The sequence below is a fragment of the Sphingobacteriales bacterium genome (assembly GCA_016706405.1).
Classification (GTDB): domain Bacteria; phylum Bacteroidota; class Bacteroidia; order Chitinophagales; family UBA2359; genus BJ6.
Genome location: JADJJT010000003.1, coordinates 230,687 through 288,357, shown reverse-complemented (window position 1 = coordinate 288,357; position 57,671 = coordinate 230,687). Strand labels below are relative to the sequence as shown.

Here is a 57,671-nt window from a genome sequence, read left to right as displayed (position 1 = left end):
CCTACCACAGTGCAATTACATCCGGTAAAGTTAAAAAGTTTAACTAACGAACAGCAAATTGCCTTTAGTCCCGACCATGCTGTGCCTTGGTACAGCAAATATGGCAGGGTTTTAATGCAGCGGCCAAGCTTTGCCCACGACCCATTATGGCACGCCGGCGCGTATTATGCGCAAGAGGCTGCCAGTATGTTTTTAGGCTTTGTACTACAACAGTTGCAATTACAAGAACAATGGCCTAAAACGCCTGTTATTTTAGATGCTTGCGCTGCACCAGGCGGAAAATCGTGGCTGGCAGCCAATTTTTTGCAAAATAGGGGCTTATTGGTTTGTAACGAAACAATACAGGGTAGGGTGGGGGTCTTAACCGAAAATATTTGTAAAGCAGGCTGGGCTAATACTATGGTTACCAACGCCGAGCTATCAAAGTTTGCAGGCTTGGGCAATTTTTTTGATCTGGTAATTTTAGATGCGCCTTGTTCGGGCGAGGGACTTTTTAGAAAAGACCCGTCGGCCATGCAGCAATGGTCGTTACAGCAGGTAGGGTTTTGTGCAGCGCGGCAAAAAAGTTTGTTATCCGATGTTGAACCGTTGGTAAAACCGGGCGGCTATTTAATTTATAGCACTTGCACTTTTAATAAAACTGAAAACGAACATCAAATAGCTCAATTTTTGGCTACTCATCCACAATGGAGCATTTTTAAATTGCCCAATATTGACCCCAATTGGAGTATTACTGCTGGAGATAATGATTTGGGATACCGTTTTTACCCGCATTGCACTATAGGTGAAGGTTTTTATTTGGCAGTACTGTATAAAAATCCGGATGCACCGGCAAGACAGGCTTCTTTTCCGGAAAATGAAAAAAATGCAAGAGCTTATATTGCTACTTCAAAATCTTCCGGAAATAAAAAAAAGAATCAGAAACACAGCAAAACTTTTGGTGCCCCACCTCAAGCTCAAGTCCAGCAGTGGTTATCATGGATTGCGCCTGCCTTCGAGCCTTATATTTTTTATAATCTGCCCACCCAAACCTGGCATTTATTGCCTCAAGATTGTGCCAACCACGCTTTGGCGGTTCAGGCAACGGTGCGAGTAAAAAAAATTGGAATAGAACTGGGGCAAATTGCACCGTCTAAAGGCATTTTGTTGCCTGCGCACGACTTAGCCTTGTCTGTGCAAACATTGCGCCCCGATTTGCCCTGTTTAGACCTGCCTTTGCCTAACGCTTTACAATATTTGCGCCGCGAAACTTTAACGCAAACAAACTATCCGGAAGGACAATTTTTAGTTACCTACCAAAATTTGCCGCTCGGATGGGCAAACGGCTTGCAAAATCGTATCAACAACGGCTATCCAATGGCTTATCGGCTTCGGAAATAAGACCAAACTAATTTTTTACCTGACCAATAATTTTTAACTGGTTTAGTGCCAAAACTATACAAAATATTATTCCGGAAATTGTTACTATTGCACCCGCAACCGATGCGTTTAGCTGGCTTGCTAAGCCATATCCTACGATGCTTGCCATCAATCCAAATCCCATTGACAACCAAAGCATGGTTTTTAGCGCATTGGTACAAAGTTTTGCGGTAGCTGCCGGCACTACCATAAAGGCCACCACCAAAATTGCACCTACCGACTGAAAAGAAACCACGGCAACCACCGACACGCAAGTAAGCAGTACGATGTTCCAAAACTTGGTATTAATACCATTGGCAGCCGCAAATTCGGGGTCGAAACTGGTAATTTGTAAGCCTTTGAAGCCAAATGCAATTAAACTTGCTACCAATAAAAATAAACCGAAAGCCAGCCACGTATCAACAGGCCCTAAGTTTACCCCTGCAGCAGTTTGCCATGTGTTAAGCGGCACAAAAACAATGTCGCCATACAATACACATTCCTGGTCAAGGTCAACCTGGCCGCTAAATGCCGATATTAATATTACCCCTACTGCAAACAAAAAAGTAAAACTAAGTCCAATAGCTGCATCGTTTTGCATACGCAACCGTGTTTGTAAATAATCAATAGCTAAAACACAAAAAAGCCCCATGGCGGCAGCGCCGAATATCATGGGTAACGATGCACGTGAGCCTGTAAACCAATAAGCAAAAAAAATGCCCGGCAAAATAGCGTGCGATATTGCATCGCCCAGCATGGTTTGTTTGCGCAGCACTAAAAAGCAGCCCGGCAGGGCACATGCGGCGGCAATTAAAGCGGCGGTTAATATAATCCAAAAGGCATCCATTTAATTTATTGCAATAACTGTGTGTTGGTGTAGTTAATAAGGTATTTTGCTGTTGTGGGGGTCTTTTTCGGGGTATTCTAACAAGTCGAGCAGTTCTTTTTCTAATTCGGGAGTAATAATGTGTTCAATGGCTTCGGCATCGTTGTGTATATGGTCAGATGGCAGGTTTAAATGCTGGCTTAGGTATAATTCCCAAAGCCGGTGTAAGCGCACTACCCGCTCTGCTTCTTTTAATCCGGATGGGGTAAGTTGCCATGTTTGAATGTTGGTATCATTTAATTTTTCGACTAAATTTTGCTTGAGGAGCCGGCTTAGTTCGCGTTTAAAAAAATCCGGAGGAAAAGCTCTGATCTTTGCTAAATCGCTTATGCTGGCGGGTTGTTTGTGGTTGTTGTTTTGTATTTCTCCAAAAATAAATAAGGTTTTTAGCAAATTTTCGCGGTTGGTTTTTTGTTGGTGCTTTTTGTGTTTTTGCCATTTAAAGAATACGCCGTTTAAAGGCGCAAATACTGCCGATAATAAAGCAATACCCATTAATACCACTACCACCCACGGGCCTGTTGGCATGGCAGGGGCGGTGTAAGAGATATAAGCTCCGGCAAACCCACTGACAGCGCCAAAAAATGCTGCTAAGCCCAACATTTTGCTTAATCTGTTGGTATAATACCTTGCGGCGGCGGCTGGGGCAATTAGTAAAGCTGCCATTAAAACCACACCCACGGCTTGTATGCCTGCGGCTACGGCTGCAACCGTTACTAACGACAACAAAAAACTTAATCCTTTGACTGGCAGTCCGGCTGTGGCAGCAAAATCGGGGTCAAAGGCAATCAGTTTAAACTCTTTATAAAACAGAGCAATGATAGATAAAATAATTAAGCAAATAATTGCTAAAACGTTTACATCAGGGGCAGTTAGGGCGGCAGCTTTGCCAAACAAATAGCTGGTCAGTCCGGTTTGGGCGGCGTTGCCCGTTTGCTGTATGAAAGTAAGCAACAATATACCTACTCCAAAAAATACCGTTAAAACGATACTTAAGGCGGCATCGGGTTTAATGCGGGTTCGGGTAGTCAAATAATCAATACAAACAATGCCCAAACCTCCGCCCATAACAGCTCCAAGCCACAATGCAACCGGGTTTTTAGTGCCACTTGCCATAAAAGCGAGGCAAATTCCGGGCAAAGTTGCATGTGCAATAGCATCGCCAATAAGCGATCGTTTGCGCAAATAGCTAAAACACCCCACAATACCGCAGGAAATACTCAAGATTAAAAGGCCGGCAGTAACGTATTGCGCGTTTGGGTTGGTAAAAAACGAGGTCATAAATTAGTTGAGTTGCTTAAAAAGGCAATAAATCAACAAGGTATAATTTTATTGTCCGCGTGTTGGTGGTGGGTTGGTTTCGTTAATTACACGGCCATTTTCGTAAGTTAATGAGTTGGTAGCATTGCCCCACTCGTCATAACTTTGCCAAGCACCGTCCATTTTGTCGTTTGAAAAATTTCCTTCGCTCCGCACTTTGCCGTTAAGATGAAAATATTGCCAGTGACCTGTTCGTTTGTCGTGAGTGTACGAACCCTTGGCTTCCATATTGCCATTTGCATAGTAAAACTCCCATTGCCCTTCGCGAAGGTCGTTTATAAAATTGCCTTTTGATTGCAGTTTGCCGTTGGGGTGGTAGTACGAAAAGAAGCCATTTTTTTGATTGTTAACCATATTGCCCGTTTCGCGGGTTTTACCATCTTTAAAAGTAAGGGTATAACTCCCATTTACTGGCCTATTTTCCATAACGGGACCAGCAGTGTTTGAATTATCTACCGACTGTTGTGTTGTAGATTTTGAGTTGTTATTGTCGTTGGCGGTGGCATTGGCATGTGCTTTGGCTGCCGTTGAGTCGTGTTGGTGGGCACTATTTTTACACGATACTAACAATAAGAAACTAAGGGATAAGATGCAAATTGAAACAGTATAAAATTTATTCATGTCTAATGTTTTATTTTGAATGATTTATTTTGCGCTCTAAAGGTACAAGGTTTTGAAGTTTTATTTAAAATAATGTCCGGATATTATTTTTTAGATGTTCTAAATAGTTTCTTCGAAGCCCAAGGCAGCCAATTTTATGCTAATTCCTCATTTAAAACCTGTTGCATCCCTTGGTTGCCTAAAATCCCGAATCCGGATTCAGATTTAATAAATTAAACACTTCGTTAAGCAATAAACTTTGTTTTACAAAGTAAATAATTTCCGGATAATTTTGTTTTGCTAAGATTAAAAATTGTGCAGGAATTTCGTTCTTGTTTAAAAATGCCGCATAGATCAAATAAACATCATTTTCGCACAAGAACAAGTAAATTAAATTGCGTAGGGGCAATATGGTTAGATAAATTTTCGATTGTGGCCTGCTTAATATGTAGTGGATATGTTTAATTTGAAGCGTTTTTGATATAAATATTCTGCTTTGCGTAGTTTTTTATTTAAGGTTTTTTACAACGTTTTGAAGCCGGAATTTTTCAAAATAGGCATCTTTATTAACAGATGCATATTTTGGGTGGCGGAAAATTGTTTTTTCGAGGGTACTAATATTCATCCGGATAACGATGGGCGAATATTGATTGGGCAGGGTGTCGTTGGCCATAAATCCCGACAAAATAACATTGTTTGCATCTTCCCACCAGCCGTTATCAATCCAGGCAGCCGAGCCAAAAAATACCAAGCGGGTGCGGGTAGCGCTTTTAAGGTCAAGCAGGGCAATTTCGGTATCTACATCGCTGCTGAATTTTACCTTTCCTCGTTTGTTTTTGCTTACCACCCAATTTAAACTGCCAATGTCGAGTGCCAGGCTACTGTCGGCATTGAAAACCAAAAAGCTGCGTTTTTCGTCAATAAAGCCACGCAACGATTCGGCATCCATTTTAGAACTTAGTCGCTCTGTTTCAAGTGAATTGCTTAACATGTTAAAGTCTTTGGTGTTTAGTGCCTCAATTTTATCGGCATAAAACGATGCCCAGTCGGCAACTTTAGGCTGTACTGCTGGCTTTAAGTAGAGTGATTTTTTGTTATTTGTATTTCCGGATATTACCGTTACTTGGTTATCGCTTTCGGCATCATTTGAGCTGTTTGGCACAGCGTTTGTCTTTTCTGCTTGTCCGTTTAACTTGTTTGCTTGATTGTTGTTGGGCGTACAATGGCTTAAACAAAGAAAAATCACTGCCAATATGAAACATCCGGATAGGTTTAAAGCTAAAGATGGGCGCATTGTATTTAATTAAATTGTTTAAACTTTAAAAGGTGCTTGGGGTCAAAATTGTATTAAAGGCACTAAATTACAACAAGAAAAACTTTTCTACTTGAAATAAGCAATCTGCGAGGGCATATTTACGTTTAAGCAAGCAAACATTATAGTCAATAACAGTAAATTGTAATTTTAATTTTAAGGTACATGGCATAATACAATACTAGTTTCTCACTTCATAATTCGTTTTACCTATGTTACTATCCATCTCAACATCTGCACTTTACCACGAGCGGCGCATAGTCGCTGCTATGGTATTTTTATTGCTCTTAGCCTTGGCAATGGCTGTAATTATGGCCTACATACCTGCCGAAACCTCGCCTGAGTTTTATTTAGAAACTCAATTAACACCATAGACTACCACTTTTGTTCGTTCGGAAACAATTTTTCCATTATTTTTAAAAATAAAAAAGCCATTATTGCATTTGACAATAATGGCTTTTTTGTTACAGGATATATATATACATCAAATTACTATCCTTATTTCTGTGTGCCAGGTAGCATTTCGCCTGGAGTAGCATTGGCTTTAGCATCGCCAGCTTTTTTGGCGCAGCAAGCTTTGCCTTCTTTGCTGCAAGCACCTTTAGCGTCTGTAACGCCGGCTACACTAGCTTCGCCCTTTTTTGCACAGCAGGCTTTGCCTTCTTTGCTGCAAGCACCTTTAGCATCTGTAACGCCGGCTACACTAGCTTCGCCTTTTTTAGCGCAGCAAGCCTTGCCAGCTTTAGCGCCGTCTTTGCAGCCATCGGCTTTAGCGGTAGCATCACCTTTGGCATCTTTAACGCCGGCAACATACTCTTCGCGGCTTTCTACACTTACCGATGCTGGAGTTTCTGAACTAGCCGGATTAGTGGCAGCCGAAGCTTCGGTTTTCTTTTTAGCGCAGCAAGACGAGCCTTTGGCAGCAGATTTAGAGCATTGAGCTTGCGCATCGGCGGTTAAAAATAAACCCACCATTAATACGAATAATAAACTTAAAATGTGTTTCATTGGTTTTAAAAAATATGAAAATGTTAATAATTTGCTTAAAGCAATTTGAGTTATGATAAAAACTTGATGCAAAAGTACAGCAGTTTGGGTAATTTTGCAAAAAAAAGGCGTTTAAAAAATGTTAAACACCTAATTTGTAACAATTAAGCGGTTTATATGTAAATTTAGCGAAAATTAGTTTCACTTTTCCAAGTTTTTATATAATTATATTAAATTTAATGTTGTTTAAAGAGATTGCCATTATTGGCTTTGGTAATGTTGGAAGTAGCTTGGCCAAACAATTCCATTTATCCGGATGTCCGGTTGAAGTTATTGTTTGCCGTAATCCGGAAAAAAAAGCAACGGCACAAAATTATTCAAAAATAGTAGTTTCCAGCGTAACACAAATTCCGTTGACCATTCAAGTTTGCATCTTAGCTGTCAGCGATAACGCCATTCAGTCTGTAGCCCAATTAATACCACCCAGACCAGATTTAACGGTTTTGCACTTGTCGGGTGCATCGCCTCTTGAGGCTTTGTTGCCCCATACTAACGCTGGTGTGATGTGGCCATTGCAAACTTTTACTTCCGGATTTGCACCAGACTGGAAAAACATACCTTTGTTTTTAACCGCAGACCAAACACAAGCATTAGCTGCGCTTCAATATTTAGCTTCGTTTTTAAGTTCCAAAATACACGTTATAGACGAGCAACAACGGCAATTCTTACATATAGCTGCAGTTTTTGCCAATAATTTTACTAATTATATGCTAACCAATGCTTGGGAAATTTGCCAAAAACACCAATTGCCTTTCGAGGTGTTGTTGCCTATGGTAAATGAACTGTTGGTTAAAGCGCAAACTATTGCACCAATTAACAACCAAACAGGGCCAGCCCGGCGCAACGATACACAAACTTTGGCGCGACAAATAACTATTTTACAAAAATATCACCCCGAAAAAGTAAGTTTATATCAACTTATTAGCGAAAAAATTGTTAAAACATATTTTGGCAATGATTAGCTTTACGCTTTTTTGATTAAGTATGCTTAATTGTCAGTTCTTTTTTAATAATAATAATTACAATGTACCATATTAAAGTCCATTTAGAAAATCCCGATATTGTTTGGCACGAGGGCAACGGCCCTGCTGAAAAATACCCAGTAAAACGTATCAATAATACGCTTGAATTTGACGTTGAACCTGGTCATAGCTTATTAGAAGCACTATTATTGCACAATATTCATTTGAGCCATAATTGTGGTGGTGTTTGCGCCTGTACAACCTGCCATATTTATGTGCACGGAGGCGATGAAAACCTTGAACCAATTACCGACCGCGAAGAAGATTATGTAGATAGAGCCAGAAACCCAACTCTTGAATCGAGGTTGGGCTGCCAATCTATATTATTGCCCGGAAGCGGAGCAATTGAAATAACTATTCCAGACCAAACAGATATTATTGGCCACGAACATTAATAATTACTGCCTTAATTTTTAAAATAATCAAAAAAAATATTAAACATGACTGAATTTAACTGGGAGGATGACTTGCCTATATCATGGAGCGACCACGAAGACATAGCCATGAAATTAGTAGAACGTTTTGGTGCAGATTTTGGCGAATCGAAAATTTACCGCATAAGGTTTACAGATTTGTTAGACTGGGTACTTCAAATACCAAATTTTTCCGGAAAACGCGAAGAAAGCAACGAAACTCACCTCGAAATTATACAAGCCCAATGGGTTTACGAGTGGCGACATCAACACGGAAACAACAAGTAGCCCGGTTTTACAAAATCCGGACCTTGGCATTTCAAACTATACCTGAATTTCAAAACTTGTTTTCATCTATATTACTGGTCATAAAACTTTGACTTGATATGGCACCGTGTGCTAAATGCTTCGTATAAAGCTGGTAATAGTGCCCCTGCAAATCCATTAAGGTTTGGTGGTTGCCATCCTCAATAATTTCGCCGTGCGATAGTACCAAAATGCGGTCACAATTTTTAATTGTGCTAAGGCGGTGGGCTATAATAATGGCAGTACGGTTATGAATAAGCGCGTTTATACCTTGCTGAATTTTAGCTTCGGTTAAAGTGTCTATTGACGAGGTGGCCTCATCCATAATTAAAATACGCGGATTAACCAATAAGGCCCTCGCAAATGACAATAATTGCGCCTCGCCCTGCGAAAGGTTGCCGCCATCTTCGCCCACCTCTTCGTCTAAACGGGTAGCAAACTGCGATGCGCCAGCCATTTCAAGGGCTTGTAATATTTCAGTATCGGAGGCATTGATTTTACCATAGCATATATTTGTCCGGATGGTTCCGGGAAATAAGTGCGGAGTTTGCAAAACAATACCCATTTGACGACGCAAACTTTCAAGGGTTTTATCCATATAGTCTTGCCCGTCAATTAAAATACGGCCTTCGCTTGGTTCGTAAAACCTGCCTACTAAATTGGCAATGGTGGTTTTTCCGGCGCCGGTTTGCCCCACCAATGCCAGCGATTGCCCTGCTGGTATATGTAAATTAAATTTAGGCAAAATAACTTTTTCGGGGTTGTATTGAAAACGCACATTTTCAAAAATAATATCGCCGGTAATTTGTCCAAAATCGCTTGCATTAGTTCTGTTTACAATATCGGGCTGCTCGTCTATTAGCGAAAAAATGCGCTCGCCAGCCGATAAGCTACCTTGAGCCTGAGCGTAAAAACGGGCAATATCAAGCACCGCCCACGAAATAAAAGTTATATAACTAAAAAACGCCGATAATGTGCCAATGCTTATTTGTGCTGGCTTTTGAGCGCCCATATAGCCTGCCCAATACAACACAATAGCCGTGCCCACCGAGCCAATAAAAATTACCAAAGGTGCATACATGGCCGAGTAAAACGATGCCCTAAAGGTGTTGCGCCGCATTTGGTTGCTTAAGCCTTTAAATTCGTTGCTTACACGCGCTTCTTGTGTGGTTGTTTTATTTACTTCTACACCATTAACATGTTCATTATAAGCGGCAGTCAGTTCGCTGTTAATTTTTCGGGCAGCCCTTGAATATTTTAAAATTAACATCCGCAGTCTAACCGATAGTGCAATAGCTAAAGGAAGGCTAAAGGCAATAATTAAGGCTAATTTCAGTTGTAAAAAAACATGGCAGCCATACACAATATTAGCATGGTAAGACCCCAAATTACTTCTAAAAATCCCCACGAAATTAGCTCTGTTACACGTGGCGCATCGCTTGAAATACGCGACAAAAGCCAGCCAGTAGCCGATTTGTCGTAAAAACTGTATGATAATTGTTGTAATCGGGAAAACATTTGTTTTCGCAAGGTAAACATAGTTGTTTCTTCCATGTAACCTGCAAATTTTATGAAATAAAAGACTGCGGTTATTTGTAGAACCCCATTGGCTAAAAACAAGCCTGTGTAAATTAAAATTGGGGTAAAATCCGGATATTGTTGTTGTTTTTGGTAGGCATCTACAACTGGAATTATGGCGTCGTCTAAAAAGTGCTTCCAAATTACAGGCATCAGGGCATCGCCAATGCTAACGGCAATAACTGCTATAACGAATTTAACGAGCCAGTTTTTTTGCAGCAAAGTATAGCCAAAAATACGCTTTAAAAAAGGCCATAAGGCTTTTCGGCCATGAAATTGCTGGTCTTGTAAATTTATGGGTTGGATGGTAGTGCTCATATAGAAAAATGGGGAATAGCGTATTGAGGTATTTTACAATTATACGCATTGTATTTATTTTTGTAATTTATGGTGTCTCTTTAGGTCATTTCTATTGCGAAAGGCGGCAATAAAGGGTAAAGTTTTTAAAAAAGGTTAGCCTCTAAAGCTGTTTGAACCTGATGTACTTTTTTAAAATATCCATCTTCAATCGTTAGCAGTTCGTTGGGTGTGCCTTGCTCGGTAATTTGCCCGTTTTGCATCACAATTATTTGATTAGCATGTTGTACCGAGCTAAGCCGGTGGGCAATTATAATGGTGGTTTTTTTTGCTAAATGCTTTTTTAGGGCAGCTTGAATAAAATGTTCGGTTTCGGTATCAACTGCCGAGGTGGCATCGTCTAAAACAAGTATGGCGGGGTTTTCGAGCAAGGTGCGTGCAAGGGTTACACGTTGTTTTTGCCCGCCCGACAAGGTAACACCTTTTTCGCCTACTAAGGTATCGAAGCCTTGGGTAAACAAATGCTTTATTTCGTATATGGCTGCCGATTTTGCAGCGTATAGTACCTCTTTTTCGTTGGCAGTAGGGTGTGCGTGGGCAATATTGCGGGTAATAGTTGTCGAAAATAAAAATGGTTTTTGCAAAACCGCTCCGATTTGCTGCCGCAACCATTGTTTGTTTAAAGTTTGTATGGGTTGCCCATCAAGCAGAATTTGCCCTGATGAAGGTTCGTACAAACGAAGCAGTAAATTAATGATGGTAGTTTTGCCCGAGCCTGATGGTCCTAAAAAGGCAATCGTTTGACCTGCAAAAATCCGGAAAGAGACATTTTGCAGTGCATAAGTTTCGGATTCCGGATATTTAAAACTTACATTTTGAAACTCAATGTCGCCTATGACTGGTTTGTCCGGAATTTTTCCTTCGTAGTTTTCGGTTTCAGCCTCTAAAATTGTATCTATTCGTTCAAATGCTACCCTGGCCATCCCCATTTTTGACACTACTTTGGCTAATTGCCGCATAGGAAAAGTAACTTGTCCGGCATAGGTGTAAAAAGCGGCCAACTCGCCGATAGTAATTTGGCCTTTTAAGGCAAACCAGGCTCCTGCCAAAATCGAGACGGTCATTTGTAGCCAGATAAAGCCATCCGAGATAGTCCAAAAACGGGCATGGAGCATCACGTGTTTTTTGCCGATGGCCAGTTTTGCCTGATTTTGTGTTTCAAAGCGGTTGAGTTCTTTTTGCTCTTGGGCGAATGCCTTTACTACTCTGATTCCGGTTAAATTTTCTTCAACAATTGAGGTGAGTTTGTCTTGTTCGGCCTCGTGTTTTTCCCATATATCACCTTCGCGTTTAAAAAAGTAGTAGGCATTTAAAATTATAAACGGCATACCCGCAATGGCAATAACTGTGTAGCTAATATGTACTGAGGCCATCATTACAACCGCCCAAATAAATATACTGCTAAAAAAAATGAGGTCGCTTATTTGGTTGTTAATGAAATCGCGAATGGTGTCCACATCGCCGGTACAGCGCTGAATTATTTCGCCTGTTTTGTTTTTAGCCATAAAAGACAAGGGTAAAAGTTGAATATGGCTAAATAAATTGTCGCGCAGGCGTTTTGTAGCGCGCTCTGTGGCAAAGGCATTTAAAGCACCTGCGCCAAACATAAACAGGCCGCGCAAAAGTGCAATAACCACAAACAAAATTGCCAAACCAAGTAAAATGGCATTTAAGTTTTGGTATGTTAAATCTGGTAAAATGTGGTATATTTGTTGGGCAACAACATCGTTAGTAGTTATATTGGCGATATTACCCGTTTGAAAATTTTGGATAATGCCGTCAATAGCTACCTGTAAAAGTTTGGGTTCTAACATCCGGAAAAATGTAGTGCCAATTAGCAATAATCCAGCCAAAAGGTAATAATGTTTCCAGGTGTGAAGTGTTGCACTTATTTTTCTGAGCAAATAGTGCTTCATTGTAGTTAAGTGTAGGTGTTTGGTTATAAAAATATGTTTAAGTGGTGGATAATATTAGGTAGGGTAGGGGTAAGCCCAAAAAAAGGCATTATTGGCCGGCTCCGACCAATAATGCCATAAAAAAATTATGAAAAACGACTTGCTAAACTCAACAGATTAACTAAGCCCAATCAAGTAAACTATAAAACCAAGCTAAAAGTTCCGGAAATGAACTAAAAACTTTTTTTAAGTTTTTAATAATGAATCCAAGGGTGACCAATTTTACTGGCATTGGGCTGGTAGGTGTTAAAGTCTGAGACTGTAACATTTTTGTCGAGGTTTATGTCGGCGGGCAGGTATTGGTTGATTTTTGAGGCATCGGCTGCGTAAATATTGAAGTCGGCAACTGTAATGATGCCATCGGCGTTGTTATCGCCGGCAATTAGCATACTTACACCATCGTTTGACATAACAATTTGGTTTGCCCCCCCTAAAACATAGCTTGCACCACCGCCAAAATTATAAGGTACGGCATTGGGGAAGGATACAGGCACACTGCTAACAACTGCCAAATGGTTGCGATGCCGCACCACAATATAATAGGGCGTATTTTCGGCTATGTCGTAAAAGTTTATACCATCGGTGCGGTTGGGGTCCACAATTGTACCATTATTAAGTAAGATGGCCGCCTTGCGGGCTACAATTTGATGCGTATTTTGGTCTAAAAGTTCAATCAAAACCCAGTCAACGCCGTTTGCCTGAACATAGTCGGTACAAGTATTGCCCATGAAAAACCAAGGGGCTGTATTATAAGGTTGCGAGGTGGGCACTAAGCCATAATCTTGTAATAAAGTAGTCATATTGCCCGCCGATTGGTAGGCACCTTGCAAGTAAGCTTTAATTTTAACTTTAACCGGAACGGCAGTGGCATCGGTTACAGCAACGCAAACATCTCCGGTATTAACGCTGGGTGTATTTTTATTGGTAACTATTTGAACATAATAAATAGTACTTGGCTGAACACTTATTAATTCACCTATACTGCACGATGAGGGGTTGTCGAAGCACATGTACTCAGTAAAATTGCCACAAGTTCCGGTAAATAAGGTTATGATATGCGGAAAATCGCCGTTGGTTTGTAAATATACTTTTCCGGATGCCGGAGCTATAAATTTATACCAAATTGAATTTGCCGGATACATGGTACAGCTATTATACAGACCGGTAGTTTCGTAACTGGCCCCATTTGTACTACCACTTATACATGGGTCATTTAGCGTTAAAAGAATTGCATTGGCGCATAAATCGTTTTCGGGGGCTGGTGGTGGTGTATTTATTGCAATACATATTTGGCCATCAACAGAAGAAAAAATGCCGGCAACCTGAATATAATATGTTAAATTAGTATTTAAGCCGGTTACTAATAGCGTTTCGCCATTTTCTGTGCTTGCCACCTCAGAAAAACCCGAACACGTGCCATTTAAAACCGAAAGAACCTCGGCAAAATTGGCATTTGTAGTTATTTGAACTTTGCCACCGGCTGGGGGGGTAAATTTATACCAAATACTATGTGCCGAACGAGTATTGCGCAGTGGGGCAGGCCCGTCCATGACGGCAAACAAATTGTTGCCCTCAATACAGCTACTTCCGGATGTTAAGGTTGTTGCGTTAGCGCAGGCATCGTTGCCCGGCGTTGCTGGAAGGGAATTTCCCTGCGTAATTGATAAACAGACATCGCCGTAACGACTACCCCAGGTTCCTACCGATGCGCCTACACGCACAAAATAGGTTTGCCCTGCCGATAATCCGGTTAAATAAGCCATTTCGCCCTCGAAACCATAGGTGTAATCGTTTTTGCATGAAATTGCAGTTAAACTGTTGCAATTGCCCGAATAAACCGATATAACATCGTTAAAAGTAGCGTTGGTTTTAAGGGTAACGTTGCCGCCGGCGGGGGCAACAAATTTATACCATAAAGCCGATTTTTGCGAACTTGCGCAGGCATTTTGTGGTCCGTAAAAACGGTATTGGTATTCGACTGTGTTATACAGGTGCCATCTACAGGTACCGTTGTTGCGTTAGCGCATATATCGTTAAGGGTGCCATCTCCGGTTACAACAACATTATCGAACCCAGCCCACCATGCCCAATCATTGGCATCGCTGTATTCAAAAGCAATTTTCATAGCTGCATTGCGGTAGGCCGAAAGGTTAAATGTTTCGTGCACAAAATCTGAAAACATAGGGCCCGAATAATCTTGACCGATATAATTTTTGATGGTTTGCCACGCTTCGCCATCCCATACCAATATCCGGAAATAGCTATCGCCCCAAGTTCTAAAATGCACATCAACATTAAAAACAATATTGGCTTTGGTTGTCGCATCAAAAGCCGGCGAAACTAAACGGGTTGTTAAGGGCTGAACTGCATTGCCCAATATATCGTCGTCAAAAATAGCCATGCAAGTACCGTCAATACTGGGGCCACCTGCAGCATTGGGGTTGTTTGAAATGACGAATAAAAACGGCTGACTTCCGGCTAAATACTCATGAGACCAGCCGGAGGGCAAACTGCAGGCATTAAAATTTTGCGTTAATAAAGTGGATTGAGCTGATAAATAAGTAGCCGGAAGAAAACTTAAGGTCAGGCTAAATACCAGTAACCAAAAGCGGTAATTATGTAGTAATATTTTCATTTGAAGATAGATGATGGTTTAAAAACTTCTCGAAAAAACAAGATTGAAATAATAATAAATAAAAAAGCGCACACATTTAAAAATCAACCAATGTAGAAAGATTTTGCCCTAAAATATCATGATTTTTTGGCATAAAAACGACTTGGTTGAATTACAACGGCAAAATTGAAATTTTTTTTTCAAAAATATTCTATAAAACTTAAAAATTTTACAAAAAGGGCTTACTTTTGGCCAAAATTAATTTAAATGTTTGAGTAAAATTTATATTTTTTTATAAAGCGCACACAAGTTTGAAAGTGTATTTTTTACCAAAACTATTTATAAACTTCTTAACTTAAAATTTATTTATTTATGCCGATCGAATGCATAGGTGGCACTTTATTGCCATATATACCCAGCCCCGATATGCCTTGGGATGCCCGACGTATAGCCCATTTATATCGGCGGGCTGGTTTTGGAGCTACTCTCAGCCAAATTCAAACCGCTTTAAACAAAACGCCTTCGCAATTAGTTGACGAGCTAATTGATGCTGCCATTGCTCTGCCACCAACACCACCCCCTGTTTGGTATGATTGGAGCAGAGTGCCAGTTGATGACTATACCGATTACGACCAGGAATCGTATGACCACATGTTAGAAATGGTTCGTACCTGGTTGCAGGGAATGTTGGATAATGGATTGCGCGAAAAAATGATGCTTTTTTGGCACAACCATTTTGTAACCGGATTTTGGTCGTATAGATGTTCGGCTTATTTATTTAGTTACTACAAAACTTTACAACTGCACGCGTTAGGCAATTTTAAAAATTTTACTATTGCCATCGGCAAATGTCCTGCTATGTTATTGTATTTAAACAACAACGTAAATGTGGACGGTGGCTTAAACGAAAACTATGCCCGCGAACTAATGGAACTTTTTACCATGGGCGTTGATAATGGCTATGACGAAAATGATATTTGGAATGTTGCCCGCGCTATTTCGGGCTGGACGGGCGCAACTTACGACGGCTGTGAATATTACGCCAACGACGATTTGCGCTTTGATGTCTCGGAATGGGATAGCGGCACTAAAACTATTTTTGGCCAAACCGGAGCATGGGATTACGATGATGTTCATAACCTAATTTTTACCCAAAGAGCAGACGAGGTAGCGCAGTTTATTTGCAAAAAATTGTACAAACATTTTGTTTACGTTGACCCTAACCAAGATATTATTAACCAAATGGTAACCACCTTTAAAAATAATAATTTTGAACTTGCACCTGTTTTACGGCAACTGCTTAAAAGCGAACACTTTTTTGACGACAAGGCAGTTGGAACTCAAATTAAAAGTCCAATTGATATGTGGGTGGGCTTGATAAATAGTGGTCAACTTACTTACGATGATATGGAAGATGCACTAAACACTTTATTTTATTTTGCAGCCGACAACTCGCAAACATTACTTGAGCCACCCAACGTTGCCGGCTGGAAGGGGCACCACACATGGCTTACCCAATACAGCCTAAGCAAACGCTGGGAAAATGGCGGCAATACTGTTTGGTACACAAACGACCAAGGGCAAACAAATTTAATAAACTTAGCTAAAGGCCTTACCAATAACTCAAAAAATCCGGCCATAATAACGCAAGCACTTATTGATTTTTTTACCCCAAATGGCTTACCCCGCCAAATTGAATACGATGCCGCTACTGCAGTATTTAAGGGCGAAATTCCGGAAAATTACTATACCGATGGTACTTGGAGTTTAGACTACGCAACAGCTAAAACCCAAATCAGGCAATTATTAATGTATATTGTTCAAATGCCCGAGTTTAATTTGGCCTAACAACAATTTTTCCACTTCCCTGTTCTTTTCCACTGCATAACTAAACCTTTTCCATTTTACCGTTCCTTGTAAATTAATATTAATTTGCTTGTTTTTCTGACGGTTAACAATAAAAAACTTTTGCCGTATGAGTAAAAATTATATCAAAAATAAAATAAACCAAATTATTAAAAGAGAGGGGCAAACCATTAACAATGCCCACGCGCATACATGCGACCATGCCATGTGGTCGAGGCGCAACTTTATTAGCTCCTTGGGTTTGGCATCAGTAGGTGCTGCGTTTGCCGTTGGTGGCAACCCTTTAAAAGCCTTAGGCGGTACCAGTTTATTAAATATGCTTAGTACACTCGAAACCGACCGCAAATTGGTGATTATACGCCTCGAAGGGGGCAATGACGGCCTAAATATGGTTATTCCACGCTTTAATTCGACGTATTATAATATCCGGCCTACTATTGCCATTCCCGAGTCCGGATTGTCGGCTTTAGATGCCCAATTTGGTCTTCATAATGCCATGAGCGATTTAATGCCACTATGGAATGCGGGCGATATGGCGGTTGTGCACTCGGTAGGTTACCCCGAGCCTAACTATTCGCATTTTGAGTCGTATAATATATGGTATGCGGGCAGCCCTTCGGATGATATTTGGGAAACCGGATGGCTTGGCCGCTATTTCGAGCAAGAATTTCCTTCGTTTTTTGATGCACCGCCATTAGTGCCACCAGCACTCGAAATTGGAAATACTGCTAATTTAATGTTTCAAACGAAAGCGGCTAACCTTGCCCTGGCCGTATATGACCCCGTTGAATTTTACCGGATTGCCGAAAACGGCGAAGTTTTTGACACTTTTGAGCTAACTGCCGATTGTGCTTATGGCACAGAACAAATGTTTATGCGCCAACTTTCAAACTCGTGCATACGATACGCCGAGAGTATAAAAAATGCGTGGGAAAGCTCGTCAAATACGGCAGTTTACCCCGACGATAATTACTTAGCCGACCAATTGGCCATTATTGCCCGGATGATTAAAGGCCATTTAGGTACAAAAATATTTTTAGTACATATTGGAGGCTTCGATACGCATAGCGACCAGGAAGGATGGCACGATACTTTGTTAAATAATATTGGCTCGGCTGTTAGCGCTTTTATGACTGACCTTGACCAAGACCCAACCGCCAAACAAAATACTTTGGTGATGACAATATCGGAGTTTGGACGTACCCGTGCCGAAAATGGCAGTTTAGGTACTGACCATGCCACTTGTGCACCTATGATGTTTTTTGGTCCGGAAGTTATTGGTGGTTTAAAAGGTAGTTTTGCCAGCATTGATGCCGATGACCTTAACGAATACGACGAGCCTATTTTTACAACTGATTTTAGGTCAATGTATGTTACCGTGCTTAAAAACTGGTTTTGTTTAGACCCTGTTTGGGTGGACTATATTTTTAGGCAAAACTTTAGCATTGTGCCTAATTTATTGCCAGCTTGTACACCTTCGGTTGGTACTAATGGCTATGCGGTTTTATATGGCCATAATCCGGCATCAAGTGGTAATGCCATTGAAATTAAATACGCCATTTTAGCTAAAAGTAATGTGCGACTTCAAATATTAAATACAGCCGGACAGCCTTTGGTAACCTTGGTCAACGAAGTTAAAGAGCCTGGTGCCTATAAATTTAATTTTAACCGTACTAATCATGGCCTGCCCGCGGGTACTTATGTTTACCGATTAGAAGTGGCCGGAAAACGCTACGAACGAAAAATGATTTACCCGTTTTAATTACCAAATTTGAAATGTGGATAACCTGCTATTTTAAAATAAACACGCTTCAATTATTGCTTTTGTAATAAATATTTTTGGCGATTTGATAACGGAAAAACCGGCAAAGTTTTGTTTTAACAAGACACTGCCGGTTTTTTAATTATAATTATCCGGAATTTATAATTGTATTTTATAACTTACTTTTCTCTATTTTTCCGGATAAATTAAATAGGTCAATTATTTAATTTAATACCTTTTGTTACATGTCAATTAATTTATAGCCTTGCCCATGTACGTTCATAATTTCAACGTTCGCATCGTCTTTAAGGTATTTTCGCAGTTTGGTTATAAAAACATCCATGCTCCGGCCATTAAAATAGTTGTCGTCGCCCCAAATTGTTTTAAGTGCATAGTCGCGGGCTAATACACGGTTTTTGTGTTCAATAAGTAATTTTAGCAAAAGTGCTTCTTTTGTAGTTAGGCGATGGTTTTGGCCTTGCCCAATTTCAAGGATTTGCAGCAAGGGGTTAAACGTATATTTGCCAATACTAAGGCTGCCGTCTTCGTTGCGGTCGGTGGGGGTTTTGGTGCGGCGCAATATGGCATTAATGCGAAGCATCAGCTCTTCCATGCTAAAGGGTTTTGTTAAATAATCGTCTCCGCCAACTTTAAAGCCTTCAATTTTGTCGTCTTTTAGGGCTTTTGCAGTTAAAAACACGATGGGGGTGTCTTCATCTTCTGTGCGAATTTTATGTGCCAGAGTAAAACCGTCCATGACGGGCATCATCACGTCTAAAATACAAAGATCAAACTTTTTTGATTTGTATGTGTCATAACCTTCTTGCCCGTTGCGGCAAAGTGTGGTGTCGAAGCCTTTAACACTAAGGTATTCTTTTAAAATATCGCCAAGGTTTAGGTCGTCTTCGACTAACAAAATACTGGTAGTTTTCATTGTTTATAAATGTTGTTTAATTAAATATTATATAATAATCTTGTTTGTTGTTTCCGGAAATTAAATTTTTATAAAAATATCCGGAAATATTATTTTTATTTAAGGTCAAAAGTTTAGGCGTTAGTTGGTGTTAGCGGACTGTTAGTTAGGGGCAAATAAACTGTCATGGTGGTACCTTTACCCAATTTGCTGACGGCATTAACTTTGCCACCATGTGCTTCAACAATTAGTTTAACATAGCTCAGCCCAAGCCCAAAACCTTTTACGTTGTGGATGTTTCCGGTAGGAACACGGTAAAATTTATCAAATATACGGTTTGCCGCTTCTTTGCTCATGCCTATTCCTTCGTCTTTAATATGAATTATTAAATAATCGGTGTTACTTTCGGTGTTTATATTTATTATGGGGCGGTCTTTACAATATTTAATAGCATTGTCTAATAAATTATGAAAAACATTGGTTAAATGTAATTTATCGCCTGTTATTTTGCTTTGTTTGGCGTTAAGTTGGTAATCAAGTTCGCCTTTTGCACTGTCAATGCGCAATAGGGCGGTATGGGCAACCTCTTCAATAAGGTCGTGCAGTTCAATTTCTTCTAATTTCAGTTTAAAATTTCCTTTTTCTAATTTTGCGTATTGCAGTACTTGTTCAACGTGGTTTTGCAGGCGGGTATTTTCGTCTTTAATAATATGTGCAAAGCGGTTTACGGTTTGATTATCTTTTTTAACTTGGTTGTCTGTTAGCATTTCGCAGGCAATTTGAATGGTGGCAATTGGCGTTTTTAGCTCGTGGGTCATGTTGTTAATGAAATCGGTTTTCATGTCAGACAATTTTTTTTGCCGGATAATTGTTTGAATTACATAAGCAAACATTAATATAATAACCAAATTGAATGTTAAGGACGAGCCTAACATTTTAAAAGATGCACCAAATATTTCTTTTTTTGAATCCGGAAAATCAACTAATAATTCGCCTGCTTTGTTAGCGGTCATATCGCGGTAAAGCGCAGTTCTGAATTTGCTGTTCAGCAGTTTTTCCGATGGTTCGCAATTACCATACTCTACAACTTCGTTTGGGTTTAACACACAATACTCGTATGCCGTGTTGATACCTGCATCTTCCATGTAGTTTTTTAGGTAAAGTTCTAAAATCTCGGGGTCAATGCGTTTTTGCAAAGGGGTTGTGCGGTTTTTTTCTTCGGCGTACATTTCAACATGAAGCATTTCAACTAATATTTGCTTGTTATTGTCTGTAGGTCTAAGAAGATCATGGCCTTTTACGCTGTCAACCAGCATGGTATTTAGTTGCTCTTCGATGGGTTGCTTATTGTTGCCGGGCTGCTTGGGTATTACTTTCGATTGTACAAAGCCACTGCCTAGCGTGGTTATTTGCTGATGCTGGTGGGTAGATGGTTTTTGTTGGCTATCTAATCCTCCGGATATTAAATTTAGGTCGGGAGTTCCATTTCCAAAGGGGCGTAAAAAATCTATTATTAAAGGTGTTTTACCTGCATTTTCGTTTAAATAAGTGGCAAAAATAATTGCGTTGTTAACTTTAACGCCATTAATGCCAATAATTATGTCGCCGGGGCGTAAGCCAGCAATATGCGCTGGGCTGTTGTTTACTACTTCGGCAATGCTTAGGCCGTTTGAACTTTTATAGTTAAGCGTATCGGGCTTAATCCCAATTTTTTTGGTTGCATCAAAGGCTTCGGGGGCAATTTGAATTTGATAATGTAATACAGGCCTGGCTTTGCCCTCCGGAAATTGACTGATTGTTTGTGCGGTTTCATACTTTTGAATGGCATAAGCAACGTCACTTAGGGCTTTCCGTACCGATAAGTTAAACTGGTCTTCTTTCACGGCAATGGCTTCTTTAATCCACCAAAACTGCAATACAATTAGCCCCAGCATAGCTGTGCTTATTAAAAAAATTACAACATATATTTGATTTTTACTCATGAATTCTTTGATGTAGTTGGCTGCACTGGTATTTTTATTTAATTGGAAGATATCGTTTTTGCAGTAATTTTTGTTCCGATTGTTAAAGGCTGTCAAATTGTTAAATTAACATTTGATTTTAACAGCAAAGTTCCACATTTGATTTTAAAACTACTCATCTTTAACTTCATTTAACGCAGTTTAACGCTGTTTTAACAACTAACAATTAAAACCTGCTATACCTTTGCATTGGTTTTAATAATGCCAATTACTTAACCAAAACTAAATAAAAAATATGCAAACTCGTTTCTTAATTTTGGCCATTTTTGCCAGTTGTTTAACTTATGAAGCTAATGCTCAAAATTTACCAACTCCACCGCCCCCCCCCGTAAATGTAGGGAAGGGGCAGGCAAAAATTAAAATATACAAAAATATTGACGGTAAAATTACCGAAGTTGAAGAAACCATTGACTTGCCTCCAAATGGCGCAATAGATATGGATGCCGTAATGAAACAATATGGTTTTGACGATGCCGAAGACAGCCCCCAAAATGGCAATAGCGTTGAAAAGAGGGTCATGATTATTACCGAAACCCCCGACAATGCACTACCAATGCCACCCAATTTTCCCGGACACATGCCTAACGAAGAAATATTTATGTTTAATAAACCCGATGGCCAATTTTGGAAAGATGGCGGCAAATGCGCGGGCGATTTTAATCCCGGATGCAATCATAACGGCAATGATGAGGCTCAAAAAGAAGCACGCTTGGGAGTGGTACTCGATGAAAACACCAATAGCGACGTAAAAGGTGTACGCATTAGTGATGTACGGCGCAACACACCCGCTGATGCCGCCGGACTACGTGCAGGCGATGTTTTGCTAAAAATTGCAGGCGATAAAGTGCGCACTGCCGATGAGGTAAAAACTATTGTTAAAGCCCATAAACCCGGAGACAATGTTAAGGTGCAATTTAAACGCGACGGCAATAAAAAAACGGTTGATATTGTTTTAAAAGCTTCCGGAAACGAATTTACAAGCAATTCCTGCTGCGATAAAAAACAAACCAATATTAATTCTTTCAATGCGCCCGAGCCTGTTGACCCTAACTCAGCGCGGATGGGCATTAGCCTGAATACTGCCGAAGCCGGCCCACAAATTACCGCCCTAAACGATAAAGGCGGTGCAAAAGCAGCCGGACTTGAAGTGGGCGATATAATTACTGCCATTGATGGCAAACCTACCAAAACCTACAACGACCTATTAACAATTATAGCTACCCATAAACCAGGTGATGTGGTAAAAGTGAGTTTTACACGCAACACCGAGTCAAAAACTGTTGATATTACTTTGGTTAGCGCAGCCGAGTTGGCGCCAAAAATTAGTATTGAAACACCTGCCGCACCTGAAAATTGGCAGTTTTACTCGCCCAACGATATGCCCTTAAATTGGGAGAACAACGGTAAAAAAAATAATAATAAAGCTCGATTAGGGGTGTATATAAAAAATGAGGTAAATATTGAGTCTGATGACCAAAACAACACCAAGATAACGGCTTCACCAATTGTTGTTGACCGTCTTGTTGAGGAGGGGGCAGCACAAATTGCCGGCCTACAGGTTGGCGATATCATCAAATCAATTGACGGCCAAACCCTTAATAATTACGATGATTTAGTAGCAAATTTGGCTACCCATAAACCTGGCGATGAAATTACCATAAGCTACCAACGCAACGGGCAAACCTTAACTGCCAAAGCTGTGCTTAAAGGAGAAATTGGCTGGAATATGCCTGAAAAATTTGACTTCAACTTTGATAATTTTAATAATATGGAATTAGATAAGTGGGCTGAACAGTGGGGTAAAAACTTTGAAAATATGTCGCCCGAGCTAAAACAAGAAATGGAAAACCTAAAAAATGAACTCAAAAACTTAGATATTGATATTAATATTGACGGCTATGATGGTAACAATGAGTTAGGAAACAAAACCAAGCGCAATACTATTATCATCCTCCGGAAAGATGTTAGAGTGGCCGATTTAACAAAAGAAGATGAAGCAAACATGAGTGAAAAAGGTTTTACATTGCCCAAAACGGATCTTCCGGAAATAACAAATCTATTGTTCTCGCCAAACCCCAGCGATGGCAAATTCGAATTGAGCTTTGAGGCTTCGGAACGCGGCAAATTAGATGTTCGTATTTATGATTTAGCCGGAAATACAGCTTACAACGAACAAATTAATGACTTTTCGGGTGCTTACAAGCATTTAGTTGATGTGAGCAATCAACCCTCGGGTGTTTATGTTTTGCAAGTGCGGTTGAACGATAAATGTTTACATAAAAAAATAGTTTTGCAATAAAAAAATTAGAACTGGCACAATATTTATGTCCTCATAAGCGTATATTGTGTAACAAGGATTTAGTGATTTTTTTTGATTAAAACGCCGAAAGTTTAGACTTTTGGCGTTTTTTTAATTAGGGTCTATTTGTTAAGAGCCTGTCTAAATTTTATTTTCTAATTCTATTAAGCATCAATTTTATCATGGCAAGTTGGATCATTGTCTGGCTCGTTTCGGTTTGGAACTCAAAGTCTTTACTCAATCTTCGATAGCTTTCGAGCAATGCAAAAGTTCTTTCAACAATCCATCTTTTTTGGCAATACTTCGAATTTCGAGGCTGTATTCGATCTACTTACAACCTCAACCACCCACCCAAACGTTTTGCGGGTATTTTCAATTAACTCGCCTCTATACCCGCCATCAGCTACTATCTTTACCAATCTGCAAAACCTGCCTCTGAGGTCAGCTATAACCATTGGGGCTGATTTACTGTCATGCTCATTTGCCGCATGAACCACAACCGCTAAAAGTAGTCCCATTGTATCTACAATAATATGCCGCTTTCTGCCTTTAACTTTTTTACCCCCGTCAATCCCTCTGCACAAGCCTCCGACGCTTGTTGTCTTTACGCTCTGGCTATCAATTATACCAACACTTGGCGATGAAGCCCTGCCTGCTTGCTTTCGAGTCTTATCCCTGAGTATTTCATGGATGAGTTCTATCGTCCCATCCTTCTTCCACTTGGTAAAATAGTAGTAAACAAGCTTCCATGACGGAAAATGGAACGGCAGCATGCGCCATTGACAGCCAGTTTTAAGCAAATAGAACAGCGCATTAAAAATTTCTCTTAAACTGTGTTTTCGTTTCCGTTTGTCGTCTAAAATGCCTAATATTGCACTCCATTGACTATCGGTGAGACTGCTTGGGTAGGTTTTCATTTTACTTTATGTGTTTGATTTTCATAAAGCTATGAATTATTATTTAAACGTCAAACTGATAGTCTTTTATTCACATCTCTTTTAATAACTTTTTTCCTATCAATTTTTAGGACTGGCATGCCAATTTTTAATTTTTAGACAGTCTCTAAATGTTTACCGACCCAAAAGGAGCAAAGCAATAGCCATAACAGCCAAAATTAATCCGGCTATTTTTTGCCTATAAAAATGCTCTTTAAACACCAGGGCGGCAATAGCAGCAGCGGTTAACACTACCCCAATATTTAAAACAGGAAAAAATACTGATGCCTCAAATCCGGTTGTTTGTAACGCCCGAACAAAGAAATATACCGAAAAGTAATTAGGCACTCCCAACAAAATTCCACCAGCCACATCAGCCCAGGCAAGCGAAATTTGCTTTTTTACCTTCAAGTAAAAGAACCATACCACGCCAATAATGGCAGCTACGGCAAAAATGCAAGTTGTAAAAATTGCGTTTTCGTTTGGCTGCAAATAGTTAGCTTGTGTATATTTAAAAATAACCTCGCTAGTGCCCGAAACAACTAATACTAACAAGGGTAGTTTCCAGTTAAACGTAATATTTGTTTTGCCTTGGCTGGGGGAAGACGAATTTATATTTTTTTGTGGCGGGGGTAAGGAGGTTAAAACAATAGCCACAATAGCCAAAATAATTCCAAATAATTTTAACCAGGTAAAATTGTCGTTAAACCATAATAAACCCGCTGTAACTGGCATAATTAGCGATGCTTTTTGGGCAATTGCGGCAGTGGCAACCCCGTTTTGCTGGGTACAAATTCCAACCAATCTAATTCCGGAAATAAAAAGGATGCCCAAAGCCAAAACTGAAGAGAACCAAGGACGTTGCCAAATGTATCCTCCGTCTGTGGCCATCTTGTTTGACATTACTAACCATCCACATATTAAACAAGTAACAAAGTTTACTGTTATGACGGGTATCAACTTTATATTGTAGCGCTCAAAAAACTTAAAAAGGGCAATTAACAAGGCGCTACAAACAATAGAGAGAAACAAATATAGCAATAAATTGTATGGTTAATTTATAGATTAAAAAAAAATAAATATTGCTTCAAAAAACTAAGGTAAAAAGCTTCTTATTAATTTTTCTAATTGGGCATCTTCGGGGCTGGGTGCGTCAATACTTACTAATTGGCCATTTGCATCAAACAACAAATATTTTGGCTGCGTTACAAAATTCCAATCCATATATGCGGCATTCATTAATTGTGTGTTTATGAGATAGTGTTCACCCGCAATTTTGTTGCAACTAATTTCTTTTTGCCAGTTGGCAGCTACGTTATCGCGCGAGAAATAAACAAATACGACTTGAGTTGAATCAAAACGCGACTGTAATTTACGGGCGTATTCAAGATGTTCGCGGCAAACATGGCACCATGTTGACCAAAAAGTAGCGTATATTACTTTCCCGCGGTATTTGTTTAGTATGTCGGTAAATGTAGTATTGTCTGATTCGGCAATTATATTCAAATTGGTGTTGGGTGGAATTTGGCACTCGCGCTGTGCATAACGTTTGTAGCGGTCTTCAAGTAAATTTAAAATAAGCACATCGGTGGCATAATCTTTATAGTCGTCAAAAATACTGACTGCTTCGGGAGACCCCTCTTTCAATAAATCAATAATTAGCCGTGCCGCAATATATTCAAGGCATTTTCCTTTGTATATCTTTTTGGCTAAATCATAGCCTTCAATTTGCCAATATGTTAAACCGTTGCGGCTTCTTTCAATGGCATCGGGGTTGGTGCGCAAAAGTGTTTGATAAAGGTTTTGATATAAAAAATACTTATACTTACTTGATACTAACGCCTCGGTATCGTTAAGGTTTTGGTATTGACTAAATAATTCGATATAACCATCGCTTAGGGCGTTAGCTGAGGAAAAAAAGTATTGCATTTTCCGGAACGCCCACTGATATTTAATTTCATAATCAATATAGGCCATCATAGCTTCCGAAAGGTGGTTATTTGTTTTAAAATTTTCTACAAATTCATATTCTTTAAATATTTGCCGTTCGCAAAAACTGTTATACACTGGCCAACTCATTTTTTCGTCTATCAATGCTTTGGTTTGGGCATCTAAAACTTCTTTATTAAACGTTTGGGTGTATGCTTTTAAAAACCAGTGGTCGTTGGCTAATTCACCCCCAAAACTCAAACTTTGCAGTGGGTTGTTGGCGTCAAATTCGAGGTATAAATTTTTCCCAGGCTGTAGCAGCAGCACAAACTGCATATTTGCAAACCGCAAAATAAAAGGGCCGGGTTTGGGTAAACTAACTTCTATGGCAAATTGCCCGTTGTTATTGGGGGTTATATAGGCCCCTTCGCTATCGGCAAGCAAATTGTCAATAAAAATACTGATTGTTTTTTGCCCCAATGCGCTTTCGTAGTCAAAATTTTTTATCGTTCCGTTTAATATCATTGCATTTTGACCGAAAGCCAAGTGGTGGCTTAAAAACAAACAATAAATGCTGAAACAACAAACTAATTTTAAAAAAAATGTTTGCATTTTTTTAAGCGTTTAAAGTTTGTAAATGTAGAGTTGCAGGCATAAGCTAAATCCAATTAATTGAATGTACGCGAGAAAAAGAAATTAAGCTAAAGAAGAAAAAATTTTGATTGGGCTTTAACTTATAAATATATTACTTCCGGATGGTTCTTTGCTCTATTCGCTTTTGGTAGTTCACCCCTTGAAAAATTCGTTGTACAAAAATGCCGGGTGTATGAATTTGATTAGGGTCAAGTTCTCCTGTTGGCACTAATTCTTCAACCTCGGCGATGGTAATTTTGCCACAGGTTGCAATTAAGGGGTTAAAATTACGGGCAGTTGCTCTAAAAATTAAATTGCCCGAGGTGTCGCCGCGCCATGCTTTTACTATGGCAAAATCGGCAATTAGTGCTTTTTCCAGCACAAACATCCGGTCGTCAAACAAGCGGGTTTCTTTGCCTATTGCTACTTCGGTGCCATATCCGGTGGGAGTGTAAAATGCGGGAATTCCAGCACCTCCGGCCCTAATGCGTTCGGCAAGTGTGCCTTGTGGATTTAACTCTACTTCTAACTCGCCCGATAAAACCTGCCTTTCAAACTCGGCATTTTCGCCCACATAACTCGATATCATTTTGCGAATTTGCCTGCGATGCAGCAATAAACCCAAGCCAAAATCGTCAACACCTGCGTTGTTTGATATGCATGTGAGGTCTTTAACCCCTAACTCAACTAAGGCGGCAATGCTATTTTCGGGTATCCCGCAAAGTCCAAATCCGCCTAAGGCTATAGTCATGCCGTTGGCAATTCCTTCAATAGCTTGCTGGGCATTGTTTACTACTTTTTTCATTTTTTTATCGTGTTGTTAGTTATATGATTGTTTTTTTATTGCGTTTAAAACCAAAAGAAGACATCAAATTTTTTTACTTCAAAACTGTCTCCAATTATTAATCGCAGTTGCATTTAAACTCTTTTTTTAATTGAATGACCGTTACCACTTTTGTAGTTTCTTCGCAAAGGGCAAAAACAAAGCGAACTTCTTTGTTGCTGCTGGTTTTGCCTTCAATGGCATAGCTGGGGCAGGGTAAATCATCAGGGTGACTTTTTGTGTGGTTAATTTTACCAATACCGAGTATTTCTTTAACTTCTTTTTCCGTAATATGTCGGCAATCCATACGGCAACGTGCATGGTCGGTATAAATTAGCTTATTGGTTCGTAAACTGTATAAAATATATTCGTCTGTACCGGGTTTTGCGTTTGGCGGCGCTGCTGGCGGTGTTTCGTTATCGCTACCCCTGTTTTGGTTGTTGGTGCCATTGTTTGGTTGGTTCTCCTTATTATTTGATGTTTGTTCGGTTTTACTGGTTTTAGGCTGCTTATTGCCCGAATTCCGGCACTTAGAGACTAAGAAACTGCAAATTAACCATCCAATAAGGATATAAACCAAGTAAATTCGTTTCATAAGTGCAAAGGTACGAGTAGATTTCTTAATTTTGCGGCTTGTTTATAGTTTTAAAGCATAATAGCCCTTACAAAACGATATTTTTGTTGAATTATTACTACTTAAATGACCGGAGATAAAAACACTATATTAGCTTTGGTGCTAATAGCCGCTTTATTTTTTGCTTATAGTCTATTAGTTGAAAAACCCAAACCAAAGGCCACCGCTGAAACAGCTACAACTACAGCCGATACATCTGTGGCTACCTTAGGTACAGCACAAACAGGGGCAAATACAAACAGTTCACCTGCAAGTTTAGCCGTGCAATTAAACCAGCCAGCAGCGGCGAATGGCGTTTTCCCCAGCTCAGAAGGAAAAACTGCCACCAATATAACATTAGAAAATGAAGCGATTAAATTAGATTTTTCGACCCAGGGCGGACGTTTGTTGTCGAGCCAGTTGAAAAAATTTGCTACCTTCGATAATCAGCCGCTTGTTTTAAATGACGCCCAACAGAGTGTTTTTAATTACGAGTTTAGTTCCGGATCCGGATTAGTGCGCACCCAACAGTATATTTTTGAAGTAGCCGAAAAAACGAATCAAAAATTAGTATTCAGGCTATATTCTGACTCCACAAAGCAGCGTTTTATTGAGCAGTCGTACACTTTAGATACTCAAAACCCTTATTTGGTAAACTATAATTTTGCTTTAACCGGTTTTGAAAATTCTATGCCCACCAATACCCCCATTCGGCTTATGTGGGGGCAGGCATTGCGGCATTTAGAAAAAGAGCCCGTTCAAGAAAAAACGCATACTATAATAAACTACAAACCTGCCAATGACGATGTTACTTACGTGTCGGCGGGCAAAGATGGCTCGGTAAGCACAAACGAAAAATTAGCTTGGGTTTCTTTTACCCAACAGTTTTTTAATACTACCATTATGCCAGCAAATGGCTTCGATAACGGCAATTTAGACCTTAAATACCTGCCAGACAACGACAGCAGCCGAAATGTAGCCATTGCCAATGCCAATTTGGCCTTTAGTTATCAGCCATCAGCTTCGTATAACTTGCCTATGCAGTGGTATATTGGGCCAAACAAGTACGAGGTACTTAAAAAATTTGACAATGAGTTAGAAGACATTCTGTATTTAGGCTGGGGTATTTTTGGCTGGATTAACAAATGGGTGGTGATACCAATATTTAACTTGCTGAGCAAATTTATTGGCAGTTTTGGCATTATTATTATTTTGCTTACGCTTATTGTTAAAATGGTGTTAATGCCCTTAACTTACCGCAGCTATAAGAGTTTTGCCAAAATGAATGTGCTAAAACCCGAAATTGAAGAAATTAGGGCTAAACATCCGGATGACCAACAACGGGTTCAGCAAGAAATGATGAAATTATACAGCAAAGCAGGCGTAAATCCATTAGGCGGATGTTTGCCTCAACTTTTGCAAATGCCTATTTGGATAGCCATGTACCGGTTTTTTCCAACCTCGGTTGAACTGCGACAGCAATCGTTTTTATGGGCAAACGACCTTAGTACATACGATGCAGTTGTTAACCTGCCATTTAATATACCTTTTTATGGCGCGCACATAAGTTTGTTTTGCCTGCTTTCGGCAACGAGCAACTATTTTTACATGAAATTGAACAATTCAACTTCAATGTCATCGCCCGAAATGCAAACGCAAATGAAAATAATGCAAGTGGTTTTTCCTATAATGATGTTGTTCTTTTTTAATAATGTTTCTTCCGGATTGTCGCTCTACTTTTTTGTTTCAAATATGATTACTTTTGGCCAACAAGCCGCTATTAAACGCTTTTTTATTGACGAAAAAGCACTTCATGCACAAATGCAGGAAAACAAAGCCAAACCCATTAAACAAAGTAAGTTTCAACAACGCTGGGCCGAAATGTTAGAGCAAGCGCAAGAAGCTCAAAAACGCGCAAACGAAGAAAAAAATAAAAAGTAAAAATTAGTTTGCCAATTTCATTTTTTCCGGATACAACAATTTTATCTAATTAGCCAATTGTTTTCACTGCGTATAATTTACCAAAACTGTTTTATCGGGCAGTAAGCGGCAACCTTACTAATTTTGATTTTATTAAATCCAAAAACTTGACTAATTTTGCAAACGAGTAAAAAATCGTTTATTTATCTATCTAATGCTTAAAAATTACACTTTTACATTTCTGCTGGCAAGTTTTTTTTCCGGATTTTTATTTTTACAAGCCCAAAATAATCCAAATGATATGGCCGTGCGGTTAATTGTTACAGAAAAATATCAAAATACCGAAAAACGCATCGATACCGTACTTCTATCTTCTGCACTAATACCAAACTTCTTAGAGAAACTCGGTTATAACGAAACCGATATTTTAAACGCAAAAGGATACCAAACAGGCCGCCAAATTACCATCGAGGCCATTACTTTAAACAATATCCTGCCACAACCCACCGAAACACAAGCCCTTACAACTACCGCCTCGCCAGCAACAAAAAGCATAAACCAAACAGAAACATCAAGTACAACAGTAACTTCAACGCAGGAGCAAGCATTTATTGCCCCCATGCACACAACGCTCGATGTGTCGCTGACCGATTTAGATTATTTTGACAAACAACTTCTCAGCAAAAGATTTGTCAATGTTAGTGGGCTTAATTTAGAATCATTCTCAAGTTTCGATTGGTATGGGAATTACCAAAAAAACAGGCAAGAATTGGCTTTTAACACGCCAACCTCCGGAAATGCTTTTTTATTTATACTGAGTTCCTCCGGAAAAAACATTTACACCGAAGAACTATCTAACTTTAAAGGCAATTATCTTCAAATTATCCCACCTTTCGACCTCAACAAACGAGGCTTGTATTACGTTATTCTCATTCAAGATCAAAATTGGTTTGCTAAAAAGATAATGTTAATATAAACAACGTTGTTTTTTTCTAAAACGAAACCAACTAATTAGCCGTATCTTTGTAGGCTATTTGTCTAAAATACACAGTTATTTTTATTTATCGGGTTTGTTTATCCGGATAAATTTTACGGAAATATGTCATGAATATACAAGAATTTTTACACGAACTTAATTTAGATGCCAATAATTATGGCACTTCAACCGGAAGCCAATGGCTAACTGGTTCAGGCAATTATTTAGCTTCGCACTCGCCTGTTAATGGCCAGCTTATTGCCAATGCCGAGGTTAGCACTGCGCAAAACTACGGGCAGGTAATACAAACTGCCCAACAAGCTTACGCCGCTTGGCGAACATGGCCAGCCCCCCGCCGCGGCGAAGTGGTTCGGCAATATGGCAACCTATTGCGCGAACATAAAAATGCGCTTGGCCATTTGGTTAGCTACGAAATGGGTAAAAGTTTGCAAGAAGGCTTGGGCGAAGTACAAGAAATGATTGATATATGTGATTTTGCAGTCGGTTTGTCGCGGCAATTATATGGCCTAACGATGCACAGCGAGCGACCCATGCACCGCATGTACGAACAATGGCATCCTTTGGGCATCATTGGCATTATATCGGCATTTAATTTTCCGGTGGCAGTTTGGTCGTGGAATGCAGCTATTGCATGGGTTTGTGGCAATGTTTGTGTATGGAAACCATCAGAAAAAACGCCCTTAACTGCTATCGCCTGCCAAAAATTAGCAGCACAGGTATTTGCAAACAACGATGTTCCCGATGGAGTTTCGTGTTTAATAATGGGTAATTATGAGGTTGGTCAATGGCTAACAAGTGATGAACGTGTGCCGTTAATTTCGGCTACCGGATCTACTCGGATGGGCAAATTAGTTGGCCAAACTGTAGCAGGGCGTTTAGGCCGGAGTTTGTTGGAGTTGGGCGGCAATAATGCCATTATTATATCTGAATCGGCCAATATGCAATTATTGGTTGGCGCGGTGTTTGGCGCAGTAGGTACCTGTGGCCAGCGTTGTACCACCACCCGCCGGTTAATTATTCACGGCAGTGTTTACGAAAAAGTTAAAACAGCATTGATAAAAGCCTACAACCAATTGCGAATAGGTAACCCTTTAGATGCAAACAACCATGTTGGCCCCTTGATTGACCTCGATGCTGTAAAAAATTACCTTGCCGCTATTGAAGCAGCCAAACAACAAGGCGGACGTTTATTGGTTGAGGGCGGTGTGTTAAGCGGTGCCGGCTACGAAAGTGGCTGTTATGTGAAGCCTTGTATCATTGAAATGGATAGTCAAACAGATATAGTTCGACACGAAACTTTTGCCCCCATTTTGTATTTGCTTAAATATGATAATACTATTGAAGAAGCAATTCAACTGCAAAATGAGGTGCCACAAGGGCTATCATCGGCAATTATGACCAACAACTTGATGGAAGCCGAACAGTTTTTGTCGCATAAAGGATCTGATTGTGGTATAGCCAACGTAAATATTGGCACATCAGGAGCCGAAATAGGTGGCGCTTTCGGTGGCGAAAAAGAAACCGGTGGTGGCCGCGAAAGTGGCTCAGATGCATGGAAAGCATATATGCGCCGACAAACCAATACTATTAACTACAGTTCGCAATTACCTTTAGCGCAAGGTATTAAATTTGAATTATAAACAGCAACTCAAGCCCCGCACCTCTTACTTTTTTTAATTACTAACATGTCCAATACGCCAAACCGCTACTTAGTTACCGCAGCCCTGCCTTATGCCAACGGCCCTGCGCACCTTGGCCATATTGCAGGCGCTTACTTGCCCGCCGATATTTATGTGCGTTATTTGCGGCTAATGGGCGAGGATGTGCTGTTTGTTTGCGGCTCAGACGAAAACGGTGCGGCGATAACCATACAGGCAAAACGCGAGGGCAAAACACCCCAAGAGATTGTAAATAAATACCACGAAGTACTCAAAAACGGATTTGCCAACTTGGGTATTGAATTTGACATTTACCACCGAACTTCATCGGCACTACACCACCAAACAGCATCCGATTTTTTTAAAATACTGTACGAAAAAGGAGTTTTTACCGAAATTACCTCCGAACAATATTACGACGAACAGTTTAACCAATTTTTAGCCGACCGCTACATTCAAGGTACTTGCCCCAAATGTGGCAGCGACCGCGCCTATGGCGACCAATGCGAAAATTGTGGCTCGGCACTTAGCCCAACCGATTTAATTAATCCCATATCAATTTTAAGCAAACAGCCCCCCGTGCTTAAAACAACCAAACACTGGTATTTGCGTATGGACGAACTGCAAGCCGATATTAAAAACTGGCTACAAAATACCCAAGAAAATGAACCTTGGAAAAACCATGTTATTGGCCAGTGTAATGCTTGGTTTAACGAAGGGTTGCAGCCCCGCGCCATGACGCGCGACCTCGACTGGGGCGTGCCTGTTCCACTACCCGATGCCCAAGGGAAAGTGCTGTATGTTTGGTTAGATGCCCCAATTGGATATATTTCGGCTACAAAACAATGGGCTATCGACAAAGGAAATCCGGAATTATGGCGCGAATATTGGCAAAATCCGGATACTAAATTAATACATTTTATTGGAAAAGATAATATTGTTTTTCATTGTATTAACTTTCCAATGATTTTAAAAGCGCACGGAAACTATGTTTTGCCCACTAATGTGCCCGCTAATCAATTTTTAAACCTCGAAGGCCAAAAATTCTCTACCTCAAGAAATCATGCCGTTTGGGTACACGAGTATTTAGCCGATTTTCCCGAACATCAGGATGCGCTGCGCTATGTACTTGCCGCTAATATGCCCGAAAATAAAGACAGCGATTTTAGCTGGCGCGATTTTCAGGCGAGGAATAACAACGAATTGTTGGCCGTTTTTGGCAATTTTGTGAACAGGGTGAGCGTTTTAATGCAAAAAAATTATGCCGGATCTGTGCCTGCCGTGCCTGCCCATATCCTTGAAGCGACAAATATTGAATTTGCCAATGTTTTTGATACACTACAAGCTTTCCCTTACGAATACGATGCCGCTATTCATAATTTTGAATTTAGAAATGGATTGACAGAATTAATGAATGTAGCGCGTTTGGGCAATAAACTCATTAGCGATACCGAACCATGGAAATTAATCAAAACAAATCCGGATAAAACAGCCGCAATTTTGCGTCTCTGCCTTCGTATTACTGCTTATTTAGCCGCCTATTGTCAGCCATATTTGCCTTTTACTGCTATTAAATTGCGGCAGTTTTTGCAATTAACACCCGCCGATATTCAAAATATTATTAAAGGAAACTACACCATTGAAACTGGGCAACATGTTGAGCCGGTAGGTTTGTTGTTTCAAAAAATTACCGAAGAACAAATAAACCAACAACTCGAAAAATTGCAAGCTGCCAAACAACAAAATCCGGATAAAACTCCGGAAAGTAAACCTGATATTGTGTATCTGCCTCAAAAAGAAACAATCAGTTACGACGAGTTTGCCAAAATGGATATCCGGGTTGGCACTATTTTAGCCGCCGAAAAAGTTCAAAAAGCCGATAAATTATTAAAATTGCAAATAGACTTGGGCTACGAGCAACGTACCGTTGTGTCGGGAATAGCCGAGCATTACCAGCCTAACGAAATTATTAATCAAAAAGTGTTGGTATTGGCCAATTTAGCCCCCCGACTTTTGCGCGGAATTGAAAGTAGAGGTATGATTTTAATGGCCGCCGACCCAGCAACCGGCAAACTATTATTTGTAGCGCCACCCAACGACAGCAGTAACGGTGCAACCGTAGCATAATTAATAAATCTTAAACATTTCGCTTGTTGTTAAACAAAAAGTGATATTTTGTTGTTTCTAAAAATGTCTATAATTTAATTTCTCACGTCATATAATATTTTTTAAGGAAATGATAAATCTTAGAACCTCCTTCTATCCGGATGAACTTACCGCCCCCATGCGTGCCGATTTGGTAAATGCGGGATTTGAGAATTTAACAACCCCCGAAGCCGTTGATGCGGCTATAAAAAATACCGAAGGCACTTATTTTTTAGTTATTAATTCGGTTTGTGGCTGTGCGGCAGCAAACGCCCGGCCAGCTGCAAAATTGGCGATGCAACAGGCCACTAAAAAACCTACGCATGCAGGTACCGTTTTTGCCGGTGTTGAACCCGAGGCTGTAGCCCGCGCCCGCGCTTACACCTTGCCCTACCCACCTTCTTCGCCCTCGATGGCCTTGTTTAAAAACGGGCAGTTGGTTCATTTTGTAGAACGGTATCAAATTGAAGGGGTATCCGCACAAGCAATAGCACAAAGTTTGCTTGCGGCATTTGAAGCCCATTGCTAATTTTTGAAACAAAATAATCTATTCTTTGTAGCAGGTGTATGAAATTGCTGGCCTTTGGAAAAATTGCCGAAATTATTAAAACCTCTGCTTGCACCTTACCGCCCTTAAACAATACCGATGAGTTGCAAGCGTGGTTGAAACAAAACTATCCTAATTTAAACGATTTGCCCTACCAAATTGCAGTCGATAAAAAAATAGTTTTGCAAAATACAGTTTTGCACCCCAACGCCGAAATTGCCCTGCTACCACCGTTTTCAGGGGGGTAGTTTCATGACTTTCCGCCCTTGGTTTTAGAAACATTTTTGCTGCCCTTGTTTTAATGCACCTGCCTGAAAAATACCAAAGGCAAATCATTTTGCCTAAATTCGGCCAAACTACCCAACAAAAATTGGCCGAGGCTAAAATTTTGGTCATTGGTGCGGGTGGTTTGGGCTGCCCTGCCTTGCTGTATTTGGCTGCGGCAGGGGTTGGCCATATTGCAATTGCCGACCCCGATGTGGTAGAAATTAGCAATTTGCACCGGCAGGTTTTGTTCGGATTTGCCGATGTAGGCTTGCCTAAAGCACAAATAGCCGCACAAAAATTAGCTTTACAGCATCCGGATATAAATTTTGAGCCGCTTTGTTTTGGTATAGATAATCAAAATGCACTTTCCCTGTTTCACAATTACGATTTAATTTTAGATGGTTCAGATAATTTTGAAACCCGATATTTAGTCAATGATGCCTGCTTTTTATTGAAAAAAACGCTAATTTATGGCGCAGTCCACCAATACGAAGGGCAAGTTTCCGTTTTTAATTACTTTAAGCAAGATGGAGCAACTCATCGGCCCTGTAATTACCGCGACCTTTTTCCGGATTTACCCAAGGCTAACCAGTTTCAAAATTGTGCCGAAGGAGGTGTTTTGGGCGTGCTACCCGCCATTGTAGGTGGTTTGCAGGCAGCCGAAGCCATCAAAATTATAACCGGAATTGGCGCGCCATTAACAAATAAATTATTGGTCTATTCATTTTTAGAACCTAATTTTTATCAAATTGAATTACTGCCAAACCCGCGGGCAGAAGAAAATATGCCTTCTGATTTTGCAGAATTTAAGCAACGAAAATACGAGCAACTCCTTTGTAGTATAAACGACGGTAGAGACAATGAAAACAACAATTACTTCGAAATATCGTGGGGTGGGGTAGAGGCAGTTGTAAATGAATTGAAAATGAAATCCGGAAAAACCATATTTATTGATGTGCGTTTTGAACATGAACAGCCCAAACTTACAAAATATTCGTACTTAAATATACCATTGCCCGAGCTTTCAAATTATTATCCGGATTTGACCCCGTATGATTCAATTTTTTGCTTTTGCCAAACGGGTAAACGAAGTGCTGTTGCGGCTGAACAAATCCGGAAAAACTACCCCAACAAATCTGTTTTTAATATTGCCGGCGGCATTCAATCACTTTAAATTTCTAACATAAATTTGATGGAAAAACTTAGAAAACCTAAAAAAGTATTTCTTGAAGGTGCAATTTCGCCCAATTTTATTGCCGATTCTATAGCCAAACACAGTACAAAATTAGAAATTGGCGCACACAGTATTTTTTTAGGTCAGGTACGCAACGACCAACACAACACTGGGCAAATTGTAGCCGCTATTGAATATACCACCTACACCGAAATGGCCGAAGCCATTTTGCACGAGATTAGGGAGGCAATTTTTGCCAAATATAGTTTAACTTGTATGCATATTTACCATAGTTTGGGCTTGGTACTAGCCGGCGAAATATCGCTGTTTGTATTTACCTCGTCAAAACATCGCCGCGATGCTATTGATGCCTGCAACGAAATTGTTGAACGCATTAAAAAAGAAGTGCCAATTTGGGGCAAGGAAATTTTACAAGACAATGAGGGGCATGTTTGGAAAGAAAACACCTAAAGCAACGCTTAAATTAATTAATACTGGTACACCGAAATATTGCCGAGTGTTCCGTTTGCCCATTTTACGGTAACGGTGTTGGTGCCTTGCCCGGTTTCGAGTGTGCCCCCTGTTACTACCCAATTATAATTTGCTCCTGAAACAAACGGTGTGGTGTAAGTATAAGACTGGTTGCCACAGGTTGTTAGGGGGCCGCTAATCATAGGGCGCGGGCGGTTGGGTGTATTATCAAGCAGGGCTTGGTATTTAGGCGCGTTGGTTAAAAATGGCTCGGGCGTATCAATATCGGGCAAATGCCCCCACGAACCATAAACACTTTCTTGCACGCCCGAGAGCACAAAAGCCATTGGCATTTTGCTGCCCCAAATACGAGTACTGTCTAAAACTTCGTTGTACAGGGCATACATATTGGCATGATATTGGGCATCGTACATAGCTTGCAGGTAGGGGTGCTGTTGAAAATCGGCAAAATGTTGCCCTCCCTCGTAGTTAATAATTTCTTTACCAAAGAGCTTAATATTGCGGTAATCTTGCCGGATTGTGGGTTTGAAATTAATCCAGGCATTGCGGGCATTGGTAAGCACATTTACTGCGGTTGAGCCTGCGTTTAAAACCGGATTTCCGGATGCCCCGTGATCAAGCCCAAAATACCAGGTAGGCGAAGCATAATCCCAATCGGTTTGTTTTAATTGCGATAAAATTTGTTCGTTTAAGTACGAAAAACCTAACTGCAAACCTAACACACGTTTAACCCTTATTTTTTGGTTGCCAAACACATTATGCCAAATTTTAAATACGCGGTCGGCCTTTTGTGCCATAGCTCGGCCATAATTGAGGTTAAGCGGCCGGTTGTCGTTGTTATGCTGTGCTTGCCCAAACATCCAGTTCCAAACTTCGTTGCTATACTCTAAGTAAATATTTAGATTAGGGTTTAAATTGTCGCGGAAAAGGGTGGCCATTTGGGTAACAAAATCATCGTCAGCTAAATGCGGCACACAAATCCAAACATCTTTTTGGGTAATATTGGCTAATTGTATCATTGTTTCGTAAGGCACACCCCTGTCGCCGCTAAAGGTTCGGTGGGTAGTTTGTTTGCGGTTTGCCCAGTTTATTAAAGGGCTGTTATTGGTAGCACCCCAATCCATAAAACGCAGGCTGCGAAATGGTGCAATACGGTCTAAAAAGGTTTGATAAAATGGCGCATTTGTTAGGTCGGCAAATTCATCGGCAAGGCGCAGCATCCGGAAATTGCGAAGGTAATTACCCGATTGTGAACTCTCTAAATGCACCCAAATATTGCCAGAGCCGACTACATCAAACTCCATCCGGCCGGCGGTATTGCTGGTAGCAAATGCATCGCCATGAATACTTATTGTACCTATGCCATCGTAAAGCAGCACATAGGTTTGCCCGTTTTGCAACGAGCCGCCATCGCTTGAAATTACCATGCGCAACAAAGTTTGTGGGCTTGCGCTGGTATTTTGGGGCAACGAGGTTGGGTAGCCGTTGGCATCAAAACTCATTTCGTTTAAGGCATTATTGCTCCAACAATTGCAACCTTCGTGGTAAGGCACATAATCTTCGCGCGCCGATTTCATTAAGTTTTTAAAAGGCCGCTCTGTAATCCAATCGGCAATACCCGACAGGCCTACCCCCATATCCATACTGCAAAAATCTGGCGACCAGCCCGCGCAAGTTGTACTATCAACGGGTACATACAGGCTAAATGTGTCGGTGCAGCCTGTTGCGCTGCTGGCGGTATAGGTATAAATACCTGCCGCTAAATTATGAAACTCGTTACCGTTGGTAGCCGTCATAACGGTATTTGAGGCATTGCGCAACTCAAAACTACTTACAATTTGTGAATATACATCAATACGCCCATTGTTTTGGTTACAACTTGCTTGCCGCACTAAGGTAAACGAACTTAAGCATGGAAAACTATTATTTTGGTCTAAAACAGTTATAAAGGCGGTGGTGCTGTTTTGTAGGCCATAGTTGTCGGTTACGGTTAAACTTACCGGAATTTGCCCTAATGCGTGGTAGGTATGATTTGTTGTTACTCCGGTTGTGCCGCCTGTTCCATCGCCAAAATCCCATTGGTAAGATACTATACTGCCGTCACCGTCATACGAGTCGGCACCCGATAGGTTTACGTTTAAAGGGGCTTGTCCGGTGATGGGGGTAGCAGTTATAACGGCAACGGGCGGCAAATTAACGGGCGTGTCGGTATCGGGGGTAGCACATTGGTAGGTGCTGGCAAAACGTATTTCGTCAACGCTGCCGTTGTTAGTATCGTCTCCTAAATAAAGGGCAAGGCTTCTAAACTCAAGTGCCGAATTGGTTGTTTGGGTTAGGGTTGGCGTAGGCGCGCTTCCGCCAATACTGCTTGGATTGACGTAAAAATTTACCGTATTTGTTGCGCCAAAATTTATACTTACTACTAAAAAAGCGGTACTTCCGGCAGTTAGCTGTACACTGCTTGGGTAAACTGTTCCATTAATGCTTAAACTCCAGCGCCGCTGCCCGCCAACATCACTTGCAGCGCCAAAATAACCTACGCCTACTCGGGGGCCGTTAGCATACCATGGTATATTGTCGTTGTGTAAAATGACAACAATATTTTCGCTGTTGTTTGCTTCTTTGCGCAGCAACACACTGTAATACAGGGTGGTGCCGTCTGCACCAATGCGGCCATTAGCATTTAGGTAGGCATCAAAAGCACCGCCGGCTGTAACGTCTAATTGCCGGCCTGCAGTTAAATAACTATTTCCGCCAGTACAGTAGATACCTTCGGTTTGTAGGTCGGCAAAGTTTAGGGCAGTATTGTTTGTTGTTTGGTAGCCCGGGATATTGGTGTTTTCGCCTTGCACCACCCAGGTATCGTCCCAGCCTGTTCCGAGGCTTAATGCATGTAACGGTAAATTATTATTGTATTGAAACCCATCATAAGCAAGGTATTGGCAGGGCTGCGCTTGCGTGTAAATTTGAACCGTTGTTATTGATATTGTAAGTACAAAAAAACAACTAACAATACTAAGAAAAAAAGACTTTGCGTTAGAATAAAACGGATACATACAAAAAAGAGAATTGAGTTGAAAAAAAACTTCTTGTTTTGCTCGATATGCAAAAGTAAAGGTATTTATCCGGATTTTAACCGTAATTTTATCCGGAAAAATAGCAAATACTACAAAATGAAATAAAATAACATATATCACTCATGAAAAAAATCACTCAATTATTGCTAATTTTCTTACTTGCGGCTGTTGCGCAGCCTGTTTTTTGCCAAATATCGGGCAATGCAAACTACCAGCAAAACCAAAACGCCACTTCCTACAATTACGATGCTAACTATGCTCAAAAACCTAATAATGCCAATATACACTTACAGGTAAGGGGTTTGGCCAACCTAAAAGCCGATGCCTATATTGCCATATTTGCCGTAACCCAAACAGCTAAAACCACCGAAGAGGCTGTTGAACTAATAGATAAACGTTTGAATGAAGCCGTTGCAAACCTTAAATCCCTTGATGCTGTTGAAATTTATATTGATATGATTTCGTTTGTGCCTATGTATGAGCTTGAAGTTGAGAAAAAACTATTTAGCAAAAAAAATTATACCGAAATTCCATCCGGATTTGAAATTAAGAAAAATATTCATTTGAAGTTTACTAATCCCGATTTACTCAATCAGTTTATAAGTATTTTGGCCGATAAAAATATTTACGACTTGGTGAAAGTTGATTATTACTCGAGCCAACTTGATGCCGTAAAAACAACCCTAAAATCCAAAGCAGTCTTGACGGTTCAAGACAAAATAAAACACTGCGAAGCACTTACCGGAGAAAGTCTTGCAAACATTGAAAGGCAAATAAATGATGCTTTTAGCGTAACACTGCCGTTTAATTTATACCAAACCTACGAGGCATACAGCAGCAATGCTTTACAAGTAAAAAAGCCTAACTATGTTTATACTGCCGCTAAAAATACAACAATTTACTACCAAGCAATACCCGAACACGATTTTGATTTTGTAATTAATCCGGCAAGTTTAGAGCCTTCAATTCAAATAATTTACGAGCTTGACATGGTGCTAAACCGCGAAAAACAAAAATCTAACAACTATATATTACTGACGCCCAATGGCGATTTAAAAACTTTAAATTTGCCAAACAAATAAATAAACCTACAAACAATACTTTTGGGTTTACAATTTATCTCATTCGAGGGCCTGTTTTTTGAGGCTCGCGTGCCGAGTAATTAATGCGCAGCACATTGGCTTTTTGCAATTCGGCTTTTACCGCATTTACCACCCCCATTGGTACGTTGGCATCTACGCGCAGCGAAACAACCATGGCCGGGTGCATTTCTTCGTCAATTTTGTCGCGTTCGCCGGCAATAAAAGCGGGTATATCGCTAATATCGGCAAACACATCGTTTAGCTGTATTTTGGTGGTATTGCCTTGGCTTTGCGCGTATTCGTCTGTTGGGTTGCCAATATAGATATAACTTACCAACGATTTTTTATCAAGACGCTCTAAATTGTGTTCAGTAGCCGGATGCACCTGCACCATAGGTTGGTGTTTGCGCAATTTGGTGGCTACTAAAAAAAAGAACAGCAAAATAAAAATAATGTCGGGTAGCGATGCCGTTGATAATTGCGGCAACGATTTTCTGGTTTTTCGCTGCAAAAACATAACAAGTGCAAAGATATACTTTTGTTTTATCTTAATTAAAAAATATTAACTTTGCCTAAAATTTAGGTATGTCTCAAATTCGCGCCCTTTTTAGCAATATTCAGCAATACATTGCCAACGAAATTCAACAGGCAAGCACCCATATACGCATCGCTATGGCATGGCTTACCGACCAAAACTTGTACGACCTTTTGTGTAATAAAGCGATAACAGGCATAAAAGTAGAACTGCTTCTTATTAAAGACGATATTAACAAGAATGCCTTTAATATAGACCTTGAGCAGTTGCGGCAAATTAATAATGCGGAGATTGTCTTCATGGTGCCCGAAGACTTCCGGAAAATGCACAACAAATATTGCATTATAGATAGCCACACTGTTATTACCGGCTCGTACAACTGGACGTATCAGGCACAGCAAAACGATGAGAATATTGTCATTGTAAGCGGCGACCCTGAGTTTGCAACCGACTATATTCAAAATTTTAACAACCTTAAACAACTTCTATGCGTCTAGGTGGTTAATTATATTATCTAGCCCCATTAAATAAAAAAATGAGGCGGTAAAACCGTATCTTTGCGGGCTAAAACTTGTAAAAATGCCAACTAAAAAAGCCATCGCAAAAACCGCCATAAATTTTAAACGCAAAGCACACCATAGCAACGAACTGCTATTGCAATTATATCGCGCAATTTTGTTGCCCCGCCTTATCGAAGAAAAAATGCTTAATATGCTGCGCATGAACCGCATTAGCAAATGGTTTTCGGGCATTGGGCAAGAGGCCATAGCTGTTGGCGTAGCACAGGCTTTGCACCCAAACGAATATGTGCTGCCCATGCACCGCAATTTGGGTGTATTTACAGGGCGCAATATTCCGTTATCGCGGTTGTTTAAGCAATGGCAGGGCAAAAATGGCGGCTTTACCAAAGGCCGCGACCGCTCTTTTCATTTTGGCACAAACGACTACCATATTGTAGGCATGATTTCGCATTTAGGCCCGCAATTAGCCGTAGGCGGCGGTATAGCTTTGGGCGAAAAATTGCAAAACCAGCCCCGCGTAGCCGTAGCTTTTACCGGCGAAGGCGGCACCAGCGAAGGCGATTTTCACGAAGCCTTAAATACGGCTGCCGTTTGGAATTTGCCCGTTATTTTTATTATCGAAAACAACGGGTACGGCCTTTCGACCCCTTCGAACGAGCAATATGTATGCAAAAATTTAATAGACAGGGCAGTAGGCTATGGAATGGAAGGATGCAAAATTGACGGCAACAATATTTTAGAGGTTTACGACACCATTTGCGAACTGGCCGAAGACCGCCGGAAAAATCCACGCCCCGCTTTGATAGAATGTATTACTTTCCGGATGCGTGGCCACGAAGAAGCATCGGGCACCAAATACGTTCCGGAAGAATTAATGACTACCTGGGCAAAAAAAGATCCGGTAAATAATTTTGAGCAGTTTTTGTTAAACGAAGGCGTTTTACATCCGGATTTAATCGAAGCTATCCGGAGCGAACTTAAAAATTACGTCAATTCCGAGGTTGAAGCGGGCTATGCCGAGGGTGAGGTCTCTTCGACCATTGAACACGAGTTGGCCGATGTTTACGCCCCTGCCCCATATCCGGATACAAACAGCCATACCACAAACGAAGCATTATTAGGAAAACCCGCCACCGAACGCCGTTTTGTCGAAGCTATCAGTAATGCTTTAGATATGGCCATGCAAAACTACCCAAACCTAATTTTAATGGGGCAAGATATTGCCGAATATGGCGGCGTGTTTAAAATTACCGATGGTTTTGTGCAGCGCTACGGCAAACAAAGGGTGCGCAACACCACGCTTTGCGAGTCGGCCATTTTGGGTATTGCCCTTGGTTTAAGCATTAAAGGCTTTAAAAGCATGGTTGAAATGCAATTTGCCGATTTTGTGAGTTCGGGTTTTAATCAAATTGTAAATAATTTAGCCAAAAGTTACTACCGGTGGGGGCAAAATGCCGATGTAGTAATTAGAATGCCTACCGGCGGCACTGTAGGCGCAGGCCCTTACCATTCGCAAAGCAACGAGGGCTGGTTTTTTCAGGTTCCGGGCTTAAAAATTGTCTATCCCGCCACCCCAACCGATGCCAAAGGTTTGTTGTTGGCAGCATTGGCCGACCCTAATCCGGTGCTATACTTTGAGCATAAAGCTTTGTATCGAAGCCTGTCTGAACCGGGTTGCCGATGACTATTTTACTTTTGAAGTTGGCAAGGCAAGGGTAGCACAAACCGGCAATGACATTAGCATTATTACTTATGGATTAGGGGTGCATTGGGCTTTAAAAACCTTGGCAGCCCACCCAAATATAAGCGCCGATGTGATTGACCTTCGCTGGTTAGCCCCTTTAGATACCGAAGCCATATTTGCCTCGGTGCGCAAAACCGGAAAAGCCATTGTGCTGCACGAAGCCAACCTAACCGGCAATGTAGGCGCCGAAATTGCCGCCCTTATTAACCAGCATTGCTTTGAATTTTTAGATGCCCCCGTTGTGCGTTGTGCCGCCATAGACACGCCCATACCGTTTGCCCCAGCCCTTGAAAACCTGTATATGCCCAACCAACGTTTTGCAGACGAGTTGCAACAGCTTTGGGCCTATTAGTTTTTTCAAAATTTTGAGTACATTTCATCAAGATTGAGCTTTTTTACATTTTGGCATAAGGTTTGCAAGAGTTAAAATTAGCAGCGTAAACAAGCGCATTACACTGCTAAAACTAATTCTTAAAAATTAAAGCAAATCTAAACTAATTTGATCATGAAAAGCTCAATATATACATTGGCTTTATTGGCAGGGCTACATCTTGCCAATCGGCAGCCGCTTGCTGCTATAAATCCTCACCATTTAGTTAGCAATAATTACAGTTTGGCAAAGGTAATGCCCGCCGGCAAAACCGAGGGCACAAACGTAGGCGATTATACCTACCAAAACGACCGCAAATTTACCCATGTTTTGCAGTTTAACGAAACTACGTTTATTCCGCAATCATACAAAGAGGGCGAAGGCGGCGAAATTATTGTGGATGTCAATGATTTAAAAATTCATTTTTCGCAAAATCACGTATTTTTTAAGGGAATAGAAGAGTTGGAAATGCTAAGGGGCATTGGCATTGTGCACAAATCGGCAACTTTAGAGGGGTACGAGTTTCATTTAAGCGACAAGGTAAGCGGCGCTTTTTCGCGGCTTACCATATTTACCACCAACGACCGCTTTGTTAAAAAAATAGAGTTTAAATCGAAGTTTTACGGCGAATATACTTTTTTGTTTCCGGTAAAGCGCACCGATGTAATGGCGGTAGAACAAGCCTATTTTACCCCAAAATCGGCCTATAAAGTAGTTGGCTGGGAAGATTTAACCGACAAAATTATGGTGCCACAATTCCGGATTTTAAATTGCCTGCGCAACCGCTCGCGCGATAAAATTGCTATGGAGCAAGGTATTCAGTTTGAATTTAAAGATAAATATGTGATTTTTACAAATACCGGAGGTAAGCAAGAAAAAATAGCCGTTAAAAAAACACGCATAGGCAATAATGTTGATGCAAAGCGCGGTAATGTTAGAAAAATAATGACTTGTAAAACCAAGGGCAAAAAAGACCGGCAATTGTTAATTATGCTGAATAGTGCACAGGAGGTCGAGTATATTCAATTAGACAATGTACAGTACCAGTTGGCACTGCAACCTTAGTTTTTTGAGTTAATTTCATTGAGGTAAAATCAAGCCTTTTTCATAATTTTTTCAGTTTGGGCGAGCGTAAGACTACGGCTCGCCTTTTTTGTTTTATGGTTTGTAAAAGGGTTTTTCCGGATAAGAAGTTAATCGTTGTAAAGAAGGCTCTATATAAGAACTAAACAAAAAAGCACTGGCAACACATAATTCGTTTGCCAGTGCCTGAATATAGGTTAGTTAACCTTTTTGTTTATTTCTTTGTTAAAGTTCAATGAACTTAAGTCAACAGTTATCGCCTACGTGTTAACATTTACAGGGGCTAAAATGGGTTCGCGCTCGAAGGGGCGGTGACCAATTAATCGTTCTAAATCATCTTTAAATAATATTTCCTTTTTTAGTAATTGTTGCGCAATGGTTTCTAACTCGTGGCGTTTTTCGTTGAGCAGGGTTTTAGTGCGGTCGTAGGCGCGTTTGATGATGCCCCGCACTTCTTCATCAATTTCGCGCGAGGTTTCTTCTGAGTATGGTTTTTGAAATGTATAGTCTTGTTGTGGATCGTAAAAAGATACGTTTCCTACTTTGCTGTTCATGCCAAAAGTGGTAACCATGGCATACGCTAATTTTGTAACCCGCGAGAGGTCGTTTTGCGCCCCTGTCGAAATCCGGTTAAAAATAATATCTTCGGCAGCCCGACCGCCCAAGGTCATGCACATTTCATCTATCAACTGTTCGGTAGTATATAAATATTGTTCTTTTGGTAAGTACTGGGCATAACCAAGCGCTGCTACGCCGCGCGGCACAATACTAACTTTAAGCAGCGGTTGTGCATGTTCTAAAAACCAGCCGCTAATGGCGTGGCCGGCTTCGTGGTAGGCAATAATTTCTTTTTCTTCGGGCGATATTATTTTGTTTTTCTTTTCCAAGCCGCCAATTACGCGGTCAATTGCATCGTGGAAATCTTGCATTTCAACGGCAGATTTGTTTCGGCGTGCAGCTATTAAAGCGGCTTCGTTGCAAACGTTGGCAATCTCGGCTCCGGCAAATCCGGGGGTTTGTGCTGCTAAACGTTTAACATCAACGTCATCGGCCAAAATAATTGGCAACAAGTGAACTTTAAAAATGGCTTCCCGGCCAACGAGGTCGGGTTTATCCACGCTAATTTGGCGGTCAAAGCGACCGGGCCGCATTAATGCCGAGTCTAATACATCGGGGCGGTTTGTTGCAGCTATTATTATTACACCTTTTTCGCTGCCAAAGCCGTCCATTTCTACCAACAAAGCGTTAAGGGTGTTTTCGCGCTCGTCGTTACTTTGTATCATGTTGCGACCGCGCGCGCGACCTATGGCATCAATTTCATCAATAAAAATAATACAAGGTGCTTTTTCGCGTGCTTGTTTAAAAAGGTCGCGCACCCTTGATGCGCCTACGCCTACAAACATTTCAACAAAATCCGATCCGGAAATGCTAAAAAACGGAACCTTGGCTTCGCCGGCTACCGCTTTTGCCAATAGGGTTTTTCCGGTTCCGGGAGGGCCAATCAACAGTACACCTTTTGGTATTTTACCTCCTAAGGCAGTATATTTCTTAGGGTTGCGCAAAAAGTCCACTACTTCAAGTACTTCTTCTTTGGCTTCGTCCAATCCGGCTACATCGTTAAAGGTGATATTTACCCGCGAGTCGCCATCAAAAAGGGTCGCTTTTGATTTTCCGAAGTTAAAAATTTGACCACCTGCGCCGCCTACACCGCCACTCATCCGGCGCATCAAAAAAATCCAGATGGCTACTACAATAAATATAGGCAAAAGATATTGCAGTATTTCAACCATCCAATTGGTGCGCGAAACATTTTTAGCGTTAATTATCTGGTTAGGGTCAAAACTGCGCTGTGCGTCTCGCAGGTCGGCATCAAAATTTTCGGCTGAGGCGATGGTAAAATAATATTGAGGGTTTTTCTCGTTAAATCGGGTGGCGTTAGCGGGTCTGACATCTTGATATTCCGGATTTGCCAGCGAGTCGGCTTTTATAAATACTTCAACCCGCTCTTTGTTTACGATTTGTATTTTAGCTACGTCGTGTGAGGGCAAAATTTTACGCAAAAATTCCTGCTCCGAAATTTCTTTTGTGTTAGATGATTCGAGCGGGAAAAATAATTGTTGCGCTATAAATACGCCAAAAAGCACACCAATTATGGCTATAATATTAATACGCGGCCCACGACTTTCGGGAACTGGGTTGTTTTCGTCGTTATTTTGGGGGTTATTTTGATTTTGATTATTTGATTTCATACGAGGAAGCTACGTAAGATAGCATGTTGTTAGTTTAATGGTTGGTGGTAAAAAATAGAAACAAACAAATACGGGTGTGTTGAAGATAAAATTTGTTAATATGCTTTATTTAATGAAATGCAAAAACAGGTTTTGATTTCTGCGGTACAATCATAAAGGGCTGTGTTGAGCCGTCGGGTAAATATTCGGTGGCAACAGCGGCATCGGCCCAAAGTTCTTCAAGTCGGTAAAGGTCGCGTATTTCGCGTTTAAAAACGTGCACCACAACCTGAAAATAGTCAATTAAAATCCACTCGGCGGTTTGTGTTCCTTCGGTTCGTACGGACGACTCGCCAGTCTGCAGTTTTACTTTTTCGGCAATTTCGTCGGCAATGGCGCGCACTTGTGTGTTTGAGTTGGCGGTGCAAATAATAAAATTATCGGCTATGGCGTCGTCTAAATTGCTCAAATCCATATTTACAACCTGCTCGCCTTTTTTATCGAGGATGCAGTTAACTATAATTTGCTGTAAGTTTTGCGAAGTAGCGGCGGGTGTTGTTGTAGTAGTCCGGCGGGTTTTAGTTTTTTCTAAGGTCTTCAAAATAATTGTAGATTAGTAAATAATTTGGTTGTGGTATAAAATAACGAATAAAGGTAGGTAATTGTTGCTAAATATAACTTTTTTTCATCCGGATTTTGTTATTTTGCCCCAAAACTGTACTTTATAAGCATGAAACAACTCGGAAAGTTCCATATTGCGTTAGATAAAATTGATTCGACTAATAATTATGCTATGTTATTGATTAAAAATGAGGAGTTTAGTAAAAAAAATCTTCCGGAAGAGGGGACGGTCATTACGGCTAATTATCAATGGCAGGGGCGTGGGCAACAAGGGGCAAACTGGCACAGCGAATTGGGGTTAAACTTAATGGCTTCATATATTTTATATCCAAATTTTTTGCCTTTTAATCAGTTGTTTGCACTTAGCCAAGCCATAGCTTTGGGGTGCTTACATTGCTTAAAACAATTTACAGCTAAAACGGTTTGTATTAAATGGCCTAACGATTTATTTGTTGAAGATAAAAAAATAGGTGGAATTTTAATTGAAAATATTTGGCAGGGTAATAATATTTATGCTTCGGTGGTTGGTATTGGTTTAAATATAAATCAAATCTGTTTTCCGGACGAAATTGCTACCCGAACTACCTCGCTGGCCTTACTTAGCCAACAAACCATTGACCCTGTATTGCAGGTGCTACCTTTTTTAAATCATTTTACTTCTAAGTTTTATTCTTTGTTATATCAGGGCGAGTATAATATTTTACATCAAAACTACCTTCAATTCTTGTACCGTTTTAACAAACTGGGGCAATTTAGGGCAAACGGGCAGGAATTTACTGCCAAATTGACAGGTGTACGCAGTTCGGGGCATTTAGAATTGACATTATTGGACGGGCAAACTCAAACTTTCGAACCTAAACAGTTACAATGGCTTTAATTGTTGCCTGTAAGTTAGCCCGGTAAAGTAGGGTAGGAGTGGGGCATGCAAATAAAGTAGGGTGCGAGGTTAAAAGTCGCGCCAGTTGCGTTTACGGCTTAGTTTGAGGTCTTGCAGGGTGGGCGATTTTGCCCGTAAAGTAAAATCGTAGCGTTTATATTGCCCAAATGGTGCAATAGTGAATAATATTTCCCAGCAATGCAAATCGCGGTAAATATCTATTGATGTGCGCGAAATATCTTTATTTGTAAGGTCGTAGCCGGTGCTAAATCCAATTTTCCATTTATAGGTTAAATTAATATCACCATTGAGTGCAATGGTTTGGGTAATTTGATTTTTGGTGATGCCGTTCGATGTTTGCGGCTGCACATTTAAGGTATATCCGGCAGATAAATTCCATGGTATCTCCCAGTTTACATAATTTTCCGGATTTAAACCAATAGCTTCTGCCTCTTCTTCATTTATTCTGTTGTCGGTAGTGTTTGGCGTAGTACTTGGTTGTAATAAGCCCTCGCCGCGCCTTGCCCCACTGCTATTTGCCTGTGCCTGTGCCTGTGTTTGTGGCTGACTTGCGGTAGTTTGTTTGTTTTTTGGTCTAAGTGTGGTGTTAATTGTTAAATTTGTGCCGTTAAAACGGGCTAATTTTTTACTGTCGTTCCAAACCAAAGTATTTAGCCTTCTGCCATTGCTGTTAATAATATAAGGGTCGTAACTTGCACTCCAAATAATACTTACAGCGCCGTTAAACAAATTTGTCCGGGCACTTAAATTTATCATTTGCCAGTTTAAGCTGTCGGCGGCCAAATTATAACCTGATGCAACTGAAAATTGGTCTATCAGGTTAATTTTCTTTTTGATTTCGGTGGTATCTATTTTGGGGCGCATTTTCATTTGTAAATTATTGCCAATTGAAAAGCTAATTGTTCCGGATTTTCCGGAGCCAGGGCCACCAAATGGCATACCTTCAAAAATGGAGTAGCGGTAGTTTGTATCTAAATTTAAATATTTGTAAACTTCTTCATTTTGTCCGGAAATATATTGGCCGTTTTCATCTTCAATTTGTTGATAATAGCCCCAAAACGGGTCGGCAAAATTAGGGCTATACGAAAAACCAACCGAAGGGTTTACCTCGTGTCTAATGCCAGCAATGCGCCCACGTTTAAACAAAAAACTGCCATAAATACGAGTCGAAAGTGAAGTCGAAGCACTAAAATAGCGCGTTGAAGCAAAACCTTTGTCTTTAATGGTTTTTAAATGCGGCAAAATTGTATCTGTTTTTGTTTCGCCGGTTGTAGTAGTTATAGTTTCGTAGGTGGTGTCGGCAATAAATACTTTGCGGGTCGATTGCGGATACCAGTTTTCGGTATAATTAAAGCTTGGTGCTAAATTAAAATATTTAAACAACTTAAAATCGGTGCGCAAACTTGCTTGGTGCGCCATGCCCGCCTCTAAATATTCGAGCGCCTGTTTGGTAAGCAGCAAACTATCGGCGGCTACAATTTTGGCCAAGGCGTTGTTGTTGTAATTAAGGGCAATTTTTTCGTACCACCGTTGTTTGCCTACTTGTATTTTGCGTTTAAAGGGGTTAATGCTTCGCATATTAAGCGTAAGGCGCGGCAATGTAAGCGTGGCAATGCGGGTGTTTGTGTTTTGGTCGTGGTTGGCTTGGGCGGTAAAACTAAACGGGCTATGCGGAAAAGTATAATTAAAACTTATTGACGAATTGTAGGTATTGGTTAGCACATCTTGGTTTGATACTTCGTAGGTGCGGGTGTAATTATTGCTTAAAAAACGCACATTGGCCGAAAAACGCCTGTAAGGATGTGCCTTTTGGTCTTGGTTGTGCTGCCAACTCACTTCAAAATTTTTCGACTTGGTAAAATCGGGGGTTATGGGGTCGCCATTTTTTGCCATGCCATAGCCAATATTAAAATTGCCATTAAAACGATACCGGCGCACATAGCGGCTCAATAAATTTAATCGCCAGGTGCCGCGGGTATAAATATCGCTGGTAAGTTCAAAATCGGCTAAACGGCCAAAGCCCAAATAAATGCCGCCGTTTCTGAAATAATAGCCCTGTGTTGGCGAAAAACCCCAGCTTGGTAGTACAATTCCGGATCTTTGCCCTTTTTGAATTGGGAAAATTCCAAATGGAAGCACCAACGGCGTAGGCACGTTTTGGATGGTAAGTTGCGCCGGGCCCGAAACAATTAACTCGTTGGGTACAACTTTTACTTTTTTTAATGCAATGTGAAAATGTGGCTCTTCTAAATTACAAGTTGTATAATAATTGTGGTAAGCGTAAAATTCGTTATCCGGACTTTTTTTAACCTGCTCGCCATGTAAAAAGCCATCGCCTTGTTGTGTTACTACGTCATTAATTCGCCCTTTTTTTGTTTTAAAATTGTACGATAGCTCGGTGGCGTTAAAAACTTGCTCGCCTTGCGAAAAAATAGGTTTCTCTATAATACTTCCGGATGAGTCGGCACGCCCTATGGCAGCAACCAGCTTGGTTTTATTATTTAAGTCAATGAAACCGGCTTTAAGGTTCACATCTTTTTGCGTAACCTCGCCTTGCCCGTAAATAAAAGCTTTTTCGTTGGTAAGGTCGTAAACAATGCTGTCTCGTGCTTTGTAATTTACGGGTGCATCAAAATTATCGGTAGCTGTTTTAAGCCCTTTCAGGTCAATGCTATCTAAGGGAGCAACAGCTAACGAGTCGCGTTTTATCGTATCAGTTTTTCCGGATATTATAGTTGCTGGCAATGAGTTTTGCGCACTTAAATCAGACCTGAAAATAAGATGGGAAACGTATAAGCTACAAAAAAAAATTATTAGCTGCAAAAATTTAATACTAATTTTGTCGCTTTTATCGCTCAACATGAAAATAAGATAAGGCTTGGCAATTTTGCTATTTACCACAAAAGTAATAAATACATAGCTTATAACAACGTTTATGCGGGCACAATATTTTACCCCAAAAATTTTTAAGGTTTTTTCAGCAATCATTTTTACCATTTTATTGGCACTCTTTTGCCCAAACCCATTGCCTTTTGCCGTAGCCAAATCAGCTACTCCATCCTCAAACACTGTAGTTGAAAGCAATTTGGTTAATAAAAGCAATACCGATTTATGTATTCAAACACCCCGCGCCCTTAAAAAAATTATTATTGACCCCGGACATGGAGGTAAGGATCCGGGTTGTAAGGGCAAATTGTTTGCTGAAAAAGATATTAATCTGCAAGTTGCTTTAAAACTCGGTGAAGTTATCAGGCAAAATTTCCCGCAGGTCGAGGTCATTTATACGCGCGATATTGATATATTTGTACCGTTATGGCAACGCTCGTTAATGGCTAATAAATATGGCGCCGATATATTTATTTCAATCCATTGTAATTCACACCCAAAATCAAAAAGTGTTCGGGGGTCTGAGGTTTATATAATGTCAGAAAATATTGGGGCCACCTCATTTACCGAGCAAATTGAAAACGAGGTAATAAAATTGGAAGAAAATTACCAAAATAAATATAGTTTTGATCCAGCCGAACCCTTAGACCCTGCAACTCGGGCAATTTTAGGCGAAATTTTTAAAGCCGACAATATGGATCAAAACACCAACTTGGCAAGCCTTATTTCCAATAAATTGTGTGTTTTGCCCAATTTGCCTTGCCGCGGCGTAAAACAAGGCAATTTTTGGGTCTTGTACAAAACAGGTATTCCAAGTGTATTGGTAGAAATTGGTTATTTGAGCAATGCTACCGAAGAGCTTTATTTAGGTTCAGAAGAAGGGCAAAACGAAATTGCAAATGCCATGTTTGACGCCTTACTGCTTTTTTACTAATTGACAATTTAAAAATGTATCTCTGCGTTACGTTAAGCGGAAGTGAATTTCTATCCGGAGATCAACGACCGTTATGATTTAAAATCCGGATGGTAATAAACTTTTTCAGCATTTAGTTCGTTCTGGAAAAACATATATTCGTTTAAACTTTAACTGAAAAATAACTGTTTTCTGTCAGAGCAAGCCTAATCGCTTTGCTCCAATTCATCCGGATAATTTTTATCGGGATGAAGAAATTTAATTAAAATTGTGCTAAAATTTGTTTCAAATTCTTCACCCAATTCACATTCATAGTATCATGTCATTTTCTTCTTTCCTACTTAGCGTATTTGTTATTTTAGCCTTATTATTAAACAGTTCGTGCAGTATAAACAGTCAAAATCCATCTTCACAAAATGGCGGTGTTGGCGCCAATGCTAACCAGCAAAAAAAGAGTACAGAACAAAACCTGCCATTTGCTAAAATTATTAAAACCGATAGCGAATGGAAAGCCCAACTTACCGAAATGCAATATTACGTTACCCGTCAAAAAGGAACTGAAAGCGCCTTTACGGGCAAATATAACAACCACCACGAAAAAGGTATTTATACTTGTGTGTCGTGCGGGTTGCCTTTGTTTTCAAGCGGCGCAAAGTTTGATAGTGGTACTGGCTGGCCAAGTTATTACCAGCCCGTCAACCAACAAAACGTTGGCCAACACCTCGACAAATCACTGGGAATGGAACGTTCTGAAGTCGTTTGCAACCGTTGCGAAGCCCATCTTGGCCATGTTTTTGACGATGGCCCTAAGCCAACTGGCTTGCGCTACTGCATTAACTCGGCTGCGTTAGATTTTGAGCCGGAAAATTCAAAATAATTTCCCTCTTTTATTTCACTAATTTTTGATGGAAAGCGCTATGCGGCTGCCCAGCAAAATATCCGGATAAAAAATACATGCCGGCAGGTACGCCGCTCGTTTCAAGGCTTAGGCTATTAATTCCGGATGTTAAAATAAAATCTTTACTCACTACTTTTTGTCCTGTAATGTTTGTCAGTATCAACTGCAAGTTTGTAGGTTTATTGGCTACTATGCTTATAAATATTGAATTTGCAAAGGGGTTTTGTGCTATAAGTATGTTGTTTGGTGGCAACTGTGGAACTCCGGTGTTGGGTGTTATAATTATACAATAATCCTGCACTTCGCCAAACGAAAACTGCCCACACTCGGACGGTGCTTCTTTAAAACGCATGGCTACACGCATTCGGGTAAACCCCGGAGCAGCTGTGTTGGGGATAACTAAACTTCCTTTAATTGCTTTATTCCAGGCCTTTTCTGAGTCGTAGGCCAATTCGGCAACCGGGTTGAATAGGCCATCTTGGTCATAATCTATCCATATTCGCCAATATTCGTTAAAATTGAAACTGTTAAATCCGGGCGTAAGCTGCAGTTCGTAAACTTCGGTCGTTTGCAGGGTAAGGTCAGTACTATCAATAAGCATATAACCGCCGTCTTGCCCCGATTCGTGGGTATAATTGCCAATTTGCACTGTTTTAATATATTCTTCTTTGGCTTCAATATTGCCTTTGGCAGTGCAATAGTTGGCATCTAAACAGGTTCCGCAGCCCTTGGTTTGTATAACAGTGTTTATCGATGCCGATGCTGCTTGTGAGCAAATACTTACCAATTTAAAATGGTATTGCAGGCAACTGTCTAAATTTGGAACTGTTAAAAAAGTATCGGTTGTAGTTAGTGTTTGCCAATTTAGCGGCCATACGGGGGTATAGCTAAGTTCGTATTGTGTAACCAAAGCTTGGCTTTGCCAATTTACTGTTGCTGTTGTTTTGTTTATTTGCGATGCAAGCAGGGCGGGCGGTGCTTGGCAACAGTCGGCGGTGGTAAACACCCCCGAAGCACTATATGGGCTTTCAATATCGTCTTCACAAATAGCTTGCACCTGAAATTCGTAGGTTGTGCAGGCCAATAAATTACTTATAAAGTAGCTGTTGGCTGTGGTGGTGGCAGTTTGCCAGTCGGCAGTTTCAATGGCTTTGTAACGCAAATTGTAGGTTGGGGCGGCAATAAACAACTGCCAATTTAAGGTGGCCTGCGTAGCAGTGATATCGTTTGCCTGTAAATTATAGGGTGCAATACATATTGTATCATTACACAAGGGGTCGGCAAGGGTTAATTGTAAAGCGTTAAAGGTGTTAAGTCGGCCATTGGTAGCGGTAATGCCCGTTAGCGAGGTGTTTGGGTCGGTGCTTTGTAAAATATAGGTGCGTACTGCTAAGGCGGCCTCATTGGGTTTTGATTTTGCCAAAGCGGTAAATCCGGGGCAGGCTGCGGCATACAATAATGCTATGGTGCCGGTTACGTGTGGGGCAGCCCCCGACGTTCCGCCAAAAGGTGCATATTTGCCGCCATCGGCAGTAGTGTAAACATCTTCGCCAAATGCGCCAAGGTCAATATGGGTGCTTCCGTAGCCGGCGGCATTTATTTTTATGTCTTTGTTGTTTACATTGGTTACGGCAATTAAATAGTCGCTGGGGCAAGTAGTTGGCAGGTCGCCCTCTACATCAACGTTTATGTTTAAATTGGCGGTAGCACCTACGTTTAAAACACCTTGCTCGCCAAGGGCATCGTACATTGTGCACCACAAGGGCGCGTCTGCGGGTTTGCCATAGTCTATTCCCCAAGATGCGTTCGAGGCTACCACAAAGGCACCTTTTTTACCGCTGGTTTCGTTGTACAATTTCCGGTTTGCTAATACATAGCCATACCCGGCCAAGGCTTCGGCCTCAGTCAGTTCGTCCATAACAACCACCATTAATTTTACGTTCCAGTTTACGCCGCAAACACCTTCGTTATTATTGCCTTTTGCCCCAACAATACCACAAACAGGCGTGCCATGCGAACCGCCAAAAAATCCACCGTCAATTTGGTCATTATTTTTGGCATTGTACCAACCTCGCACATCGTCAATATAGCCATTGCCATCGTCGTCTATGCTGTTATTGGCTGTTTCGTTGAGATTTACCCATAAATTGGGCGTTATATCCGGATGTGTATCATCCACTCCATCGTCTAAAATGGCTACAACAATTTCATCATTTAAAGGTGTAAAGCCTCCGGTAGTAATATCCCAAGCTTGGTCGGCATCTATATCGGCATCGGCAACTCCGCCGCTGTTGCCGTCATTAACGTATTGCCATTGATACAAAAAATTGGGGTCGTTGGGTGTTGTTTGCCTGCTCTTTAATAAGTGGTTGTATTGTACTTGCCTCACTCCCCGATGCCGAAGCATAGCTTGGTACAAGTTGTTTTGATTGGCAGCCTGATGCGTAAATAACCAAATATTAAGCGATGGTACAATTGCTTGTTTTAGGCAAAGATTATAAGCAGAAAATTCAGCAGCTATTTGGCTGGGGGTAAAGTTGTTTGATAGCTGAACCAATATTTCGCCCGGAATTTTGGGGAGCTTGACTGTTTGGGCAACTGTGTTTTGGTAAAAACTACTGTTAAGTATATAAATTACGAAAACAAAAATTAATTTTAATTTGCAGGCCATGTGTTATAAAGTGATGTGAGTGACTAATAGGTTGGTGGCTTTTGGCTGGTGGCTGATGAATTGGCAAATTTAAATATTATTTCTTAAAATCAAAATTATAAGTTTCATTATTTACTTTGTGAGGTGTAGATAGTGTATTGTTATTATTTATTTTCGTCTTTGTCAATAATAAAAAGTTGGCTTATAATACCATCTGAAACAAAACGGGCATGGGCTGCCAAAGCCAATACATGTGGCTGGGGCTTAACCATTTGTCCGGTTTCAACGTAGTTGTGTGCTGCCTTAACGAGGTAATTGGAATAAGTTTGCCCAAACTGTTGGGTTATCGTATTCAAATTACAG

At 40.6% G+C, this 57,671-nt stretch carries 45 protein-coding genes and 2 pseudogenes (2 of these 47 running past the window's edge); 23 read left to right on the top strand and 24 right to left on the bottom strand.

Annotated features, from left to right (window positions below):
* Positions 1-1,380 carry the 3' portion of a tRNA/rRNA cytosine-C5-methylase gene (locus tag IPI59_13075; GenBank protein ID MBK7528454.1) on the top strand. It extends 102 nt beyond the left edge of the window, so the window shows 1,380 of its 1,482 coding nt (coding positions 103-1,482); the start codon falls outside the window, past its left edge; it ends in the stop codon at positions 1,378-1,380.
* Positions 1,381-1,387: 7 nt separating this feature from the next.
* Here the strand turns inward: IPI59_13075 and IPI59_13070 are convergent, their stop codons facing one another.
* The 4 genes from IPI59_13070 to IPI59_13055 form a co-directional block, all read right to left on the bottom strand.
* Positions 1,388-2,245 carry a metal ABC transporter permease gene (locus tag IPI59_13070; protein MBK7528453.1) on the bottom strand — a complete coding sequence of 286 codons (858 nt, stop codon included), beginning with the start codon at positions 2,243-2,245 and terminating at the stop codon, positions 1,388-1,390.
* Between the two features lie 33 nt (positions 2,246-2,278).
* On the bottom strand, positions 2,279-3,565 hold the full coding sequence (locus IPI59_13065; protein MBK7528452.1) for a metal ABC transporter permease: 1,287 nt from the start codon (positions 3,563-3,565) through the stop codon (positions 2,279-2,281).
* Between the two features lie 48 nt (positions 3,566-3,613).
* A complete protein-coding gene (locus tag IPI59_13060) occupies positions 3,614-4,225 on the bottom strand; it encodes a toxin-antitoxin system YwqK family antitoxin (GenBank protein MBK7528451.1) in 612 nt (203 codons plus the stop codon).
* A gap of 487 nt (positions 4,226-4,712) precedes the next feature.
* Entirely contained in the window at positions 4,713-5,498 is a 786-nt protein-coding gene (locus IPI59_13055; protein MBK7528450.1) for a hypothetical protein, read from the bottom strand.
* A 230-nt stretch (positions 5,499-5,728) separates the two neighbouring features.
* On the opposite strand from IPI59_13055, the gene IPI59_13050 reads away from it, so the two are divergent.
* Positions 5,729-5,890 (top strand): hypothetical protein, encoded by a 162-nt coding sequence (locus IPI59_13050; protein MBK7528449.1) that lies wholly within the window; start codon positions 5,729-5,731, stop codon positions 5,888-5,890.
* Positions 5,891-6,014: 124 nt separating this feature from the next.
* On the opposite strand, the gene IPI59_13045 is transcribed toward IPI59_13050, so the two are convergent.
* Entirely contained in the window at positions 6,015-6,524 is a 510-nt protein-coding gene (locus tag IPI59_13045; GenBank protein ID MBK7528448.1) for a hypothetical protein, read from the bottom strand.
* A gap of 218 nt (positions 6,525-6,742) precedes the next feature.
* Here IPI59_13045 and IPI59_13040 point away from each other — a divergent pair, with 218 nt between their 5' ends.
* From IPI59_13040 to iscX, 3 genes are all read left to right on the top strand, one after another.
* Complete coding sequence (locus IPI59_13040) at positions 6,743-7,525, top strand: DUF2520 domain-containing protein (protein ID MBK7528447.1); 783 nt, start codon at positions 6,743-6,745, stop codon at positions 7,523-7,525.
* A 62-nt stretch (positions 7,526-7,587) separates the two neighbouring features.
* Complete coding sequence (locus IPI59_13035; protein ID MBK7528446.1) at positions 7,588-7,980, top strand: 2Fe-2S iron-sulfur cluster binding domain-containing protein; 393 nt, start codon at positions 7,588-7,590, stop codon at positions 7,978-7,980.
* A 45-nt stretch (positions 7,981-8,025) separates the two neighbouring features.
* The gene (gene iscX / locus IPI59_13030) at positions 8,026-8,286 is read left to right on the top strand and encodes a Fe-S cluster assembly protein IscX (GenBank protein MBK7528445.1); all 261 of its coding nucleotides are present in this window, start codon (positions 8,026-8,028) and stop codon (positions 8,284-8,286) included.
* Positions 8,287-8,335: 49 nt separating this feature from the next.
* Here the strand turns inward: iscX and IPI59_13025 are convergent, their stop codons facing one another.
* The 5 genes from IPI59_13025 to IPI59_13005 all read right to left on the bottom strand — a co-directional run bounded on the left by IPI59_13025 (position 8,336) and on the right by IPI59_13005 (position 14,829).
* Positions 8,336-9,691 carry an ABC transporter ATP-binding protein gene (locus IPI59_13025; protein MBK7528444.1) on the bottom strand — a complete coding sequence of 452 codons (1,356 nt, stop codon included), beginning with the start codon at positions 9,689-9,691 and terminating at the stop codon, positions 8,336-8,338.
* Positions 9,637-10,200 (bottom strand): hypothetical protein, encoded by a 564-nt coding sequence (locus tag IPI59_13020; protein ID MBK7528443.1) that lies wholly within the window; start codon positions 10,198-10,200, stop codon positions 9,637-9,639. The genes IPI59_13025 and IPI59_13020 overlap by 55 nt, the downstream gene beginning before the upstream one ends.
* A gap of 125 nt (positions 10,201-10,325) precedes the next feature.
* Positions 10,326-12,155, bottom strand: a complete 1,830-nt coding sequence (locus tag IPI59_13015) for an ABC transporter ATP-binding protein (GenBank protein ID MBK7528442.1) — start codon at positions 12,153-12,155, stop codon at positions 10,326-10,328.
* A gap of 233 nt (positions 12,156-12,388) precedes the next feature.
* Positions 12,389-13,957 (bottom strand): hypothetical protein, encoded by a 1,569-nt coding sequence (locus IPI59_13010; GenBank protein ID MBK7528441.1) that lies wholly within the window; start codon positions 13,955-13,957, stop codon positions 12,389-12,391.
* Positions 13,958-14,004: 47 nt separating this feature from the next.
* Entirely contained in the window at positions 14,005-14,829 is an 825-nt protein-coding gene (locus tag IPI59_13005; protein ID MBK7528440.1) for a choice-of-anchor J domain-containing protein, read from the bottom strand.
* Positions 14,830-15,180: 351 nt separating this feature from the next.
* Here IPI59_13005 and IPI59_13000 point away from each other — a divergent pair, with 351 nt between their 5' ends.
* The gene (locus tag IPI59_13000) at positions 15,181-16,656 is read left to right on the top strand and encodes a DUF1800 domain-containing protein (GenBank protein MBK7528439.1); all 1,476 of its coding nucleotides are present in this window, start codon (positions 15,181-15,183) and stop codon (positions 16,654-16,656) included.
* Between the two features lie 127 nt (positions 16,657-16,783).
* On the top strand, positions 16,784-18,436 hold the full coding sequence (locus tag IPI59_12995) for a DUF1501 domain-containing protein (protein MBK7528438.1): 1,653 nt from the start codon (positions 16,784-16,786) through the stop codon (positions 18,434-18,436).
* Positions 18,437-18,677: 241 nt separating this feature from the next.
* Here the strand turns inward: IPI59_12995 and IPI59_12990 are convergent, their stop codons facing one another.
* A complete protein-coding gene (locus tag IPI59_12990) occupies positions 18,678-19,370 on the bottom strand; it encodes a response regulator transcription factor (protein ID MBK7528437.1) in 693 nt (230 codons plus the stop codon).
* A gap of 113 nt (positions 19,371-19,483) precedes the next feature.
* Entirely contained in the window at positions 19,484-21,331 is a 1,848-nt protein-coding gene (locus IPI59_12985; GenBank protein ID MBK7528436.1) for a PDZ domain-containing protein, read from the bottom strand.
* 274 nt (positions 21,332-21,605) lie between these two features.
* Between IPI59_12985 and IPI59_12980 the strand changes: the two genes are divergently transcribed.
* Positions 21,606-23,669: a PDZ domain-containing protein gene (locus tag IPI59_12980; GenBank protein MBK7528435.1), complete on the top strand. Its 2,064-nt coding sequence runs from the start codon at positions 21,606-21,608 to the stop codon at positions 23,667-23,669.
* A gap of 148 nt (positions 23,670-23,817) precedes the next feature.
* On the opposite strand, the pseudogene IPI59_12975 reads toward IPI59_12980, so the two are convergent.
* The 5 genes and pseudogenes from IPI59_12975 to IPI59_12955 all read right to left on the bottom strand — a co-directional run bounded on the left by IPI59_12975 (position 23,818) and on the right by IPI59_12955 (position 28,584).
* A pseudogene (locus tag IPI59_12975) lies at positions 23,818-24,586 on the bottom strand (IS5 family transposase).
* A gap of 153 nt (positions 24,587-24,739) precedes the next feature.
* Positions 24,740-25,507: a hypothetical protein gene (locus tag IPI59_12970; GenBank protein MBK7528434.1), complete on the bottom strand. Its 768-nt coding sequence runs from the start codon at positions 25,505-25,507 to the stop codon at positions 24,740-24,742.
* Positions 25,508-25,699: 192 nt separating this feature from the next.
* A complete protein-coding gene (locus IPI59_12965; protein MBK7528433.1) occupies positions 25,700-27,058 on the bottom strand; it encodes a redoxin family protein in 1,359 nt (452 codons plus the stop codon).
* 220 nt (positions 27,059-27,278) lie between these two features.
* Positions 27,279-27,971, bottom strand: a complete 693-nt coding sequence (locus tag IPI59_12960) for a CoA transferase subunit A (GenBank protein ID MBK7528432.1) — start codon at positions 27,969-27,971, stop codon at positions 27,279-27,281.
* A 97-nt stretch (positions 27,972-28,068) separates the two neighbouring features.
* On the bottom strand, positions 28,069-28,584 hold the full coding sequence (locus IPI59_12955; protein ID MBK7528431.1) for a DUF4258 domain-containing protein: 516 nt from the start codon (positions 28,582-28,584) through the stop codon (positions 28,069-28,071).
* Positions 28,585-28,689: 105 nt separating this feature from the next.
* Here IPI59_12955 and yidC point away from each other — a divergent pair, with 105 nt between their 5' ends.
* The 8 genes from yidC (at position 28,690) to IPI59_12915 (ending at position 37,781) form a co-directional block, all read left to right on the top strand.
* Positions 28,690-30,543, top strand: coding sequence for a membrane protein insertase YidC (gene yidC, locus IPI59_12950; protein MBK7528430.1), 1,854 nt, complete (start codon positions 28,690-28,692; stop codon positions 30,541-30,543).
* Between the two features lie 193 nt (positions 30,544-30,736).
* A complete protein-coding gene (locus IPI59_12945) occupies positions 30,737-31,498 on the top strand; it encodes a hypothetical protein (protein MBK7528429.1) in 762 nt (253 codons plus the stop codon).
* A gap of 128 nt (positions 31,499-31,626) precedes the next feature.
* The gene (locus IPI59_12940; protein MBK7528428.1) at positions 31,627-33,159 is read left to right on the top strand and encodes an aldehyde dehydrogenase family protein; all 1,533 of its coding nucleotides are present in this window, start codon (positions 31,627-31,629) and stop codon (positions 33,157-33,159) included.
* A gap of 45 nt (positions 33,160-33,204) precedes the next feature.
* Entirely contained in the window at positions 33,205-35,304 is a 2,100-nt protein-coding gene (gene metG / locus IPI59_12935; GenBank protein ID MBK7528427.1) for a methionine--tRNA ligase, read from the top strand.
* Positions 35,305-35,413: 109 nt separating this feature from the next.
* Positions 35,414-35,851 (top strand): BrxA/BrxB family bacilliredoxin, encoded by a 438-nt coding sequence (locus tag IPI59_12930; protein MBK7528426.1) that lies wholly within the window; start codon positions 35,414-35,416, stop codon positions 35,849-35,851.
* Between the two features lie 38 nt (positions 35,852-35,889).
* Positions 35,890-36,117, top strand: a complete 228-nt coding sequence (locus IPI59_12925; protein ID MBK7528425.1) for a MoaD/ThiS family protein — start codon at positions 35,890-35,892, stop codon at positions 36,115-36,117.
* A gap of 53 nt (positions 36,118-36,170) precedes the next feature.
* Positions 36,171-37,310: a HesA/MoeB/ThiF family protein gene (locus IPI59_12920; GenBank protein MBK7528424.1), complete on the top strand. Its 1,140-nt coding sequence runs from the start codon at positions 36,171-36,173 to the stop codon at positions 37,308-37,310.
* An 18-nt stretch (positions 37,311-37,328) separates the two neighbouring features.
* Positions 37,329-37,781: a molybdenum cofactor biosynthesis protein MoaE gene (locus tag IPI59_12915; protein ID MBK7528423.1), complete on the top strand. Its 453-nt coding sequence runs from the start codon at positions 37,329-37,331 to the stop codon at positions 37,779-37,781.
* Positions 37,782-37,798: 17 nt separating this feature from the next.
* Here IPI59_12915 and IPI59_12910 read toward each other — a convergent pair whose 3' ends face one another.
* Positions 37,799-40,858 (bottom strand): PKD domain-containing protein, encoded by a 3,060-nt coding sequence (locus IPI59_12910; protein ID MBK7528422.1) that lies wholly within the window; start codon positions 40,856-40,858, stop codon positions 37,799-37,801.
* 143 nt (positions 40,859-41,001) lie between these two features.
* On the opposite strand from IPI59_12910, the gene IPI59_12905 reads away from it, so the two are divergent.
* Positions 41,002-41,961 (top strand): SIMPL domain-containing protein, encoded by a 960-nt coding sequence (locus IPI59_12905; GenBank protein MBK7528421.1) that lies wholly within the window; start codon positions 41,002-41,004, stop codon positions 41,959-41,961.
* A 34-nt stretch (positions 41,962-41,995) separates the two neighbouring features.
* Here the strand turns inward: IPI59_12905 and IPI59_12900 are convergent, their stop codons facing one another.
* Positions 41,996-42,478, bottom strand: a complete 483-nt coding sequence (locus tag IPI59_12900) for a biopolymer transporter ExbD (GenBank protein MBK7528420.1) — start codon at positions 42,476-42,478, stop codon at positions 41,996-41,998.
* Between the two features lie 68 nt (positions 42,479-42,546).
* Here IPI59_12900 and IPI59_12895 point away from each other — a divergent pair, with 68 nt between their 5' ends.
* The 3 genes and pseudogenes from IPI59_12895 to IPI59_12885 all read left to right on the top strand — a co-directional run bounded on the left by IPI59_12895 (position 42,547) and on the right by IPI59_12885 (position 46,196).
* Positions 42,547-42,993: a DUF1669 domain-containing protein gene (locus tag IPI59_12895; protein ID MBK7528419.1), complete on the top strand. Its 447-nt coding sequence runs from the start codon at positions 42,547-42,549 to the stop codon at positions 42,991-42,993.
* 82 nt (positions 42,994-43,075) lie between these two features.
* A pseudogene (locus IPI59_12890) lies at positions 43,076-45,113 on the top strand (dehydrogenase).
* Between the two features lie 153 nt (positions 45,114-45,266).
* A complete protein-coding gene (locus tag IPI59_12885) occupies positions 45,267-46,196 on the top strand; it encodes a hypothetical protein (protein MBK7528418.1) in 930 nt (309 codons plus the stop codon).
* Between the two features lie 278 nt (positions 46,197-46,474).
* Here the strand turns inward: IPI59_12885 and ftsH are convergent, their stop codons facing one another.
* Together ftsH and rsfS are read right to left on the bottom strand one after the other, a co-directional pair.
* Entirely contained in the window at positions 46,475-48,463 is a 1,989-nt protein-coding gene (gene ftsH / locus IPI59_12880) for an ATP-dependent zinc metalloprotease FtsH (GenBank protein MBK7528417.1), read from the bottom strand.
* Between the two features lie 109 nt (positions 48,464-48,572).
* Complete coding sequence (gene rsfS, locus IPI59_12875) at positions 48,573-48,965, bottom strand: ribosome silencing factor (GenBank protein ID MBK7528416.1); 393 nt, start codon at positions 48,963-48,965, stop codon at positions 48,573-48,575.
* Positions 48,966-49,172: 207 nt separating this feature from the next.
* Between rsfS and IPI59_12870 the strand changes: the two genes are divergently transcribed.
* On the top strand, positions 49,173-49,940 hold the full coding sequence (locus tag IPI59_12870) for a biotin--[acetyl-CoA-carboxylase] ligase (protein MBK7528415.1): 768 nt from the start codon (positions 49,173-49,175) through the stop codon (positions 49,938-49,940).
* 69 nt (positions 49,941-50,009) lie between these two features.
* Here IPI59_12870 and IPI59_12865 read toward each other — a convergent pair whose 3' ends face one another.
* Positions 50,010-52,706 (bottom strand): LPS-assembly protein LptD, encoded by a 2,697-nt coding sequence (locus tag IPI59_12865; protein MBK7528414.1) that lies wholly within the window; start codon positions 52,704-52,706, stop codon positions 50,010-50,012.
* A gap of 190 nt (positions 52,707-52,896) precedes the next feature.
* Here IPI59_12865 and IPI59_12860 point away from each other — a divergent pair, with 190 nt between their 5' ends.
* Together IPI59_12860 and msrB are read left to right on the top strand one after the other, a co-directional pair.
* The gene (locus IPI59_12860) at positions 52,897-53,781 is read left to right on the top strand and encodes an N-acetylmuramoyl-L-alanine amidase (protein ID MBK7528413.1); all 885 of its coding nucleotides are present in this window, start codon (positions 52,897-52,899) and stop codon (positions 53,779-53,781) included.
* A gap of 298 nt (positions 53,782-54,079) precedes the next feature.
* A complete protein-coding gene (gene msrB / locus IPI59_12855) occupies positions 54,080-54,637 on the top strand; it encodes a peptide-methionine (R)-S-oxide reductase MsrB (GenBank protein ID MBK7528412.1) in 558 nt (185 codons plus the stop codon).
* Between the two features lie 10 nt (positions 54,638-54,647).
* Here msrB and IPI59_12850 read toward each other — a convergent pair whose 3' ends face one another.
* A complete protein-coding gene (locus tag IPI59_12850; protein MBK7528411.1) occupies positions 54,648-57,329 on the bottom strand; it encodes a S8 family serine peptidase in 2,682 nt (893 codons plus the stop codon).
* Positions 57,330-57,472: 143 nt separating this feature from the next.
* Positions 57,473-57,671 carry the 3' end of a radical SAM family heme chaperone HemW gene (gene hemW, locus IPI59_12845; protein MBK7528410.1) on the bottom strand. 959 nt of this gene lie beyond the right edge of the window, so only the last 199 of its 1,158 coding nucleotides appear in the window; its start codon lies off the right edge, out of view; the stop codon is at positions 57,473-57,475.

Excerpts from the sequence above, each read along its gene's own strand:
- IPI59_13070 (MBK7528453.1), bottom strand. The coding sequence starts at position 2,245 with ATGGATGCCTTTTGGATTATATTAACCGCCGCTTTAATTGCCGCCGCA.
- IPI59_13065 (MBK7528452.1), bottom strand. The coding sequence starts at position 3,565 with ATGACCTCGTTTTTTACCAACCCAAACGCGCAATACGTTACTGCCGGC.
- IPI59_13060 (MBK7528451.1), bottom strand. The coding sequence starts at position 4,225 with ATGAATAAATTTTATACTGTTTCAATTTGCATCTTATCCCTTAGTTTC.
- IPI59_13055 (MBK7528450.1), bottom strand. The coding sequence starts at position 5,498 with ATGCGCCCATCTTTAGCTTTAAACCTATCCGGATGTTTCATATTGGCA.
- IPI59_13050 (MBK7528449.1), top strand. The coding sequence starts at position 5,729 with ATGTTACTATCCATCTCAACATCTGCACTTTACCACGAGCGGCGCATA.
- IPI59_13045 (MBK7528448.1), bottom strand. The coding sequence starts at position 6,524 with ATGAAACACATTTTAAGTTTATTATTCGTATTAATGGTGGGTTTATTT.
- IPI59_13040 (MBK7528447.1), top strand. The coding sequence starts at position 6,743 with ATGTTGTTTAAAGAGATTGCCATTATTGGCTTTGGTAATGTTGGAAGT.
- IPI59_13035 (MBK7528446.1), top strand. The coding sequence starts at position 7,588 with ATGTACCATATTAAAGTCCATTTAGAAAATCCCGATATTGTTTGGCAC.
- iscX (MBK7528445.1), top strand. The coding sequence starts at position 8,026 with ATGACTGAATTTAACTGGGAGGATGACTTGCCTATATCATGGAGCGAC.
- IPI59_13020 (MBK7528443.1), bottom strand. The coding sequence starts at position 10,200 with ATGAGCACTACCATCCAACCCATAAATTTACAAGACCAGCAATTTCAT.
- IPI59_13015 (MBK7528442.1), bottom strand. The coding sequence starts at position 12,155 with ATGAAGCACTATTTGCTCAGAAAAATAAGTGCAACACTTCACACCTGG.
- IPI59_13010 (MBK7528441.1), bottom strand. The coding sequence starts at position 13,957 with ATGGCTTATTTAACCGGATTATCGGCAGGGCAAACCTATTTTGTGCGT.
- IPI59_13005 (MBK7528440.1), bottom strand. The coding sequence starts at position 14,829 with ATGAAAATATTACTACATAATTACCGCTTTTGGTTACTGGTATTTAGC.
- IPI59_13000 (MBK7528439.1), top strand. The coding sequence starts at position 15,181 with ATGCCGATCGAATGCATAGGTGGCACTTTATTGCCATATATACCCAGC.
- IPI59_12995 (MBK7528438.1), top strand. The coding sequence starts at position 16,784 with ATGAGTAAAAATTATATCAAAAATAAAATAAACCAAATTATTAAAAGA.
- IPI59_12990 (MBK7528437.1), bottom strand. The coding sequence starts at position 19,370 with ATGAAAACTACCAGTATTTTGTTAGTCGAAGACGACCTAAACCTTGGC.
- IPI59_12985 (MBK7528436.1), bottom strand. The coding sequence starts at position 21,331 with ATGAGTAAAAATCAAATATATGTTGTAATTTTTTTAATAAGCACAGCT.
- IPI59_12980 (MBK7528435.1), top strand. The coding sequence starts at position 21,606 with ATGCAAACTCGTTTCTTAATTTTGGCCATTTTTGCCAGTTGTTTAACT.
- IPI59_12970 (MBK7528434.1), bottom strand. The coding sequence starts at position 25,507 with ATGTCAAACAAGATGGCCACAGACGGAGGATACATTTGGCAACGTCCT.
- IPI59_12965 (MBK7528433.1), bottom strand. The coding sequence starts at position 27,058 with ATGATATTAAACGGAACGATAAAAAATTTTGACTACGAAAGCGCATTG.
- IPI59_12960 (MBK7528432.1), bottom strand. The coding sequence starts at position 27,971 with ATGAAAAAAGTAGTAAACAATGCCCAGCAAGCTATTGAAGGAATTGCC.
- IPI59_12955 (MBK7528431.1), bottom strand. The coding sequence starts at position 28,584 with ATGAAACGAATTTACTTGGTTTATATCCTTATTGGATGGTTAATTTGC.
- yidC (MBK7528430.1), top strand. The coding sequence starts at position 28,690 with ATGACCGGAGATAAAAACACTATATTAGCTTTGGTGCTAATAGCCGCT.
- IPI59_12945 (MBK7528429.1), top strand. The coding sequence starts at position 30,737 with ATGCTTAAAAATTACACTTTTACATTTCTGCTGGCAAGTTTTTTTTCC.
- IPI59_12940 (MBK7528428.1), top strand. The coding sequence starts at position 31,627 with ATGAATATACAAGAATTTTTACACGAACTTAATTTAGATGCCAATAAT.
- metG (MBK7528427.1), top strand. The coding sequence starts at position 33,205 with ATGTCCAATACGCCAAACCGCTACTTAGTTACCGCAGCCCTGCCTTAT.
- IPI59_12930 (MBK7528426.1), top strand. The coding sequence starts at position 35,414 with ATGATAAATCTTAGAACCTCCTTCTATCCGGATGAACTTACCGCCCCC.
- IPI59_12925 (MBK7528425.1), top strand. The coding sequence starts at position 35,890 with ATGAAATTGCTGGCCTTTGGAAAAATTGCCGAAATTATTAAAACCTCT.
- IPI59_12920 (MBK7528424.1), top strand. The coding sequence starts at position 36,171 with ATGCACCTGCCTGAAAAATACCAAAGGCAAATCATTTTGCCTAAATTC.
- IPI59_12915 (MBK7528423.1), top strand. The coding sequence starts at position 37,329 with ATGGAAAAACTTAGAAAACCTAAAAAAGTATTTCTTGAAGGTGCAATT.
- IPI59_12910 (MBK7528422.1), bottom strand. The coding sequence starts at position 40,858 with ATGTATCCGTTTTATTCTAACGCAAAGTCTTTTTTTCTTAGTATTGTT.
- IPI59_12905 (MBK7528421.1), top strand. The coding sequence starts at position 41,002 with ATGAAAAAAATCACTCAATTATTGCTAATTTTCTTACTTGCGGCTGTT.
- IPI59_12900 (MBK7528420.1), bottom strand. The coding sequence starts at position 42,478 with ATGTTTTTGCAGCGAAAAACCAGAAAATCGTTGCCGCAATTATCAACG.
- IPI59_12895 (MBK7528419.1), top strand. The coding sequence starts at position 42,547 with ATGTCTCAAATTCGCGCCCTTTTTAGCAATATTCAGCAATACATTGCC.
- IPI59_12885 (MBK7528418.1), top strand. The coding sequence starts at position 45,267 with ATGAAAAGCTCAATATATACATTGGCTTTATTGGCAGGGCTACATCTT.
- ftsH (MBK7528417.1), bottom strand. The coding sequence starts at position 48,463 with ATGAAATCAAATAATCAAAATCAAAATAACCCCCAAAATAACGACGAA.
- IPI59_12870 (MBK7528415.1), top strand. The coding sequence starts at position 49,173 with ATGAAACAACTCGGAAAGTTCCATATTGCGTTAGATAAAATTGATTCG.
- IPI59_12860 (MBK7528413.1), top strand. The coding sequence starts at position 52,897 with ATGCGGGCACAATATTTTACCCCAAAAATTTTTAAGGTTTTTTCAGCA.
- msrB (MBK7528412.1), top strand. The coding sequence starts at position 54,080 with ATGTCATTTTCTTCTTTCCTACTTAGCGTATTTGTTATTTTAGCCTTA.
- IPI59_12850 (MBK7528411.1), bottom strand. The coding sequence starts at position 57,329 with ATGGCCTGCAAATTAAAATTAATTTTTGTTTTCGTAATTTATATACTT.